The sequence below is a fragment of the Psychromonas arctica genome, from assembly GCF_038155225.1.
In the GTDB taxonomy this organism is placed as follows: Bacteria; Pseudomonadota; Gammaproteobacteria; order Enterobacterales; family Psychromonadaceae; genus Psychromonas; species Psychromonas arctica_B.
This window is the reverse complement of sequence record NZ_JBAKBA010000012.1, coordinates 1-57671: the sequence shown is the minus strand read 5'-3', so window position 1 is coordinate 57671 and position 57671 is coordinate 1. Positions and strand designations below refer to the sequence as shown.

At 36.5% G+C, this 57671-nt stretch carries 55 protein-coding genes, 1 rRNA gene and 1 pseudogene (1 of these 57 running past the window's edge); 20 read left to right on the top strand and 37 right to left on the bottom strand.

Translation table 11 applies throughout. The features are described from left to right. From tnpA to V6255_RS07015, 6 genes and pseudogenes are all read right to left on the bottom strand, one after another. Positions 1–247: pseudogene (tnpA, locus tag V6255_RS07040) on the bottom strand (IS200/IS605 family transposase) (it extends 87 nt beyond the left edge of the window). Positions 248–449: 202 nt separating this feature from the next. Beyond that, positions 450–1473 (bottom strand): IS630 family transposase gene (locus V6255_RS07035; protein ID WP_425355911.1). Its coding sequence is split into 2 segments (ribosomal slippage): positions 450–1020 and positions 1019–1473, totalling 1026 coding nucleotides; the frame shifts between segments, so codons are not numbered across the junction. Between the two features lie 413 nt (positions 1474–1886). Next, positions 1887–2561: a GNA1162 family protein gene (locus tag V6255_RS07030; RefSeq protein WP_341627515.1), complete on the bottom strand. Its 675-nt coding sequence runs from the start codon at positions 2559–2561 to the stop codon at positions 1887–1889. After that, positions 2558–2926, bottom strand: a complete 369-nt coding sequence (locus V6255_RS07025) for a DUF4810 domain-containing protein (protein ID WP_341627514.1) — start codon at positions 2924–2926, stop codon at positions 2558–2560. Before V6255_RS07025 ends, V6255_RS07030 begins: the two co-directional genes overlap by 4 nt. Continuing rightward, complete coding sequence (locus V6255_RS07020) at positions 2926–3249, bottom strand: hypothetical protein (protein ID WP_341627513.1); 324 nt, start codon at positions 3247–3249, stop codon at positions 2926–2928. Before V6255_RS07020 ends, V6255_RS07025 begins: the two co-directional genes overlap by 1 nt. Continuing rightward, entirely contained in the window at positions 3246–4229 is a 984-nt protein-coding gene (locus V6255_RS07015; RefSeq protein WP_341627512.1) for a CsgG/HfaB family protein, read from the bottom strand. The genes V6255_RS07020 and V6255_RS07015 overlap by 4 nt, the downstream gene beginning before the upstream one ends. A 319-nt stretch (positions 4230–4548) precedes the next feature. Here V6255_RS07015 and V6255_RS07010 point away from each other — a divergent pair, with 319 nt between their 5' ends. Beyond that, positions 4549–4908, top strand: a complete 360-nt coding sequence (locus V6255_RS07010) for an HAD hydrolase-like protein (RefSeq protein ID WP_341627511.1) — start codon at positions 4549–4551, stop codon at positions 4906–4908. 21 nt (positions 4909–4929) lie between these two features. Here V6255_RS07010 and V6255_RS07005 read toward each other — a convergent pair whose 3' ends face one another. After that, positions 4930–6579 (bottom strand): sensor domain-containing diguanylate cyclase, encoded by a 1650-nt coding sequence (locus tag V6255_RS07005; protein ID WP_341627510.1) that lies wholly within the window; start codon positions 6577–6579, stop codon positions 4930–4932. 654 nt (positions 6580–7233) lie between these two features. Between V6255_RS07005 and V6255_RS07000 the strand changes: the two genes are divergently transcribed. The 9 genes from V6255_RS07000 (at position 7234) to V6255_RS06960 (ending at position 15955) form a co-directional block, all read left to right on the top strand. Further along, on the top strand, positions 7234–7524 hold the full coding sequence (locus tag V6255_RS07000) for a hypothetical protein (protein ID WP_341627509.1): 291 nt from the start codon (positions 7234–7236) through the stop codon (positions 7522–7524). Then, on the top strand, positions 7525–8223 hold the full coding sequence (locus tag V6255_RS06995) for a hypothetical protein (protein ID WP_341627508.1): 699 nt from the start codon (positions 7525–7527) through the stop codon (positions 8221–8223). Between the two features lie 116 nt (positions 8224–8339). Then, positions 8340–8942, top strand: a complete 603-nt coding sequence (locus tag V6255_RS06990) for a DUF2057 domain-containing protein (RefSeq protein ID WP_341627507.1) — start codon at positions 8340–8342, stop codon at positions 8940–8942. 662 nt (positions 8943–9604) lie between these two features. Further along, positions 9605–10579 carry a dipeptidase gene (locus tag V6255_RS06985; protein ID WP_341627506.1) on the top strand — a complete coding sequence of 325 codons (975 nt, stop codon included), beginning with the start codon at positions 9605–9607 and terminating at the stop codon, positions 10577–10579. A gap of 56 nt (positions 10580–10635) precedes the next feature. Beyond that, a complete protein-coding gene (locus tag V6255_RS06980) occupies positions 10636–12240 on the top strand; it encodes an ABC transporter substrate-binding protein (RefSeq protein ID WP_341627505.1) in 1605 nt (534 codons plus the stop codon). Continuing rightward, positions 12240–13307 carry an ABC transporter permease gene (locus V6255_RS06975; RefSeq protein ID WP_341627504.1) on the top strand — a complete coding sequence of 356 codons (1068 nt, stop codon included), beginning with the start codon at positions 12240–12242 and terminating at the stop codon, positions 13305–13307. The genes V6255_RS06980 and V6255_RS06975 overlap by 1 nt, the downstream gene beginning before the upstream one ends. Positions 13308–13362: 55 nt before the next feature. Then, positions 13363–14283, top strand: coding sequence for an ABC transporter permease (locus V6255_RS06970; RefSeq protein WP_341627503.1), 921 nt, complete (start codon positions 13363–13365; stop codon positions 14281–14283). Beyond that, entirely contained in the window at positions 14283–15161 is an 879-nt protein-coding gene (locus tag V6255_RS06965) for an ABC transporter ATP-binding protein (protein WP_341627502.1), read from the top strand. Before V6255_RS06970 ends, V6255_RS06965 begins: the two co-directional genes overlap by 1 nt. Continuing rightward, complete coding sequence (locus tag V6255_RS06960) at positions 15158–15955, top strand: ABC transporter ATP-binding protein (protein ID WP_137297765.1); 798 nt, start codon at positions 15158–15160, stop codon at positions 15953–15955. Before V6255_RS06965 ends, V6255_RS06960 begins: the two co-directional genes overlap by 4 nt. A gap of 352 nt (positions 15956–16307) precedes the next feature. Here V6255_RS06960 and add read toward each other — a convergent pair whose 3' ends face one another. The 8 genes from add to tal form a co-directional block, all read right to left on the bottom strand. Further along, on the bottom strand, positions 16308–17309 hold the full coding sequence (add, locus tag V6255_RS06955; protein WP_341627501.1) for an adenosine deaminase: 1002 nt from the start codon (positions 17307–17309) through the stop codon (positions 16308–16310). 390 nt (positions 17310–17699) lie between these two features. Continuing rightward, positions 17700–19031, bottom strand: a complete 1332-nt coding sequence (gene deoA / locus V6255_RS06950; protein WP_341627547.1) for a thymidine phosphorylase — start codon at positions 19029–19031, stop codon at positions 17700–17702. A 178-nt stretch (positions 19032–19209) separates the two neighbouring features. Next, positions 19210–20046: an outer membrane protein OmpK gene (locus tag V6255_RS06945; protein ID WP_341627500.1), complete on the bottom strand. Its 837-nt coding sequence runs from the start codon at positions 20044–20046 to the stop codon at positions 19210–19212. A 179-nt stretch (positions 20047–20225) separates the two neighbouring features. Then, a complete protein-coding gene (deoD, locus tag V6255_RS06940; RefSeq protein ID WP_160063180.1) occupies positions 20226–20936 on the bottom strand; it encodes a purine-nucleoside phosphorylase in 711 nt (236 codons plus the stop codon). A gap of 18 nt (positions 20937–20954) precedes the next feature. Further along, positions 20955–22202, bottom strand: coding sequence for a phosphopentomutase (locus V6255_RS06935; protein WP_341627499.1), 1248 nt, complete (start codon positions 22200–22202; stop codon positions 20955–20957). Then, positions 22202–22975, bottom strand: coding sequence for a deoxyribose-phosphate aldolase (deoC, locus tag V6255_RS06930; RefSeq protein WP_341627498.1), 774 nt, complete (start codon positions 22973–22975; stop codon positions 22202–22204). Before deoC ends, V6255_RS06935 begins: the two co-directional genes overlap by 1 nt. Positions 22976–23232: 257 nt before the next feature. Further along, positions 23233–24489 (bottom strand): NupC/NupG family nucleoside CNT transporter, encoded by a 1257-nt coding sequence (locus V6255_RS06925; protein ID WP_341627497.1) that lies wholly within the window; start codon positions 24487–24489, stop codon positions 23233–23235. Positions 24490–24646: 157 nt separating this feature from the next. Further along, entirely contained in the window at positions 24647–25597 is a 951-nt protein-coding gene (tal, locus tag V6255_RS06920) for a transaldolase (protein ID WP_341627496.1), read from the bottom strand. Positions 25598–26013: 416 nt separating this feature from the next. On the opposite strand from tal, the gene V6255_RS06915 reads away from it, so the two are divergent. Continuing rightward, positions 26014–27375, top strand: coding sequence for a hypothetical protein (locus tag V6255_RS06915; RefSeq protein ID WP_341627495.1), 1362 nt, complete (start codon positions 26014–26016; stop codon positions 27373–27375). Between the two features lie 153 nt (positions 27376–27528). On the opposite strand, the gene V6255_RS06910 is transcribed toward V6255_RS06915, so the two are convergent. The 8 genes from V6255_RS06910 to V6255_RS06875 all read right to left on the bottom strand — a co-directional run bounded on the left by V6255_RS06910 (position 27529) and on the right by V6255_RS06875 (position 34348). Continuing rightward, positions 27529–27936 (bottom strand): cytidine deaminase, encoded by a 408-nt coding sequence (locus V6255_RS06910; protein ID WP_341627494.1) that lies wholly within the window; start codon positions 27934–27936, stop codon positions 27529–27531. 47 nt (positions 27937–27983) lie between these two features. After that, positions 27984–28742 carry a uridine phosphorylase gene (gene udp / locus V6255_RS06905; RefSeq protein ID WP_341627493.1) on the bottom strand — a complete coding sequence of 253 codons (759 nt, stop codon included), beginning with the start codon at positions 28740–28742 and terminating at the stop codon, positions 27984–27986. Positions 28743–29289: 547 nt separating this feature from the next. Further along, complete coding sequence (locus V6255_RS06900) at positions 29290–30282, bottom strand: YheT family hydrolase (RefSeq protein WP_341627492.1); 993 nt, start codon at positions 30280–30282, stop codon at positions 29290–29292. A gap of 181 nt (positions 30283–30463) precedes the next feature. Further along, entirely contained in the window at positions 30464–30679 is a 216-nt protein-coding gene (locus V6255_RS06895; RefSeq protein ID WP_341627546.1) for a TIGR02450 family Trp-rich protein, read from the bottom strand. 475 nt (positions 30680–31154) lie between these two features. Continuing rightward, positions 31155–31829, bottom strand: a complete 675-nt coding sequence (locus tag V6255_RS06890) for an ABC transporter permease (protein WP_341627491.1) — start codon at positions 31827–31829, stop codon at positions 31155–31157. Between the two features lie 2 nt (positions 31830–31831). Then, positions 31832–32572, bottom strand: a complete 741-nt coding sequence (locus tag V6255_RS06885) for an ABC transporter permease subunit (protein WP_341627490.1) — start codon at positions 32570–32572, stop codon at positions 31832–31834. A gap of 144 nt (positions 32573–32716) precedes the next feature. Beyond that, positions 32717–33490, bottom strand: coding sequence for an ABC transporter substrate-binding protein (locus tag V6255_RS06880; RefSeq protein ID WP_341627489.1), 774 nt, complete (start codon positions 33488–33490; stop codon positions 32717–32719). Between the two features lie 90 nt (positions 33491–33580). Next, the gene (locus V6255_RS06875; RefSeq protein ID WP_341627488.1) at positions 33581–34348 is read right to left on the bottom strand and encodes an ABC transporter ATP-binding protein; all 768 of its coding nucleotides are present in this window, start codon (positions 34346–34348) and stop codon (positions 33581–33583) included. Between the two features lie 307 nt (positions 34349–34655). Between V6255_RS06875 and satP the strand changes: the two genes are divergently transcribed. Further along, on the top strand, positions 34656–35234 hold the full coding sequence (gene satP / locus V6255_RS06870; protein WP_341627487.1) for an acetate uptake transporter: 579 nt from the start codon (positions 34656–34658) through the stop codon (positions 35232–35234). 682 nt (positions 35235–35916) lie between these two features. Here satP and rlmF read toward each other — a convergent pair. The 5 genes from rlmF to hrpB all read right to left on the bottom strand — a co-directional run bounded on the left by rlmF (position 35917) and on the right by hrpB (position 42996). Further along, positions 35917–36915, bottom strand: a complete 999-nt coding sequence (gene rlmF, locus V6255_RS06865) for a 23S rRNA (adenine(1618)-N(6))-methyltransferase RlmF (RefSeq protein WP_341627486.1) — start codon at positions 36913–36915, stop codon at positions 35917–35919. Positions 36916–36926: 11 nt separating this feature from the next. After that, a complete protein-coding gene (locus tag V6255_RS06860) occupies positions 36927–37742 on the bottom strand; it encodes a DUF3108 domain-containing protein (RefSeq protein ID WP_341627485.1) in 816 nt (271 codons plus the stop codon). Continuing rightward, a complete protein-coding gene (locus V6255_RS06855) occupies positions 37735–38154 on the bottom strand; it encodes a SufE family protein (RefSeq protein ID WP_341627484.1) in 420 nt (139 codons plus the stop codon). The genes V6255_RS06860 and V6255_RS06855 overlap by 8 nt, the downstream gene beginning before the upstream one ends. 1 nt (position 38155) lies before the next feature. Next, positions 38156–40387 carry a penicillin-binding protein 1B gene (gene mrcB, locus V6255_RS06850; protein ID WP_341627483.1) on the bottom strand — a complete coding sequence of 744 codons (2232 nt, stop codon included), beginning with the start codon at positions 40385–40387 and terminating at the stop codon, positions 38156–38158. A gap of 128 nt (positions 40388–40515) precedes the next feature. After that, complete coding sequence (hrpB, locus tag V6255_RS06845; RefSeq protein WP_341627482.1) at positions 40516–42996, bottom strand: ATP-dependent helicase HrpB; 2481 nt, start codon at positions 42994–42996, stop codon at positions 40516–40518. A gap of 270 nt (positions 42997–43266) precedes the next feature. Between hrpB and dksA the strand changes: the two genes are divergently transcribed. The 8 genes from dksA to V6255_RS06805 all read left to right on the top strand — a co-directional run bounded on the left by dksA (position 43267) and on the right by V6255_RS06805 (position 50331). Then, on the top strand, positions 43267–43716 hold the full coding sequence (gene dksA / locus V6255_RS06840) for an RNA polymerase-binding protein DksA (protein ID WP_025562610.1): 450 nt from the start codon (positions 43267–43269) through the stop codon (positions 43714–43716). Positions 43717–43800: 84 nt separating this feature from the next. Continuing rightward, positions 43801–44694: a tRNA glutamyl-Q(34) synthetase GluQRS gene (gene gluQRS / locus V6255_RS06835; protein ID WP_341627481.1), complete on the top strand. Its 894-nt coding sequence runs from the start codon at positions 43801–43803 to the stop codon at positions 44692–44694. 201 nt (positions 44695–44895) lie between these two features. Beyond that, positions 44896–46242 (top strand): polynucleotide adenylyltransferase PcnB, encoded by a 1347-nt coding sequence (gene pcnB / locus V6255_RS06830; RefSeq protein WP_425355913.1) that lies wholly within the window; start codon positions 44896–44898, stop codon positions 46240–46242. After that, positions 46235–46717 carry a 2-amino-4-hydroxy-6-hydroxymethyldihydropteridine diphosphokinase gene (gene folK, locus V6255_RS06825; protein ID WP_341627480.1) on the top strand — a complete coding sequence of 161 codons (483 nt, stop codon included), beginning with the start codon at positions 46235–46237 and terminating at the stop codon, positions 46715–46717. The genes pcnB and folK overlap by 8 nt, the downstream gene beginning before the upstream one ends. A 63-nt stretch (positions 46718–46780) precedes the next feature. Continuing rightward, positions 46781–47575 carry a 3-methyl-2-oxobutanoate hydroxymethyltransferase gene (gene panB, locus V6255_RS06820; RefSeq protein ID WP_025562606.1) on the top strand — a complete coding sequence of 265 codons (795 nt, stop codon included), beginning with the start codon at positions 46781–46783 and terminating at the stop codon, positions 47573–47575. 64 nt (positions 47576–47639) lie between these two features. Then, complete coding sequence (panC, locus tag V6255_RS06815) at positions 47640–48494, top strand: pantoate--beta-alanine ligase (protein WP_341627479.1); 855 nt, start codon at positions 47640–47642, stop codon at positions 48492–48494. A 68-nt stretch (positions 48495–48562) separates the two neighbouring features. Next, entirely contained in the window at positions 48563–48943 is a 381-nt protein-coding gene (gene panD / locus V6255_RS06810; protein ID WP_341627478.1) for an aspartate 1-decarboxylase, read from the top strand. Between the two features lie 248 nt (positions 48944–49191). Continuing rightward, positions 49192–50331, top strand: coding sequence for a glycerate kinase (locus V6255_RS06805; protein WP_341627477.1), 1140 nt, complete (start codon positions 49192–49194; stop codon positions 50329–50331). A gap of 91 nt (positions 50332–50422) precedes the next feature. Here the strand turns inward: V6255_RS06805 and V6255_RS06800 are convergent, their stop codons facing one another. The 9 genes from V6255_RS06800 to rrf form a co-directional block, all read right to left on the bottom strand. Further along, positions 50423–51055, bottom strand: a complete 633-nt coding sequence (locus V6255_RS06800; RefSeq protein ID WP_341627476.1) for a protein-methionine-sulfoxide reductase heme-binding subunit MsrQ — start codon at positions 51053–51055, stop codon at positions 50423–50425. A 39-nt stretch (positions 51056–51094) separates the two neighbouring features. After that, positions 51095–52147, bottom strand: a complete 1053-nt coding sequence (gene msrP / locus V6255_RS06795; RefSeq protein WP_341627475.1) for a protein-methionine-sulfoxide reductase catalytic subunit MsrP — start codon at positions 52145–52147, stop codon at positions 51095–51097. A 112-nt stretch (positions 52148–52259) separates the two neighbouring features. Next, entirely contained in the window at positions 52260–52937 is a 678-nt protein-coding gene (trmB, locus tag V6255_RS06790) for a tRNA (guanine(46)-N(7))-methyltransferase TrmB (RefSeq protein WP_160063226.1), read from the bottom strand. Continuing rightward, a complete protein-coding gene (locus V6255_RS06785) occupies positions 52934–53707 on the bottom strand; it encodes an ABC transporter permease (protein ID WP_160063228.1) in 774 nt (257 codons plus the stop codon). The genes trmB and V6255_RS06785 overlap by 4 nt, the downstream gene beginning before the upstream one ends. Next, a complete protein-coding gene (locus V6255_RS06780) occupies positions 53697–54620 on the bottom strand; it encodes an ABC transporter ATP-binding protein (RefSeq protein WP_341627474.1) in 924 nt (307 codons plus the stop codon). The genes V6255_RS06785 and V6255_RS06780 overlap by 11 nt, the downstream gene beginning before the upstream one ends. A 173-nt stretch (positions 54621–54793) precedes the next feature. Beyond that, positions 54794–55729: a DMT family transporter gene (locus V6255_RS06775; protein ID WP_341627473.1), complete on the bottom strand. Its 936-nt coding sequence runs from the start codon at positions 55727–55729 to the stop codon at positions 54794–54796. 114 nt (positions 55730–55843) lie between these two features. Continuing rightward, positions 55844–56554, bottom strand: coding sequence for an AraC family transcriptional regulator (locus V6255_RS06770; protein WP_341627472.1), 711 nt, complete (start codon positions 56552–56554; stop codon positions 55844–55846). A 67-nt stretch (positions 56555–56621) separates the two neighbouring features. Then, positions 56622–57050, bottom strand: coding sequence for a DUF3859 domain-containing protein (locus V6255_RS06765; protein WP_341627471.1), 429 nt, complete (start codon positions 57048–57050; stop codon positions 56622–56624). A gap of 305 nt (positions 57051–57355) precedes the next feature. Beyond that, a 5S ribosomal RNA gene (gene rrf / locus V6255_RS06760) occupies positions 57356–57471 on the bottom strand. Between the last annotated feature and the right edge of the window lie 200 nt (positions 57472–57671).

Genomic DNA, 57671 nt, shown 5'->3' with positions numbered 1-57671 from the left:
TTGAAGTTTCGTTGTCGTACTATAAAGTTTTTCGCTATTGAAATGGTGCTTTTCCTTTCAAATAACCAACAAAATTTGAGACTGAATATCGTGGAGGAATGCTTAGACAAATATGAACATGATCTTTCGTTAAATGCCCTTCCTCAATCGTCACACCTTCTGTCTACGCTAACTCATGAAACGTTTCACCTAAATACTTTCTAATCGATCCATATTCAACTTCTATTTTTTTAGGAATAAATACGATATGGTATTTACAATCCCAACGGGTATGAAAAAATTCTTATAGTCTTGCATAGGTTCTTCCTCTTTACTTTTAGTAGAGCAAAGAAAATACGTATACCGTTGACATGGTAAAACCTATCCGAATCACCGAGATTAGCAAGGGTTTATCAATGTTTATACCAATCATACGAATTAACTGATCTATTTTATACCAATTCCGATAATTAAGTTCCCAGATTAATCCAGTCTCTATGACATTGTGAGATGACTCTATTTTTGTCTTCACTGAAGCGATTCCAAGCATCACAACATTTATTGACAATATCGTTATAACCGTCAAAGCATCTATTCGCGATTTCATTATCCCGCATCCAATGCCAAACTTGTTCGATTGGATTCAATTCAGGAGAGTACGGCGGTAAGTGAATAATAGTTAGATTAGTAAACTCTTCAGCTAAATAAGACTGGTGCCAACTAGCTCGATCCATTATTACAACGGCATGTTTTCCCTTTGGGGTTGCATCAGAAATTAAGCGTAAATGAACCTTCATCACTTCACTATTACTGTAAGGCATTACTAATGCCTCGGTTTGACCTGTATTGATACAGACCGCACCAAATAAATAAGCATACTCAAATTGTTGCTGCTGAATAGCCCTTGGTCTGGTCCCTTTTTCTGCCCATATTCTAGTGGTTGCATTACGTTGACCAAACCTAGCCTCATCCTGAAACCAAATATGTACATCTTTTAAATGAACATGCCCAGGGATCTTAAGGATCGTATTTATTTGGAATTTTTTTAAAAGATGCTTGGACTTCTTCTGATTGTTTGGGGTGCTTAGAGCGAGTTGTTATCCAGCTTAGATTTAATTTGTTGAGTAAATAATAAATATTAGTTTTTTGATAAGTGACCCCGAATGTTGTTTCAATATATTCTTTTATATCCTTCCCCTGCAGACGGCCTCCTTCTGATTTTATCGCATTATCAATCACATATTGTTTTATGTTAGCAAGTTGCTCTGGCGTGAGTCGATGAGGCCTCCCGCTACGGGGCTTTACTTCCAGACCTGTTAACCCAGAATGAAGATATGCTTTAATCCAAATGTTAACACTTCTACGGCTTACCTTTAAAAAAGTCGCAATATCAGTTCTACTTTTCCCTTCTAAGAAATGCGAGACAGCGAGTAATTTTAATCGTTGTCTCGCATTGGTTGTCGCATTAATTAACTCAGCAAAATTGTGACTCATATTAGCTCCTTTGTAAGAAGCTTAATTAGATCACATATTTATCGGAAATGGTATTACTTGTTAAAAGAACTTATTTCTTCATTGTAATTTTCGCAAATGGAACAAAAGCTTAGATCAATTTACACCTTAAACTAAGTCACTTTTTCTGCGCAAAATTTAGATCACTGATTTAATGTAGTTGGTATTAACTAAAAGTATATATTGGTAGTAATGAGCTTATCGTAAGTAATAAACTGAATCATTCTAATAATAGAAGCTTAGATTCCAATAGTAAATGCGTAACTTGAATAAACAAAGGCAGCTCACCAGAGCTACCTTTGTTTTGGTTGAAATGATGAAAAGGTATCATCTCACTCCTAACAACACTTACCAACTTACAAGTACTAATCGACTAGCGACTGAAGCAAATTAATTTACTGTTGGATAATTTTATCTTGTTGATCTTTTAGGTACATAGGGTGATACGGACCAACTGGAATTGTTCCAACAAATCTGCCATTAGCTTGTCTAGCGTAAGTGGTATAATCAGCAGAAGCCGTATTAATAGCAGTAACAATAGCAGAAGCTAATAACCCAACAAGTCCACCTCCATTACCGCCTGATAAATCAACAATAACGGTGCCGTTATATTTCCATAAAACTTGTGATGTTTTAGTTGATTTTATTTCAGCGTCGATAGAAACAGTGAGACTCGATGACACAACAACATAAGAAGTATCCCATTTTTTTATTTTGGTAAACAATACAGCATCAGCACCAAAGTACTCATAGAACTTATTAAGTGGCATGTCATAAACAAGCTCAGAATCATAGACGCCCTGTTGTTTTAAAACTTCTGAAGTAATTTCATATGGCAGCGTATAATATCCTTGAAATGCAACAGGCATTTCAACAGTGGTAGAATAATAGTCTTTAGCATCGGCAGCTGTACTAAGATTAATAGGTGGCATGATAAGCAACGATTTAGGCTTTTCAATATACATCCCAGGAAACTCTGATTCTTTAGTTACCAATGTTGGTGCAACACAGGCACTCAGAAAAATAACCGGAACGATGGTAATAATTACATTTTTTAAAAAGCGCTTCATAATTTGTCATTACCTTGAAGGTTAGATTTTTTAATTAGATTACTCATGAATATTTCAGACTCAGGATACGTTTGTTGTTCTTGTTCAAAGTAACTAATCGCCTTCTCTGTATTATTGGCTTTAAGATGTATATACCCAAGGTTGGCATATACACCGGGTGGCACTCGTAAAGCTTCTTGATTAGACTCATTGATAATGTTTTCTAATGCCATTTTCCATTCACCTACAGTTTCAGCACCTGCATCTTTTTTCATTGCATAGAAACTTTCAGAATAGGTACCGTAATCGTACATTGGCTTTTCAGTTGTAGCACAACCAGAGACAAAAATTGTTAAAACAAAAACCGCTAACATTGTTAATTTCATTATTTACTTTCCTGATTAAATTTTGGAACATTAAATTCTTTCTCATGGCCATCACCCAACAATATGTGTCGATTTATTAGCACCTGGCTACCTTTTTTTATGGTAATAACATGTTTACCTGGAGAGACTTTATACAATTCTTTATTACCCATTTCAGTGACAATAAAAGCAGATACACTATCAATAAAAACCTCCGCCCCTTCTGCTTCACCAGTAAAGTAAAGGTATGACACAGGCTCAGAGGTACTAACACCGCTGTTATAACCGCAACCACTCGTCATAATAAGTATTATTGATCCGATTAATAATAATAATTTTTTCATTGTGAATCCTTATTGACCTCTTGAATATATAATTCAGAATAGTCCTGTTTTTCAATATAAGAATCAATGTTACCTTCAATCAATTTACTGATAGAAATTTCTGATTCCGGAGTATCACCAAACGAAGTGATAACCTCTATTTTCCCCACTGATTTTCCTGGCAAAGTAATATACATTTTAGTTTGAGGGTTTTTTATTTTTTTACCTGCTTTGAATATCTCAAACTGAGCTCCGCTCGTAATGTTTTGTGACTTTCCACCAGCAATGATCAACTGCCCATCTTCATAAGATAAGATGTATGAACGCCAAGGTTTATCTAACATATTCTCAATAACGTTTGATGCTAAATCAGTGATCGCAACGTCTAATACTTTATCGTTTAAAGAACTATCGTAACCTGCCTTATCACCAACACCGAATACCGTACCCGCTTCAGAATATGCAATGCCTTTACCTTGTTCTGAATAAATAATTTGACCTGTTACAACATCAATAATACGAATATGAACCGTTGCATTTGCCTGTTGTTTTTTTACACGAGAAAAAATACCTACTTCACTGACTTCTTTACGACCAAATTCACTAATAGAACCTACAATAATAAAATCAGCTGCATTTTTTAATGAAGTATTCCCGCCAATGGTTAATTCTTTTTCTATCTCGTTTAAATCAGCTCGTTCAAGCATGATAAATTTACCCGTATCAAAAAGCTTCGACGATAATATATCCATCGCTTGTTTACCAATACGGTTGTTATCTTTATCAATAAAGAATCCTTGTCCATAGGTGGTTTCATTTGTAAATCGACCAATGGCAACCTTTCGTTTTAATGATTTAGAATTTAAAACTTGTTCGGTTTGAGTTTTACTTATCGTTTGGGTAGGAGCTGAGGTTTGATGAACAGTCTTTTTTTCAAGTGTTGCACAGCCACATAATACAGATGTAGCTAAAGCAAGCATCCCTATCCTTTTTAATATCATTTCCATTCCTTTTTAATTTTTAAAATATTTAAAATCGGAAAAAACCTTAACACTATTATTTCCAATTTAATAACAACAGCTTAAAATACTTACCGCTATAAGATCTCAAAGTAATATATCACAAAATAAAAAAAAAACTCCACACAAGCACATAAAAGTATTTTAAATATCAAATTAACCCCCATCTATAGGAGCTTCTCGAATGTGTATATGAGAGTGAATCTGAAATTTACCCATCTCAATCGTAATCAAGAGAAAGAAATCCAGTGAAAATGATTAATGCTTTAAAGGTATAATTGATAGTTTTAACACCTTCATTTTGGATCAATGGGAAGTATTACATAATGGTGGTGACGCTTTCCCTGAAGCGATAGAAGTATTAACTTTTTTAAAGTCACATAACAAAAAAGTCGTGATCTTATCCAATAGCGGTAAAACAGGCACACTTTCCTACGAGCATTTAGGTAAGCAAGCGCTGCATTTTACCTGGGATAACGCCATCGCAGTAGGCGATAGCTTAGAGCACGATATTGCAGGGGCAAATGGTGCTAATATCAGTAGTTTGTTCATTACCTCTGGCATCCATACTAAAGCTATTAGTGACGAAAAAAGTATTGTTAACTTATGCGATGAATTTTCGGTTAAGCCTAGCTTTTATATTGATTGGTTCAAAGCATAACAAACCTAACTGTTACTGTGTTTACTCTTTATGTTGAAAACATTCATATCGATTTTTACCGCGTCTCTTGCTTTGATATAAAGCAAGGTCCGCTTGCTTAACTAATTCGACAGAATCGGTATTGAGTTGTGGAATAACGGATGAAACACCTAAACTAATAGTCACATGATCGTAAGGCGACTCGCTATGCGTAATTTGTAAATTATTGACAACTTGCCTTGTTTTCTCAGCAATGGCAAAACCTTCTACCAAATCACCTTCTAATAAAATAACAAATTCCTCACCACCATAACGAGCAAAAAAGTCGGTAGGTCTATTAATTGATTTTTGTATATTCTCAGCGACTTTCTTTAAACACTTATCGCCTGCTATATGCCCATAGGTATCATTAAATTTTTTAAATTCATCTATATCAATAAGTAATAACGTTAACGGTTCTTGGCTACGAGTTTTTACTTGCCATAATTTGTTAAGTGTATGGTCTAACCACCTTCTATTAAACACGCCTGTTAAATCATCGATTTGAGAGAGTGATTCAAGTGTAGCATTGGACTTTTCAAGTTTATCTCTACGCTCATTTACCATATCAATAACGGCATTAAAACCCACAATCAAGTCACCAATTTCATCATTTTTGTAACCTTCAATATGTTTTAAAGGTTGTTTATTTAATACCATTTCTTTAACGGACTCAGCAGCCTCTTTTAAAGGATTAAAAAAGAAAAACAGAAAAAAGGTAATCGCTAAAAAAACAGCCAAACTAACAATGACGCCACTGATAATAGAAGTTTCTAAGCTTTCATTTATCGTTTGATAAACTTTATCGACAGGCGTTCTTACAATAACAAACCAATTCAAGAAGCTAATATTAGCCGCTGCCGCCAACATTTCATCACCAGAGGCATCTACCGTATCACCAACCCCATTAAAGCCATCCATAACCTGATCATAGAAGATATCTTCTCCTCTTTTAGGGATGCTTTTGAATACTAAGCTTGGTGTACTGGAAGCTAAAAAAATCTGACTCGCTCTTGATATCACTAATGTATCGCTTGTCTCATTGTAATCATGGTCAAAAATATATTCCATAAACCCAGGACGATTCAAAAAAATAGGCGCTTCTAGGATCCCTAATACTTGACCGTTTTTATCTCTTAATGCTTTTGCAATGACAACAAGTACTTCATCAGTGACCTCAGAACGAAAAGGTGAACTAATAATAATATGTTGGCTATTTTTAGCATTTATTAACCATTCTCTATTTGAAAGATCTAAATTTTTTCTACTTGGAATAACTGGATATTCAGCTATAACACCTTTCCCGGTTGGATTTATAACAGCGAATCCTTGTGGAAAAAAATTAGTAAAAGCAATGTGTTCTTTGATTTTTTCGGTTAAAAAATCTTCGGACTGCATTTGTTCAGGAGGAATTAAATCTGCTAGAGCCACTAAAAATTTTGTTCGCTTATCAATTTTATTCTTTATATCTTTAGCGATAAATTTAGCTTTTGTATATTGCTCTTTATTAATTTGATTTTTTATTTCAGATTTAATGATTAGAAAATTGTAAATTTGTAACAATGTGAAAGCCACGACAATAAATGCCGAAACATAAATAGATAATTTAGTGGAAATACGCGATGGCGCCATGTGATCTAACAGTGTCTTCATCGAATCATAATTTATTGGTTAATACTTGGACATGAAGATACCTCTTTTAGCATACAAAAGTTAGTCGTTTTTTTGATAATGCGACTAAAAGTGACTAAATATTCACAGACTAGTTTAAAATCGTTTCAGTATTTAAAGGTATATCCGTTACCATTCAAGGTGAAAAACTCAGCAAGTCGTGAAGTAAACAGAACAAATTATAGACAGAAAGAAGCTGCTCTAAGCGTTAATCACTTATTTTAATAAAAAATAGGCGATTAAAAGTGCATTAGATAATTATTCTGTAAAAATGATGTTTAACAGAATGATTAATTCATTATAAAATCACTAACAATTGAAAATATACCTCTAGAAAAAATACTCCAAAAGTCACAATCAATTAGCTTATAACAACAAAAAATAAATATTTTTTTGTACGTTAAATTTCAAAATTCCAATTTGCAAATCATAAAATGCGACACAGATCGCCTTTTATAATTTATTTGTTATTTTTTTATGAACTTGATCAGAAAACCATATAGATTGGTCTACGTAATTTAAAAGACACGGATTGTCTGCATTTTAGCTGAAATAATTTTTATTATTTCAGCACTTACCTAAAAAATAATTTAATTATTACAATTTTTAAATAATTCTAAATAAAGGAAAATGAATATGACATTCAACAAATATCTAATTGCTATTACTTCTAGCGCGATCCTTTCAGCTCCTCTCTCTGCAGCAACTATTTACAAAAATGAAACTCAGGAATTTAATATCGGTGGGCGAGTTGAAGTAGGCGGCAGTTTAACAGATGGTGATTATTCTGATGAATCTAATGTACGTTTAAATGTAAATGGAAAAAATAAATTAAATGAAGGTTTAACTGTTTTTGGTCGCTACGAATTCGAAATCACAGAAAACGAAGATGATAATGAAGCAAATTTAAATACACGTCACCTTTAGGTGGGTGGTGAAACTAAATTCGGCACTCTTATTTATGGGCATCAAGAGAATGCTGTTACTTACCTAACAGACTTTACCGATTTAGCAGAAACGTATAGTGGTTACATTAACGAAAATACTGAAACATCGGCCGACCGCTCAAAAAACACATTACGTTACATTTATAAAACTGATGCATTAACTTTTCAAGCATCTGGAACACAAAATGCTAATAATAATGCCGATGGTTTTGGTTTGATGGCAGCTTATAAACTTACTCCTGAAGTTGAATTAGCTGCGGGTGTAACTAGCAGTGATCAAGAATATGGTAACGCAACAAATGTTGAAGATACTGACACCTCAAACTCTTACATACTTGCAGCGAGATACACTAAAGGCAGTATTTATTTAGCGGCAACAGGTATGCAAGGTAATATTTCAGCTGATGGTATTTCTGATTCTGATTTTGTAGCGGCAGATGCATTTGCCGCTTATTACTTTGGTGAAGATAACTCAAACATATTAAATATTGGTTATAGTTATTACTCTGCAGATGATATTGCATCATTAGAAACAAATTTTGTTTCACTAGAATATGCTCATTATATTGGTAACTTTGCAGTTTTCAGTAGTTATAAAATTGCATTAAATAATGATACCTCTAGTAGTACTGGTGACCGTGAAAATGAGTTGTTGTTAGGTGCGCGTTACGGTTTTTAACTCATATTTAAATAGAAATATCTATAAAGCACTCTTATGAGTGCTTTATAGTAGTAATGATTAAACTTATTTATCTAATCTAAGTTTACTTTTAAGAGTAAAAGCGAGAATTAAATATGAAATTACGGAATATTATTATAGTTGTCATAGTCAGTTTGTTAAGCCCGCAAGTACTCGCTGAGATCAATTTAACAACTCCCTCTCAGCTTAAGCTACAAGTTATTAATAATGAAATAGCAAAAAATGAGAATCCTCTCTTATTAGAGAATGGTAAAAATCAGATAGCATTTCGTTATGAGGATCGTTACCGCTCAGCTGGCGAAGATGTTTTTTTTACATCAGATATTATATTACTTACTTTTGAAGGTCATGATAACAACTACTTTATAACCTTACCTAAATTACGTACGGAAGGTGAACGTACAGACTTTAATAATAATCCTGTCATCATATTAAAAGATAGTAATGGTAAAACAGTATCATTTGAACAAGGGAAGCTACTGAAGAATGGTATTCAATTTAATCGTGACTTAATCTCAGAACTGCGTGTTTACAATCAAACATCTCAACCCGCTTCATTAAATCAACCTAAATCAATAATTAGCATGACAGGTAATGAATCTGAATCTGAAGCTGATGTTGCAGGTAAAATGTTAGATTATTGGTACAGTAAAGCGGATGAAAAGACTCGTGCAGCATTTAAAGCTCGTATTAATTAGAATATGCACACATAAAAATCAACTCTACTTGATTCAGTAGAGTTTGATAATTATGACTCTACATAACAGCCTCTCATTTCCCTCCCCTCTCGACCAAAAAATAATAATAAAGCCTTATTAAATAAAAAATACAATTTTTTTATATTTAGAAAGGTCAAGGTATCGACTCTAATGTCAAACACATCACTTTGTAAAAGCTAACGATCACATTAAAAATAAAACAAAATAAAACAATCACTTACATAAATATCGATTCGCTCATAAATCATTAAGACACGAGTAATTTTAATCGGTAAGGTTACCTAATCATTCCATACAACATCCTCTGACTCTATTAATTAGGGTTGTTACTGCTGTACAGAAAATAAATTAAAATCAACATATTAGAGCTGCAACAACAAGTTGGCACATATATTTCATTATGATCTGTAATATTTATTTTTTATCTTTTAAGCCCTATATATCCTTAATCACGCACTAAGAAATGATAAAAGCGCACTGAAATGAGGCGCAATGGCATTAAGATAATAAATATTAAACTTTATTGATTTTCGCATCAATGAAGCTTGTCTATTAAGCTTTGTATGTTATCTAAACAATACTATTAATATTGAATTAGTTTAAATATCTTATGAAATTTGAACCTATATTAGGAGAATGCTTTGACAACAATACCTGTTTGGGATGCTCATACTTGCGTTCCTTTAATTCCAGAGTACGATTTAGCATCGCTACAACGCCATATAGACTGTGGTGCCTATTATATCTCAATCAATATCGGGATGGACTTTAATCCTCTAAGCGACATTATCCAGATAATAGCAGGATTTAGAGAACGTATCAGCGAACTCGATTTTTTAATCCAAGTAGAAAGTTTTTCCGATGTTGAACGTGCCCAACGCGAAGGTAAATTAGCCGTTTCCTTTGATTTAGAAGGTGGCGTCCCCTTACATGAAAGCCCTGCGATGGTCGGATTGCTTGCAAAGCTTGGCGTACGACAAATACATTTAGCCTACAACCGCAGTAATTCCCTTGCCGGTGGTTGTCACGATGAAGACATTGGCTTAACGCCTAAAGGTCGAAAAATCGTAGATGCAATTAATACCAACAAATTATTTATGGATGTTTCTCATACAGGATACCGAACTAGTATGGATATTTTCGAATATTCCAACAAACCAGTGATCATTAGTCACGGTAATCCTCGCACACTCAAAGATCACGGTAGAAATTATCGCGATGATCAACTACAAGCCTGTGCAGCAACCGGTGGCGTCGTTTGTATTAATGGTGTAGCACGATTCCTAAACTCCCCACAAGCTAGCGCTGAAAGTATGGTGGAAGCCATCGATTATCTCGTTCAATTAATTGGGCCATCGCATGTAGGTGTCGGCTTAGATTATGTCTACGATACCCATTTAGATGATGGACCAGAAGGTTTAGAGACTAACCTTTGGTGGCCACCTGAACATGGTTACAATAAATCTAAGAATGGATTTTTAAATCTTTTATTCGCCCCACCAGAACGTTTTTTAGAAATGTCAGTACTACTTGAAAAGCGCGGTTACAAGCAATCTGATATCGCTGCTATCTATGGAAAAAATATGAACACCTTAGCCCAAAAAGTTTGGTGTTAACAATACATTGGAAATAAATCCCTGACCTCACCGTCAGGAAATATGGAGATTACAATATGAAGTCACTTTTTAAAAAAGCACGTCATCTAGCGGGAGCAACTGGTTTAGCCCTTGCACTTTCTACAGGATCAGTATCTGCAGCAACACCCAAAGATTCATTGGTTGTCGGTTGGCAATTCGATGACATTATTACTTTAGATAGTGCAGAAGCCTTTGAATTTTCAGGTTCTGAAGTGATAGGTAATACTTACGACCGTTTAATTAGTTATGATCCGAATGATGTCTCAAAAATATTTGGTCAAGCAGCTGAAAGTTGGACAATCAGCGAAGATGGTAAAACTTTTACCTTTAAAATACGTAAAGGGATTAAATTCGCTTCTGGTAATGAAATGACTGCAGAAGATGCGGCCTTCTCATTGCAACGTGCCGTTATTCTTAATAAAGCGCCTGGCTTTATATTGACCCAATTTGGTCTTAATGAAACCAATGTAAAAGATAAAGTCAAAGCCATTGACGCAAATACACTCGTATTTGAAACCGATAAAGCCTACGCCCCTACTTTCGTTTTATACTGTTTAACGGCCACCATTGCTTCAGTTGTTGATAAAGAAGAAGTCATGAAACATGAAGTCGATGGTGACATGGGACTTGCTTGGTTGCGTACTCATTACGCAGGTTCTGGTCCTTTTAAAGTAGAGCAGTGGAAACCGTCTGAAATTGTTGTATTGAGTGCTAACCAAAATTACTGGGATGGTGTTCCTGCAATGAAAAATGTGTTTCTTCGTCATATTGGTGAATCTTCCGTTCAACAATTACTACTTGAGAAAGGCGATATTGATATTGCTCGTAATCTTGAAACTGAACAGTTAAAAAGTGTCGCAGATAGCAAAAACATTAAATTAATTAAAAAAGGTAAAGGGACACTTTATTACCTTTCAATGAATATGAAAGATCCTATCTTAGCCAAACCTAAAGTACAGCAAGCGCTTAAATACTTAATCGATTACAAAGGATTGGCTGATACAGTTTGGGATGGACGTGGTCAAATACAACAAGCATTCCTACCTAAAGGTTTCCTTGGTGCATTAGAAGATCAGCCTTTCTCATTAGATATTGAAAAAGCAAAAGGATTATTAGCTGAAGCTGGTTACTCTGATGGTTTCGACGTTGAGTTAATCGTTCGAAATAGCCCTATTCGTGTTGATACGGCAAAATCAATCCAAACAACCTTCGCTAAAGTGGGTATTAACGTTAAATTGATTCCTATGGATGGTAAACAGGTTCTAACGGTATACCGTGCACGTAAACATCAACTATTCTTTGGTACATGGGGCCCGGATTATCAAGACCCGCATACCAATGCAGATACTTTTGCTAAAAACTTAGATAATAGCGATGATGCTAAATCTAAACCCGTCGCTTGGCGTAACGCTTATGCTCCTGAGCAAATGACTAAGGCTACGCTTGCAGCACTAGTGGAACGTGATGCAGATAAACGTGCAGCAATGTATTTAGCGATTCAAAAGGAACATCAACAAACAGCACCTTTCGCTTTTGTTATGCAAGAACAAGAAGTTGCTGGTGTACGTGCTAACATCGATGGATTTGTATTAGGTCCATCCTTCGATAGTAACTCTTACAAAGATGTTGTGAAAAAATAATGGGAAGTTCATTATCAAAAGGCGGTTATCTAGCTGCCTTTACTTCTTTTTATACTAAAAAAGCCAAACCATTCGTTCACTTTTTCAGTATGTTGGCCATGACTTTCTTCGGTTTATTATTACTCACCTTTGTGATTGGCCGAATGATGCCAACGGATCCCGTTATTGCAGTGCTCGGTGATAAAGCACCTGAAGCACTCTATCAGGCGACTTATATTGAAATGGGGCTCGACAAACCCATTATCACGCAGTTTTTCTACTACCTTAACGATGTATTACACGGTGATTTAGGTACCTCTGTTCGTACTGCAAACTTAGTCACCGATGACATTCTTAACTATTTTCCAGCAACCTTAGAACTGGCTACTCTTGCCACTATGTTTGGTATGTTAATTGGTATTCCAATGGGGGTCATCGCAGCCGTTAATCAAAATAAATGGCAAGATAATTTGGTGCGAATATTTGGTTTGATTGGACATAGTGCCCCGATATTTTGGCTAGCAATGATAGCCATTGTTGTTTTTTATCAGCATTTAGATTGGGTAGCCGCGCCTGAAGGTCGACTTAGCGTGATGTATGAATATACGCTTCCAAAAGTGACTAATATGGTGTTAATCGATACTTTATTGGCTCGAGATTGGGAGGCTTTTAAAGATGCCTTTGCCCATATTATTCTGCCCGCTTCTTTACTGTCCTATTACAGTATTGCCTACCTTAGCCGAATGACGCGCTCTTTTATGTTGGGCCAACTCAATCAAGAGTATGTCATTACTGCACGTGTAAAAGGCGTTTCTGAAACCGCTATTATATGGAAACATGCACTTGGTAATGCTTGGGTGCCTTTAATCACGGTTATTGCTCTCACCTATGCTTCTTTACTCGAAGGTTCGGTGTTAACTGAAATTGTATTTTCTTGGCCGGGCTTAGGTCGCTACATTACTGACGCCTTACTTGCGGCTGATATGAATGCAGTACTTGGCGGAACGATTGTCGTCGGTTTAGTGTTCATATTATTAAATTTAACCTCTGATTTGCTCTATAAAGTATTCGATCCCAGAGCAAAATAAATCTCTATATCACTAATCATTTCTCATCCAGAAGTGCTAACAAGGTTTGTTAAAAATGACTGAGTTAAAAGGTTGGCTGTTAGCCGAAAACCCAGATTCAAGAACACAGGCAGCGTTTGGTCGTGGCTATTTAGGCTGGCTTCGCTTTTATCATAATCCACTCGCTATGATTGGTTTTGTGATTGTACTTGCGTTGTTATTAATGGCGCTATTTGCCCCATATATCGCTCATGAAGGTATTACAAGCGGTCTCACCGGAGATGCACTTAAAGCATCTCGTTTTCTGCCTCCCTCTGCTGAACATTGGTTTGGAACAGATGGGCAAGCTAACGATGTGTTTAGTCGCATTATTATTGGTAGCCGCATAACGCTGGTTATCGTAGCCTTAGTTATTTTCACCGCCCCTATATTAGGCTTTATAATTGGTACTGTTTCTGGTTATTTTGGTGGCTGGGTGGATGTTTTATTAATGCGCATTACCGATGTATTTCTTGCTTTTCCTAAGTTAGTACTCGCATTGGCGCTGGCAGCTGCACTAGGTCGAGGTTTAGAATCGGCTATTTTTGCTATTGCAATCACCTCTTGGCCCGCTTATGCACGACTAGCCAGAGCCGAGACATTAACGATTCGTAATACCGATTATCTCGCAGCGGCAAAATTGCAAGGCGCAGGTCATTGGCGATTAATTTCAGGCCATATTATGCCGCTTTGCCTCTCATCATTAATTGTCCGTGTGACCTTAGATATGGCAGGTATTATTTTAACAGCAGCTGGTTTAGGCTTTCTTGGTCTAGGAGCACAGCCACCAACGCCTGAATGGGGCGCTATGATTGCTGAAGGTCGTGATTATATTCTTAGTTACTGGTGGTTAGCGACTTTTCCTGGTCTTGCTATTTTTACCGTGGCACTAGGCTTTAACCTACTTGGTGATGGGCTACGAGATGTATTAGATCCTAAATCAGGAGGCCAGCATTAATGACTTATATCGATAATAATAATGATCACTTATTAGAAGTAAAAAATCTCAATGTTGAATTTCCCTCGGTACATGGCTCTGTTCATGCGGTACGCGATATTTCCTTTAAAATGGGCCATGAAAAAATAGCCATTGTGGGTGAGTCTGGTTCAGGAAAATCACAAACGGGTCGCGCCATACTAGGATTGAGTCCGGGTAATGTCACTGCAGAAAAACTGATTTTTGATGGCGTAGATTTACAAAGTTTGTCCACACGAGATTACCGAAAAATCCGTGGTAAACGTATTTCGATGGTGATGCAAGATCCTAAATACTCACTCAATCCAGTAATGACCGTCGGTAAACAAATGATTGAAGCCTGCCAAATTCAAATGAAAGTATCTAAGAAACAAGCGATATCACGCTGCATTGAAATGCTTGAAGCTGTTCGTATTCGAAATCCACAACGAGTTTTTAATACCTACCCTCACGAAGTATCCGGAGGCATGGGACAACGTATTATGATTGCCATGATGTTACTGTCCAGCCCTGATCTGTTAATTGCCGATGAGCCGACATCAGCACTCGATGTAACCGTACAATTACAAGTATTAGCGATTATGGATGACCTAGTCAAAGAGCGTGGTATGGGACTTATTTTAATCTCACACGACTTGCCCTTAGTTGCCAGTTTTTGCGATCGTATATTGGTCATGTATGCAGGAAGAATTGTAGAGGAACTTGAAGCCAGCAAACTCGACCAAGCACAACACCCTTATGCCAAAGGTCTACTTTCTTGCCTACCAAATAATGCAATTAAGGGGCAACCTATAGCGACACTGCAACGCCAAGATAGTTGGTTGGATGGAACTTTAAATGCACAAGGTAAATTAATATGACCGACCCTAAAATACCCGCCATCACAATCAATGATTTATCGATTCATTTCGGTAGCGGTGACGAATTAGTAAAAGCCGTCGATCATGTTTCTTTTACCGTTCCCGCTCAACAGTCTTTTGGATTAGTTGGTGAATCAGGCTCAGGAAAGTCAACAATTTTACGTGCCCTTGCCGGGTTGAATACGCATTGTGATGGACAAATGTTACTGGAGGGAGAGTCATTACAAAGTGCTCGTAGTAAAGCTTTTTATAAAAAAGTACAGATGGTATTCCAAGATCCTTATGCATCGCTTCACCCTCGCCATACCATCGACAAAATACTCGCAGAACCACTTGCTATTCATGGTTTTAAAAACACCGAACAACGTATTGCAAAAGTGATGGAACAGGTCGCCCTTCCCAATAAATTTCGATTTCGTTATCCACATCAGTTATCTGGTGGGCAACGTCAACGTGTTGCAATTGCTCGTGCTTTAATTTTAGAACCTAAAATTTTATTACTTGATGAACCGACCTCTGCACTCGATGTTTCCATACAGGCTGAGATTCTCAATTTATTGAATCAATTACGCGAAGAATTATCTTTGACTTACATATTAGTGAGTCACGATTTGGCAGTCGTATCCTACATGTGTGAACAAATTGCGGTTATGCAACATGGTAAACTTGTCGAACTTTTGCAGGTTGATCAGCAAGGGAAAACAGATGCTAAAGATCCGTATACTTTGCAACTTAATTTAGCCTCAAAGGGTTACGATCGAGCAGTCATTGAACAATTTATCGACCATGATTGATATGTTAAATTGTTATGAGCAGGCAATGGAAAATCGATATGAGCCAGAAAAAATATGACTAAAAAATAAGTTTATGATGAGTATTGATCAAGTTTTGGGAGATGACAGTTATTGGAGCCTAGATAACCAACTCAGGGGCTGTTGTTATGTTTATTTTGAGACGGATAAACAGGCTAAGGTTAAAGACATGATATCAAAAGCTTTATTTGCGAATACATTACCTGAAAAATAGTTATTAAAGGCTGATGCCACAAAAACACATGGCTATAAACATTAAAAGCAACTTTAAAATATAAGCATGGTTAACACATTAACCATGCTTATATTTAGCTCAATATTAAAAGCGAAAGGCTTAACGTTTCGCTGCAATATCACGCAAAGCTTGTTTCTCAGCTGCTGATAAGAATGCGATGTCTAAGCCATTAATTTGTGCTTGTTTTATTTGCTCAAGAGACAAACCTGCTTTAGGCGCGGCAACTTCGTACTCGAAAGGTAACTCAATCCCTTCTACTGCTGGGTCATCAGTATTAAGTGATGCCATCACACCGTGGTTTAAGAATGTATTAATAGGGTGTTGGGTAATATCAGCAATGGTACTGGTTTGTATATTCGAAGTAATGCAAGACTCAATACCAATATTGTTTGCTACAAGATAATCCATTAATTTAAGATCTTCGATTGCTTTTACACCGTGACCAATACGCTCAGCACCTAATGAGTGAATTGCCTGCCATATACTTTCAGCGCCTGCTGCTTCACCTGCATGCACAGTAACGCGTAAACCTGCATCACGTACTTGTTTGAAGTGGTTAACAAATTGGTCACCTGGTTGACCTAGTTCATCACCCGCCAAATCAATCGCGACTAATTTATCTTTTTGGCTTAATAAGCCATCTAACTCTAATTGGCAGGCTTCAGTACCGAAAGTACGGCTCATTATTCCAATCAAATTTGTTTTAACATTAAAGTCTCGGCTACCTGTTGCCACACCAGCAACAACAGCTTCAACAACACCTTGGACAGGTAAATTATGCTTCATTGCCATATAGTAAGGAGAAAAACGTAATTCGGTATAATCAATCAGTGCGTTTTTAGCATCTTCGACATTTTCATATGCTACTTGATAACAAGCATCTAAATCACCTAATACAGCAACACCCCAATCTAATTTAGATAAGAAAGCCATTAAGTCAGGTTGTGTTTCAACTACTTGAACAAAGGGACGCAATGCATCAATACTTGTTGCGGGTAATGTTAGGTTAAACTTCTGGCCTAATTGTAAAATAGTTTCAATACGAATATTGCCATCTAAATGTCGATGTATATCAGTTAGAGGTAGATTTTTAGTGATCATTTTTTATTCCTTTGTATTGAAACCCTAATGGAACTCAAGCCACCTTAAAATGCAATTTCCGAGGTTACAAAATAAGGTAGCTTGAATTCAACTAGTATAAAGAGTGTGGTTATTTTTTGTTACTGGCAAACCTTTAATAAATCTAAATTTAAAAAATATTTTAAGTTAGTTAACATAATATGTTGTTATTAGCAGTTTATCATTTAACTTTAACTTTTTATTCATTGCCAGAAACATTTTAATTAAAAGTAGAAAACGGGCTTATTTTTAATCCTAGATTCGAATAATAAGGATATAGCTTAGTGAGTTATCACTTAACGGGTTATAACTCACTGAATGTACTTTTGTGTACTGGATACAACTAGCTATAGTCTAGTACTACTTTTAATACTAAACACTGTTAGCGCGAATAACTTCGTATACTTGCGGTTCAACAGCCACTTTTTTATCTTCACACTGGATCGCATTTAATACATTCTTTTGCGTTTCCATAAATTGTTGTTCTGTTTGAGCATGCACCATCGCAATAGGTGTTTGTGCATCTATTTTATCGCCAATACTAATCAACTCGCTTAAGCCTACCGCAAAGTCGATACCATCAGTTGCAACACGACGTCCGCCGCCCATATTGACTACAGACATACCAACCTCGCGCGCATCAATTGCACTGACATAACCACTTTGTGTGCTGTAGATAGGTCGAATAATGGCAGACTTAACCAAATGATCATCGTAATTTTCAACGAAATCAGTTGGACCACCAAGACCTGATACCATTTTCCCAAATAGCTCAGCAGCTTTACCGTTATCCAATACAGCTTGTAACTTAATATGTGCTTGTTGTGTATTCTCAGCTAGATTTGCTGATACCAACATTTCAGCACAAAGTGACATAGTGACTTCATGTAATCTTGGATTAACGTACTCACCGGTTAAGAATTGAACCGCTTCTCTTACTTCAACAGCGTTACCCGCACTACTTGCTAGTACTTGATCCATATTAGTAATTAAAGCAGAGGTTTTACAGCCAGCACCATTTGCGACGGCAACAATGCTATTAGCAAGTTGTTGTGATTGCTCATAGGTGGGCATAAAAGCACCGCTACCAGCTTTGACATCCATGACTAACGCATCTAATCCAGCCGCTAGTTTTTTTGATAAAATAGAAGCAGTAATCAATGGAATGGATTCAACCGTTGCGGTAATGTCTCGCGTTGCGTAAAAACGTTTATCAGCAGGCGCTAAGTTTGCGCTTTGTCCAATAATCGCTACACCTGTGGTTTTGACTACGTCTCTAAAATGTTGGTTAGTTACTGTGGTTTGATAACCAGGGATAGCATCTAACTTATCTAGTGTGCCTCCCGTATGGCCTAAGCCACGACCAGAGATCATCGGTACATAACCACCACAAGCAGCAACCATTGGACCGAGCATTAAAGAAGTAACATCGCCTACGCCACCGGTTGAGTGTTTATCTACGATAGGCCCATTTAAGTTCAATGAAGACCAATCTAGGACTTCACCGGAATTACGCATTGCAGATGCTAAAGCGACTCGTTCATCCATATTCATATCTTGAAAATAGATAGCCATCGCAAAGGCAGCGATTTGGCTTTCACTGATGCTATTGTCAGTAATACCTTGTATGAAGAAGTTAATTTCTTGGTTAGTTAAAATTTTTCCATCACGTTTATGGCGGATGATTTCTTGGGGGACTAGGATCATATACAAATTCCGATAATAAAGAGATAGTTAGATATCACTAAATGATTTGTGAATAGTTAATATTTACAAATAACTTAGGACGTAATGAGGGAAGAGGAGAATACCTGCAACACAGACATTATGCTGCAGGCAATAACAACATTTACTTAATAAAATTAAGCAAAGGCATTATTTATTAGAACTTATAAATGGCAGCAAAATAATGACTGACGCCAGTTGACTCGAACTCGCCAAAACCAAAGTTAACACCATCTTTGATACCGTAAACATCTTTATAAGCTTTAAGACCGTAACCTAATGAAAAACGATCTGAATGCCAGTAAATACCGTTAAACCAAGCTCCACCATTACTTGAAGTAGAGTACTCATCTTTTAAAGCAAATTGGTAATCAAAGTAACCTTGGTAAGCGAAGAATGAACCATTCTCGAAGAAGTAAAAAGGTTTAAACCAATTTGCTGATATTTGATATCCATTCCAGTCTTTATTGTTTACATCGTAAAGTGCATAAGCATTTAATCCGACTTTACCTAACCATGGCACGCTCACATCAGACCCAACACCGACAAATGCGTTATATAAATCCCCGTCACCATCAGCTTCAGTTGCAATTGAACCACCACCAATATTAAACAATGTCGCAAGATAAACTTCTTGAATTGGGCCAAATGATAAATCTTTACCGGTAATACCATCTAGAGAAAGGCGAGGAGCAAGTTTTGCAAAGACTCTACTAGTACCGTTACCTTTATCTGAGTTTTCACTACTTGTTAGATTGAAAAAATCAACGTAACCATAGAAATCTAGTACGCCAGAACGACCACCAAACTCAAGTTCAAAATAATCATGGCCGTTTTCATCAGCACCTTTAATACGCGGAGCTTCATCGATAGAATACATTAAGTTACCTTGCATCCATTTGTAGTCATTCTTGTGCGTGTCACCGTCCGTGTAATCGGCTGCAAATGTAGGCATGGCAGCTGCTAATCCAAGCGCTAGTAATGTTTTTTTCATTGTTAAATTCCTTTTTAAAAGTAAAAAATGCTAAATGATAATTTTTAATACTAAAGTGTTTCCAAAGCTCAATAATAAAATTTTGCATTCACTGTCGCGCACACTATGTAGTGAATACAAAATGCCTGACATTTACGCTATAAAATCAACTTCAAAGTCAGGTCTTTTTTCACACCTCTTTATTCTGCAACTACAGAATCAAGTGCGATTAGTACCATCTCATTAAAGCTCGTTTGACGCTCATCAGAAGATAGTTGTTCACCAGTGCGGATATGATCCGATACGGTTAAAATACATAATGCTTTTGCGCCGTACTCAGCAGCAACGCCATATAAACCAGCAGCTTCCATTTCTACACCTAAAATATTGTATTTTTCTAGTGTGTCGAATACTTCTGGCTCAGGTGTGTAGAAAGTATCAGCAGAAAAGATATTCCCTACTTGTGCTTTAATACCGTGTGCACGAGCTGCATTAACTGCTTTTTCTAATAGCTCGTAACTCGCGATAGCCGCGAAATCATGGTTAGCAAAACGAATGCGGTTTGCTTTTGAGTCTGTAGAAGCCCCCATACCGATGATCACATCACGCACTTTGATATCAGGACTAACAGCACCACAACTACCTACACGGATAATACTTTTAACGCCGTAATCTTTAATCAGTTCCGTTGCATAAATTGAGCAAGAAGGAATGCCCATACCACTTCCCATTACTGATATTTTCTTACCTTTGTAAGTACCAGTAAAACCTAACATGTTACGTACATCAGTTACTTGCACTACATCTTCTAAAAAGTTGTCTGCAATGTACTTTGCGCGTAGTGGGTCGCCAGGCATTAATACTGTTTCTGCAAATGCGCCATCGACTGCGTTAATATGTGGTGTTGCCATCTTTATTTCTCCAAAATTTTATTTAAAAATACTTTTACCGTATTCAAGATCAGGTAACTGGTGGTATTCCGCAATGGTTTGACCGATATCAGCAAACGTATCGCGAAGTCCTACCGAACCTGCTGGGACACTTTCTCCGTAGAAAATAACCGGAATATGTTCACGAGTATGGTCAGAACCAGGCCATGTAGGATCACATCCGTGATCCGCCGATAATACTAATAAGTCATCTTTATCCATTAACTCAAGCATTTCCGGCAAACGTGTATCAAAATATTCAAGTGCAGCGGCATAGCCTGCCACGTTGCGTCGATGACCAAAATCAGCATCAAAATTTACAAAGTTTGTAAAAATAATGATTTCTTTTTTCGCCTCTTTTAACGACTGTAACGTTGCATCAAATAATGCTTCAAGACCATTCGCTTTAATGGCTTGCGTAATACCTTGCGCTGCAAATATGTCAGAGATTTTACCGATACTAACCACTTCACCACCGCTGTCTTTCATGCGGTCAAGTAGGGTTTTTGATGGAGGTAATACTGAGTAATCATGACGATTACCAGTACGAGCAAACTCACCCGCTCTATCACCTGAGAATGGACGTGCAATGACACGGCCAATATTGTAAGGCTCTAATAATTCACGCGCGATTTCACACAGTTCATACAAGCGCTCTAAACCATACGTTTCTTCATGACAAGCAATCTGAAAAACACTGTCGCTTGATGTATAGAAAATAGGTTTGCCTGTTTTAATGTGCTCTTCACCAAGCTCGTCTAAAATGACTGTGCCTGATGAATGACAGTTTCCTAAATAACCGGAAATGCCAGAACGCTCAACAATCGCATCCAATAATTCTTGCGGAAAGCTATTTTGCTTAGATTTAAAATAGCCCCATTCATACAATACAGGTGCACCGGTTATTTCCCAGTGTCCACTTGGTGTGTCTTTACCAGTAGAAATTTCTTGCGCATGTCCATAAGCTGAGATGGGTACGATAGATTCATCTAGCCCCTGTGGGAACTCGCCTGAACTACCTTGGCAAGCATGTGCTAACCCTAACTTAGTTAGGTTAGGAATAAACAAAGGTCCTTTACGACCAATATCAGCTTCGCCGGCAGCACAAAGTTTTGCAATGCTACCAAAAGTATTAGCACCAACATCATTGAAAACGGTGCCGTCTGCTAAGCTACCTTCAAATTTTTCAGCATCGTGACTTGCGCCAATGCCTAAAGAATCAAGTAATAAAAAAATAGTACGTTTCATTAGTAACCTCCTGTCTCAACAGGTTTGTCAGCTAAATTAAGCTCTGATAATAAGCTTGCTAACAAACTTGAAGCGCCAAAACGGAAATGTTCGGCATTAACCCAGTCATCGCCCATAATGTCACGGGCAAGCTGCATATAATCATTTGCTGTCTGTGCATCTTTCACACCACCAGCGGCTTTAAAACCAACGTTTTTGCCCGACTTCTTAATTGTGCTAATCATCACTTCAGTTGCTTCTAATGTTGCATTAACAGGTACTTTACCGGTTGATGTTTTAATAAAGTCGGCACCCGCTTCAATACAGATTAAACTTGCTTGTTCAATCAGTTCAGATGTTTTCAATTCACCCGTTTCAATGATCACTTTTAATGTTACTGCTTTACCACAGACTTCACGGCAAGCTTTAACCATTTCTTCACCAACAACTGCATTACCAGCAATCAGTGCACGGTATGGGAACACTAAATCAACTTCGTCTGCACCATAAGCAACAGCGGCTTTAGTCTCTGCGACAGCGATTTCAATATCATCATTACCGTGTGGGAAATTGGTCACTGTTGCGATTTTAATATCGGCTGTATCTTGTGCTTTTAGTGTTTTACGCGCGATAGGAATAAAGCGAGGGTAAATACAAACAGCGGCGGTATAGCCTGCAGCGCTATTTGCTTGCTGACATAATTCAATGACTTTTTGGTCTGTATCGTTATCATTAAGCGTAGTTAAATCCATCAAATGAATTGCTTGTCGCGATGCTTGTTGTAAATCACTCATTTTAAAAATCCTTTGATTTCATTGTTAGTTAATATTAACCACTTAAATATTAAAGACTTAAAATCAGCACTTAACACGAACAACTTAAGGGTCAGTATTTAAGTGTTAGTACTATCAATGCCAGTACTTAAGTTTCAATAATTAGGGTTTAGCATTTATGTTTATAGCGAGAAACGTAAATGCTAAAACCTAAAAGAAAGTATTATTGAGGGCTCTTTACGAGCGCCTCAATATTTTTAGCTATTGCCTATATAACGCTATGCAATACTTAGTGCAAAGAAGATACCGACTAATGTTGCACTCATTAAGTTAGATAATGTACCAGCCATTACCGCTTTCAAACCTAAACGAGCAATATCAGGGCGACGTGACGGGGCTAATACACCTAGACCACCTAATAAAATAGCCATCGAAGATAGGTTAGCAAAACCACATAAAGCAACAGTGATAATGACTTGAGAATGTTCACTTAACGCATCTTTAACACCCATGAAGTTGATGTAAGCAACAAACTCATTCACTACTAGCTTTTGGCCTAAAAGACTACCTGCTACAACGGCTTCAGACCATGGGATACCAATTAAGAAAGCGATTGGTGCAAATAAGTAACCTAAAATTTGTTCCAATGTTAATGCTTGAATACCAATAACATCACCAAATGAACCTAAGATAGTATTAATTAAAGCAATTAATGCGATGAACGCAATTAACATTGCACCTACATTTAACGCTAATTTAAGACCTGAAGAAGCACCTGACGCCGCGGCATCGATAACATTAACAGGCTTATCTTCGTCACCATCGGCAGCTAATTCATCAGCAGACAGCTCTTTAGTCGTTTCAGTTTCTGGCTCTAGTATTTTTGCCATTAATAGGCCACCAGGTGCTGCCATGAAAGAAGCTGCGATTAAGTATTCAAGACTAACACCTAGCGATGCATACCCTACTAATACAGAACCGGCTACCGAAGCTAAACCACCACACATAACAGCAAATAACTCAGAGCGAGTCATATGTTTGATGTAAGGTTTAACGACTAATGGCGCTTCAGTTTGACCAACAAATACGTTAGCAGCTGCAGACATTGATTCAGTACGACTAGTACCTAACAATTTTTGTAATGCACCACCAAATATTTTGATAATGAATTGCATAATACCTAGGTAATACAGTACAGCCATGAATGACGCAAAGAAGATAATGATAGGGAGTACTTTAAAAGCAAAGACAAAACCGCCACCGCCAAATACTTCAAACATTTTACCAGAGACTAAACCACCAAATAGGAAGCTAACACCGGCGTTGGCACTATTAATTACACCTTGAACAGCAGCTGAAATACCCTGTAGAAATGACGCGCCCCACGGAGTAAATATAACAAAAGCAGGTATAATTGCTTGTATCGCGAAAGCACCACCAACAGTACGGTAGTTAATTGATTTTTTATGCTTAGAAAAAATAAAAGCAATTAACAGTAAGGAAATAATCCCCACTAAACCCATGATGATTTGCATATTTGTACTCCATTTCATTTATGTCAATTTGACTGAAGAATAACCCAACAGTCATCTTCATCTAATATCCTGGCCAACCCAGGCATGTATAATCCGAGATATTCGAATATTGGTTGGTTTGTTATTTCCTTAACAAACCAAATTTCTTAAACAATGACTATAATTTTTCCATAATCATGGTTTCTAATTTATTTTGATCGATGGCAAAATTGCGAATACCTTCCGCTAATTTTTCAATGGCCATCGGGTCTTGATGATGAGCCCATAAAAACTCAGCTTCCGTTAACGGTGCTGGGGCTGCTTTTACATCGACATCAGAAAATAATTTGGTTTCAACCTGCCCTTCTGTCTCACTTAGCTCTTGTAATAATTGTGGGCTAATCGTTAACCGGTCACAACCAGCAAGCTCTAAAATTTCACCGATATTTCTGAAACTTGCGCCCATCACAACCGTTTTGTAACCATGTGCTTTGTAGTAGTCGTAAATTTTACTTACAGACAATACACCTGGGTCTTCAGCAGCAGAAAAGTCTGTTCCCTGCTTCGCTTTATACCAATCCATAATGCGGCCAACAAATGGCGAAATTAAAAACACATTGGCTTCAGCACAAGCCTGTGCTTGAGCGAATGAAAAAAGCAGCGTGAGATTACAGTTAATCCCCTCTTTTTCAAGCACTTTAGCGGCCTGAATACCATTCCAAGTAGCTGCTAGCTTGATTAAGATACGATCATTGTTTATTCCTGCATCGTTATACATTTTTATCAGTTGACGTGCTTTCGCTAAGCTTGCATCGGTGTCATAAGAAAGACGTGCATCAACTTCGGTAGAAATACGCCCTGGTATTGTTTTTAAAATCTCTTTACCAATATTGACAGCTAACATGTCACAAGCGATTTCTACTTGTTGTTGCTTTCCTGTGCTTTGATTTTTTGCATAATCGATAGCATTTTCAATTAGTGGTGCATAAGCTTCGATAGTTGCCGCTTTTAAGATAAGTGATGGATTAGTTGTTGCATCCTCAGGTTGATATTGTTTAATTGCTTCAATATCACCGGTATCTGCAACAACGGTTGTTACTTTGCGTAACTGCTCTAATTTATTCTGCATATTTATTTCCTTTCACTCTATTAATCCTTAACAAGCTGAAACAACTTAGAAGGCATCTCATCTTTTTGTAAAAGAGATTGTGACGATAAAAAAAGGGATAAGTTGACGTTGCTAGGTGGTTAAACCAAATCAACCTCAATAATCCCTAAAAAATTCAAAAAATGCCTGGTTATATTATTCACTTGATAAAGATAAGGTTGAAAAACTGTCCAACATCTCTAAAATCTATCTGTAAACAACACCAACATTTTTCTTGACTCTTTCTTTCTTGCCATTTCGTTATTAACAAATTCTAGGGATTCGAACCATCTTAAAATGAGATCTAGATCACTAGATTTAACATTGGAATCTTTGCATTTACTGGTACTAACAAAATATGTTGTTTATGCTAAAGTGGCACTTAAGAGGTGAACATTATGTTTGATATGAGATATGACTTTAATTGTTGCAAAACAATAAGTTGCAAAAATTTTGGTGTAAATGGAAGCGAAGACTATGTTTATAAAAGTAGACGTTTAGGCTACCTTTCAGTTGAATGTAAAGCCTGTGGGAGCAATCCGCCCTGGATCAATAACGAATTAATTGAAAATATCCAAAAAGAAAAACTTGCTTTTCATTTCGCCAGAAAAATTACTCACTGTAAATACTGTTATCAATACTTCTTTTTTAACGAAAAAAATGGCGCAAAATTACATGGTTTTACAGGCGCAGGAACACAACGCTTAAAGTGCACAAATTGCAATCGCATATATAGCTTAGGTAAACACAAGAATATTGATGCGATTAGAGCAGTATTAGAAACGATTATTGATAATTTAGATATCAATGTTGCCATTAGAAAAACAGGGTTATCTGCACGGCTTTATTACTTCTACCTTGAAAAATTATCACTTTTATTGACTAATTATAGTCGTTTAAAAGAACAAGATGTGATGGAGCGCAAATACATTGCATTACAAACTGAAGGTAAAGTGCTGCATTTACATCATAAACGTGGCTTCTATACGCTGCTCAGCGGAGAAGCCGGTAGCGGTTATATTTTATTACAAACCAATAACCTAACCAAACAAAAGTTACTTGACCAAGATATTTACAACACCTGCGAAGATACGATCATTAAAGATACTCATGCTAACAACGTCGAAAATGAAATTAAACAACATTATCAGCAGACTTTATATCGTAAGCACTTTGAAAAATTATTAATTGGAGAGATAAAAGCCATTAATCATTGCAACTTGCTGTATCCCAATAAGCTCGTTTATGTACACTTTTCATTATTAAGAGCTTTTATTCAAAAAGCCCAGCGTTATAGCTATTACATCGAATTAGAAAGTAGTATTCGAGCAGCAGCAGTGATGTCCGCTTACCCTGAAATTAAGACCGGTACTGCAGATGTTTATTATTATTTGCCCTTTTTGAATAACCAAGAAACACTTAACAATAAAAAAATAGGTTGGTGGGGAGATCGTTGGTTTAGCTTTGAACTCGGCGCTTATTCTTCTATTACTAATAGCTTAAAGAATGATACGCCTTTTAGCTTAAATGATACCGAGCATTTAAATCGTTATTACACTTATTTAGAACAAAATTTGAATAAAAGTTTAAATAGTTTTAATACTATTGCTAACTTTTCAGAGGTTCATCGTGTGTTATTTAATTTTTGTGAGGTTTACAGAAATAAAACAGCTGCAATGTCATTTGGTTTAATAGACGCACCGTTAACCGCAAGTGAACTGTTAAACGAAGCTATTTATTTGAGTGATTACACCGATTGAGTATTGGATCAATATAGGAAAATAACAGTACGGACAACCTAACGTGTTTTTAATTGGTCAAGCTTAAGGTCTAATACATGCAATAAGGGTTAGAAGCTAGAAACATAAGACGAATACGACTGCTCCTATGCTTCTAACTAAGGTTCTTAAGCTTTAAAGCTCAGCCCCTAAAAAAGCAAAAGGCAATAAATCGGCAATCGAGTTCTGTGTATATACAGACTCTGATTCGTAGCTATAAACTAAACAATCATTCATTGATTGCTCTGCGATCACTTGACGGCACGAACCACACGGATGTGCAGTTACTAACAGTTTATCTGCGTTACGAGCTGCAATATGCACTTCTTGTATATCACCTTTACTTATGCCTTCTGCGACAGCAGTGAAAATAGCGTTACGTTCTGCACAAATAGTTGTTGGGTAAGCCGCAGATTCTACATTAACACCTTTAAACTCTCGTCCATCTTTACAGACAACAACAGAAGCTACATTAAAACCTGAGTAAGGTGCAGAGCTGTTATCTAATAACACTTTTAATTCGCTAAAGTAATTTTTTTTCATTTTATATTCCCTGTTTTTATAGCTCAGAACTTTAATAGCTAATTTTTTTATTTTAATAATTTTTTAGCGGCAGCAACAACGATTGATATCGCTTGAGACTCTGTTTTTTTCATGGTTGCTTCGTCTGGAATCTCTTGCTGCGTGCGGTTAACAATAACCCCAGCAACACAAGCGGCTGCCCATCCTTGCGATGCACACATAGTAAATAGGGTAGATGACTCCATCTCATAATTTAGTACGCCAAGTTCTTGCCACTCTTGCATCGAACCTTTTAACTGACGAATAACACGCCCAGAAACCGTATCATAGCGCTCTTGTCCCGGATAAAAAGTATCACTTGATGCAGTGATCCCGACATGAGGTTCAATATTTGCATCACGACAAGCAGCAACCATCGCCGTGGTCGCATTAAAATCAGCAACTGCAGGATATTCCAACGGTGCAAAATGTAAACTTGCTCCATCTAAACGAACCGATGCTTGTGCCACAATCACATCACCCACATTCACATGCGGTTGAATGGCACCAGTCGTACCAATACGTAAGAAAGTACGAACACCTAATTGTGCAAGCTCTTCCACTGCAATAGACGTTGATGGACCACCAATACCCGTTGAGCAAACCACCACGGCTTTAGCATCGATGTACGCAAGATAAATAGTATATTCGCGATGACTTGCTAAAAACGTCGCATTATCCATTAATTCAGCAATGCGCTTAACACGCTCAGGATCGCCCGGTACAATCGCTAACGTTGCACCATCTAACATCGCTTTAGTTAATCCTAAATGAAATACATCAGACATAATATTTTCCTTTTCAAAAGGCAGCCACACTGCCACAAGTTAGTTTATTTAAATACTTAATTTATAAGTTAATCGCAGCGCTCACTCAATTAGCAACAATGAAATCGAACACCTTAAATGATTCATCTGTTTAGTCTGCTTTAGTAACACGAGTTGTGCTGATCAGGCTGAAAATGAAAGGTGTATATTTAAAAAGTAAAATCAGTGTATTTAGTAAATAGGCAACAAAGTGAGATCTAGATCGACACAATGGCTAAAAAATAGAGCAGATACTTTCCATACACAAAATATGTGGTTATAAAAATAAAAGATACTTTGTAATTTTTGCTCATTAAGCTTAATAACATAGCATGTAATAAAGTATTGCTTAGCCATCAACCAAGTTCACATTAAAGTGTCTTAAACGCTATAGTGAAAGTGGCTTAAAAAAGTATAAGGGTAAATAGCATTCATTTTTTCCATTAAAACATCATAAAAATCAATTGCTTTAATTATAAAGAAAGGAACGAAACGAGAGAAAAATATAAAGCGACCGCTAAAGATAAAATTAAAGCGATAAACATTTCTGATATTGTTTATTCGCTAAATAAACCACTCGTTCACTCGCCCAACTTTCTAACTTCCAATTTTGGATAAATGCGCAATGTCCGCCATTTTTCTGTAAATCAATAGTTAACCATTCAGAAGAAAATAGATCATTTAACTGTTTAGCTGGAATCATAGGATCATCTAAAGAGGTTATGATGGTGGTAGGAATAGCAAGTTTACTTAAACCATTTCCGAGAATCGAATAACCTTCAAAATATTCTTGCGTGCTAGTAAAATCAGTATGTCCAATAACAAAAAATTCATTCATTTCATCTAATGTTTTTAGCTTTTTAAGTTGGTCGCCATAAGTGAAATGATTATGGTGTTTTAGCTTTTTAAATAAAGAGCTTTTCCATCGTTTAACAAAATACTTTTCATAAATAAAAAAGCCATTATTTAATTCATTCATTGTCGTAGGTGGATCTAATAAAGGACAAACTGCAATGGCTTGATCCAGCTTTATATTGTGTTCTTTGGCTAAGTTAGCAACGCGTAAACAAAAATTTCCACCTAAAGAATACCCGCACAGTAGATTATGTGGACCACCATATTTTTGACATAAGAATTTTACTGCTTCTACGATTTCTTCTAAACGCATTGAATTAAAAAGATCTTTATTTAAATGCTGGGTGCCACCATGATCTCTAAAATTTAAACGAAATACATCGTAACCATCATCTAATAACTTTTGACCATTAGATAACATATACAAAGATTCAGAGCACCCTTCCCAGCCGTGTAAAAGAATTGCTACCCCTTTACGTGCAGCTTTAGTTTTTGAAAGTGAGCCAAGTAGTTTTACACCTTGAGGAGTGGTAATCACTTCTGATTGGGAAGATGTTAGCAACTCAGCACTACGACGTTTCTCAAAGAACTTACGTGGGCCAGCACTAGACAATATAGATTGTAAATGCTTGTTAGAAAGGCCTTTTGCCGGTATAAATTGTTCCATGTGACTCCAAGATCATTAAGTTTGTCGGCTTACAAAACACAGTTAAACGAGTTATAAAACAGCCGTTCTGTTTTCTAAATAAATAACTTTAGAATAACGTTTTTAATGCCAAGTTAGAATATAATGAATAACTTTAATTATAAATCGTCTTACTAATAACAACCTTAAGAAATAATATGTGTTACTTCCAACCTTGTAACCATTGTTCAGTGTCTTTTAAATCATGCCAATTAATATCTGTTGTTCGACGTGAAATGATCGCTTCTAATAAACACAAAATTACACCTCCATCCTCGTCAAAATCGACTTCTGTAATTAAAAAGTGCTTCTCTTTGTTAATAGATTTAACTGCCGTCCATTTACTACGAAGCAGTTTTTTAGGGTTAATTTTATTGATGGCGAATACTCCCAGTGCATTAAAAAATAATATGATCAATGATTTAAATAATACGAAATTAATGAGTAATGAGATCAGACCGAATAAAAACAATACAAGAAAACTATTAAACAACGAAATACTTAAAGAGACTAATTTGGCTGGCTAGTAAGTTGAATGAGTTGGTTAATAAGATTATTTGATGAATAGGCGTGTTCGATGAATAGAGTTATTTAATTAATCATTTGCGTAGTTCAAGGTGAATTATTGAAGCCATAACAGGTTATTGAGATATAATTTAACGCAGATCCCCTTGGAAATGGCGGGGTTGTATCGCTTTGCTTATACAGAACTGAGGTTAGTTAATAAGCAGTCTAATGAATAATTTGGATCTCGTCATCTCACAATTTTATTAATAAAGGTACTGCGATAAAATTAACAGCACCTTTATTGTTTTTAATCACGATTGACTTTGAACAAAACTATCAACAGTCGACTATTGATGTTGATAGCTTTTTTCCCATAACTTAAATAGGTAAATAACAGAGAAAGTTAAACACATATATAAAACGCCCGCGGCTAAATAAGCTTCAAAGGGCGCATAATAACGAGCATTAACGACTCTAGCAGCGCCTGTAATATCAACTATAGTTACAACACCAGCAATAGCACTACCGTGAATCATAAAAATAATTTCATTACTGTATGCAGGCAAGGCACGTTTTAATGAATTAGGTAAGGTAATGCGTTTCAGTATCTGCCAAGGGCTCATTCCATAAGCTTTTGCGGCTTCTAATTCACCTTTAGGCATCGTATTGATCACACCACGTACGATTTCAGCAGTATAAGCACCTGTATTTAATGAAAAGGCCAATAAAGCACAGAACCAAGCTTCTTGAAAGTAATACCATAACCAGCTTTCACGCAATGAATCAAACTGCGCTACGCCATAATAAATTAAGAATAATTGCACTAATAACGGCGAGCCGCGGAAGAAATACATGTAAGCCCAAATAGGCCCTTTAATTAACCAATTTTGATGGCTACGTAAAACACCCGCAGGTATTGCAATTACTAACCCAATTAATAATGACAGCGCGACTAACCATGTCGTTGTCCATAAACCTTCAAGGTAAAATTGGTATTCATTAAGAATAATTGAAAAATCCATATTTACCTCGTTTGTATACTGTATTTACGTTCTGCCCATTTAAGAGCAGTAGTAGAAACAGCGGTATAAAATAAGAAAATTAATGCAACAACCAAGTAAAAGGTAAATGGTTTTTGTGTTGATCCCGATGCGTCACCGGCAATCTTTACCATATCTTGCAAACCTATAATCGACACTAATGCCGTTGTTTTTAATAAAACCAACCAGTTATTACCTAAACCAGGTAATGCATGGCGCATCATTTGTGGAAACATAACACGAAAGAAACGTTTGTATTTATTCATACCGTAAGCTGTAGCCGCTTCTAATTGACCTTTATCAACGGATAAAATAGCGCCTCGAAAAGTTTCCGCCATATAGGCCCCAAAAATAAAACCAATGGTAACAATACCAGCAAAATAAGGGCTAATATCAATATATTCTGGTAAATAAGCGGTCCACTCATGGTTAGGGTAATAACCTGTGATCGTTTCATTTAACCATTCATTAAGGTTATAACTCATATCATTGATAAGCAATTGCCCACCAAAAAAGATTAGTAACATTAAAATTAAATCAGGGATACCGCGAATAATAGTAGTGTATAGCGTCGCGATACTCGTCAAAATTGTTGAATGAGATAGCTTAGCTAAAGCAGCTAACAAACCCAATGCGACAGAAAGTACTAGGGATAACAAGGCCACTTGCAGTGTTAACCATGCTCCTTCTAAAAAAATATCTTGGTAACCATATAAAGAAAACATATAAACTTCTTTTTAATTAATGCCCGTTATAATCATTCGTTAGGCATAATAAAAAAGGATGAAACAACCTATAAAAAATTAAAAGTTGTTGTCACCCTTTCTGTTTTAACAACGCTTGTTAATAGAAATTAACAATAACAACGCTTATTCTTGACCGTATACATCGAAAGTGAAGTATTTATCTTGGATAGTTTTGTACGTACCGTCTGCACGGATAGCGTCAATTGCTTTGTTTAACTGCTCAACTAAGTCTTTATCTTGTTTACGAATTGCAATACCTGCACCGTAACCAAACCACTTAGGGTCGTTTAGTTTAGGGCCAACAAACTCAAACTTATCGCCGCCATCTTTAGCTAATAGACCATCAGCAATTGCTGCAGAGTCAGCCATTACGTAGTCAAGACGATCTGCTTTTAAGTCTAAGTATGCTTCATCAGCAGAACCGTAACGTTTAATTTTTGCAGAAGGGAAGTTATCCGAAATATATAAATCCATTGTTGTTGCACGCTGAACACCAATTTTTTTACCTTCCATAAATGCTTCAGTTGCTTCGTACGCTACGCCTTTTATAGCGACAAAACGAGCTGGGATATGTTGATATTTTTTAGTAAATGCCACTTTCTTTTGGCGCTCTTCAGTAATATCCATTGTTGCAATAATTGCATCAAATTTACGGCCTAATAGAGCCGGAATGATGCCATCCCAATCTTGTTTAACTAATGTACATTTAGCTTCTAACTCAGCACATAACGCATTCGCGATATCGATATCAAAACCTGTAATACTACCGTCTTCTTCTGTTTTACTAAACGGAGGGTATGCACCTTCAACACCGATACGTATTTCTTTCCATTCTTTTGCATGTGCAACATTAAATGAGAATGCAAATAATGCGATTAGCAGACTAAGTTTTTTCATGGTATTTCCTTATTTTATGATAGATAACTGTTTTATTTAGATATAAATTATTTTGTCACTGACTATGACAATCGTTTTAATATAAATGAATTAATAAACGGTTGATATAAATTGTTTAAAACGTTCCGAAGAAGGGTTTGTAAAAATATCTTCCGGCTTTCCTTGTTCTTCCACTAAACCTTGATGTAAAAATAATACTTTATTGGAGACGTCTCTGGCAAAAGCCATTTCATGTGTCACCACTAACATGGTGCGCCCTTCTTTAGCTAAGTCACGCATCACAGCTAAAACTTCACCTACCAACTCCGGATCTAATGCAGATGTTGGTTCATCAAACAACATAACCTCAGGTTCAACAGCCAATGCACGTGCAATCGCAACTCGTTGTTGTTGCCCACCAGAAAGCTGTCCAGGATAATAGTCTTTACGTTCGTATAAACCAACGCGCTGTAATAAGGCTTCAGCTTTAACAATAGCTTCTTTCTTTGGCACACCAAGTACATGCACAGGAGCTTCAATAACATTTTCAAGCACAGATAAATGTGACCATAAATTAAAGCTTTGAAAGACCATCGCTAAACGGCTACGAATACGCTCTACTTGTTTATTCGATTCAGGTATCGCACCACGTTTTTTATCCGATTTCATTTTAATTAATTCACCATTAACTAAAATATCACCAGACGTAGGCGTTTCCAATAGGTTAACACAACGTAATAAAGTACTTTTTCCTGAACCCGACGCACCAAGAATAGAAATAACATCACCTTTGTGAGCTTCTAAGTCTATCCCTTTTAATACTTGGTTATCGGCGAAGGATTTATGTAAGTTTCTTATTGATAGAGTAGGTACTGTCATTAGCAAGTTTCATTATAATTTAGCGGGTTCATTATGTATTGTACCTAGTTTGTTGAATGAGTTAATAAAATCTATACAAACGTTAACTTTGCACCAATGCTTTAAAATGTACAAACGATTAATTTTCATTTTTTATGAAAAAACAAAATATAGATCATTTTTTTTAATTTATTGCTGTATTTTTTTTAATTTAATACTTTAAATTGACTAAAAACAAGAGGGAGTACGGATTCCCTTTACAAAAAATGGCTTCATGGTATCGTGCGCGCGATTTTAATTTAATAAATAATACAAAAAGGTAAATGACGTGTCACAATCAATTAATTACGCCAATCCAGCCCCGTTAGGACTAATGGGTTTTGGAATGACAACGGTTCTATTAAACATCCACAATGCTGGCTTTTTCCCAATTAGTGCAATGATTCTTGCAATGGGTTTATGCTACGGCGGCATCGCACAAGTTATTGCTGGTATTTTAGAATTTAAAAAAGGAAATACATTCGGATTAACAGCCTTTACTTCATATGGCTTTTTCTGGATCAGCTTAGTTGCATTGCTGTTATTTCCACAGTTAGGTCTTGATGAAGGTCCAACTCAAGCAACACCTCATGCATTTATGGCATGGTACTTAGTCATGTGGGGCATTTTCACAGCCTTCATGTTTATTGGTACATTACGTGGCAACCGAGTGCTGCAGTTTATCTTTGGTAGTTTAACTGTATTATTCTTTTTACTCGCTATTCGTGACTTTACTGGTAATGAATTGATCGGTCATATTGCAGGATACGAAGGTATCATTTGTGGTTTAAGCGCAATTTACTTAGCAATGGCTGAAGTTATTAACGAACAATATGGCCGTACTATATTGCCTATCGGTGAACGTTAAGCTTTATTCGAAAAGAATAAATCAGTTAAGTTAGCACTAAGTACTTAACCATTAAAAAGCCGAACAAAATTTGTTCGGCTTTTTTGTATCTATTATTTAGCAGTAAAACGACTACTTTAGAATATTAAGTAATTACAAAGCTAGGTTGATGACTTTAATAAATTGGTTGCGATATTTAACTTATGTAAAGCTGTAAGTTTACCTACCTTAAGTATCGACCTTGTTCTTTCTCTGAGATTCTTTAAATCATGCTCATAAACTCTTAAACTTAGCTATTGAGCATAAACGATAAACTTCCCATTTCAGGGCAATGTAGCCTTGAACCTAGAGTGCAGAGCTTAGACAAAAAGTGTGTTGATGCATTAACTCTGTCGTCGCTATCTACAGCTTACAAAGCTCATATTTCATCCCTTGATAACATTAAACTCTACAATAGTAGCAGCTAGCATGAGTTACCCTCTATGTTGTAAATAGACAATATGAAAAGTAATAAAAAACACGTAAAGGTTAATCATTAAGCTCTATTCAGATTAATGACGGTTTCTATTTTCATGATGAGATTTAATAATATTTAAGACTGCTAACCAATACACTAAATAATGCTTCATTTTTAACGAACAACTCCGTTGAGATAATAGCAATACCTGAAAAGCGTATGAAAAGCCGTCTTCAAGTTTAAGCTTTAAGCAAAAAATGCTTTTTGCTGTTCAACATCTAAATAAGTCCATGCAATGAAACGACTAATTTTGTGCCCTTGCGACATTTCAATTACTTTTACTTGTTGTGTATTTTGCTTTTCTAACAATTTTTTAAGGGGACTCACATTTTCACTCTTTGACAGTAAGCACGTAAACCAACAAACGTTATTTTTAACTAATAAGCTTTCTATCGCCATTTGCTTAACAAAAGCAATCTCTCCACCAGCACAGCTAAGTTCATGTGCTTGCCCTGCAAAGTTTAAAGTAGGCGTTGAGGCATCTTTATTAACAGTATTGGCCACTTTAGACTTTTTACTGAGATTCTTCTGTTTTAACAAACTCCCTGCAGAAGCTTCCTCCATTGAAGAATGAAACGGAGGATTACACATAGTAAAAGCAAAGCGATCGCCTTTTTTTACTATGCCAGACAATATATGTTGTGCGTTTTTTTGCTGACGAATAATGATTTTTTTACTGATATTTTTATTTGCACTCACTAATAGTGAAGCTGTTTTTACTGCTATCGCGTCAATATCACTTCCCACGAAAGACCAATCATAGCTACGGCTTCCTAAGATAGGATAAATACAGTTTGCACCACAACCAATATCAAGTCCTTTAATTTGGCTTCCCGCTGGTATGTTGCCATTAAATGACTCACTTAATAAGTCAGCAATATAATGAATATAATCAACGCGTCCAGGGATCGGCGGACACAGGTAACCAGGCGGTATTTGCCAAAAACTAATATTATAAAAGTGTGCTAATAACGCTTTGTTTAATAGCAACACAGACTGAGCGTCACTAAAGTTGATTGTGAAATCGCCCCTAGGATTATTAATAACATAAGGCGCTAACTCTGGGCATGCCGCAATTAAAGTTGGAAAGTCATATTGCCCAACATGTTTGTTGCGTGGGTGTAAGGCGCCCTTACCTATTTTAACATTTGCAGCATTTTTAGCCGTGTTAAGTTTTTTATTCACGTGTAATAACCTTAAAATTCAGTGTTATATTTGATTAATTCACCATTGATATCTAACACTTTTCTTTCGTATTCAAACTTAACCATTTGATGGTCGAATCGAGGAGCAAACCACGCAATAAAAGTACGATCTTTTTTCCTTACCTGTTGAACACGGTAAGCTTCAACTTCACCAAATTTGGTTTTAATCATCTCTTTCCCTTTTACTTGGAAAAAGTAATGTGCAATATCATCAGACGTTTGCATATAAAACTCAAAGTCAGTTTTACCTACTTTTAAACCTTCACTGATCTGTAAGTTAATAGTATTAAAATCAACTATCGGCCCTTCTTCACTAGTGTATTCAGACTTATCACCATTATTAACAATTTGCGAATGATGCCCTGTCTCATCAAATTTAGCAGTCATATTAACAGTACTAAACCCAATGCTTTCACGGTAAAAAGAACGACTTAAAAATATTTGCTGCAATTCATTCCAGTAAATATCAGATTGTTGACTGCCGCCAAATGAAAACAATAAAAAAGAAAAATCAGCCACAGAGTTAACCGCTACATCTTTCCCCTTCCAACGGTACTCTTGCTTCATTTCACCGATTGAAATGCCTTTATAGTTAACTGCGTAAATAAATTGTTGATTAGGATTTTCTTTTACAAAAGAGGCCTCGTCTCTTTTAGCGCTAGCCTTCGTGCCTGTTGTAGTCACTTCAGATTGTTCTGAAATAGTATGTTCGTTTGTTGTTTTATCTACAGTCGTAATGGAAAAAGCTGGTTTTGTTAACAAAAAAAACAAGCTAGTAAAGATGATTAAAAATCGAATATTAGTCAATGTGATTGACTCCTTTAATGTTATGAATAATGGCAAATAGACCATTCGCACGTGACGGACTTAAATGACTTAGTAGCCCTAATCGCTTAAATAGTTCATTGCAATCTATTTGCTGAATTTGTTGTTTTGTTTTACCTTGAAAAATCAATGAGACAATTTTCATTAATCCTTTTACAACGCGAGTATCGCTGTCCATGGCAAAATCATAATGACCATTTTGTTCAGAAATAACTAACCACGCTAAGCTTTCACAACCTTTTACTTGGTTAGCTTCACTTTTTAATAACTCCGGTAGGCTGTCTAATAACTTACCCAGTTGAATAATTAATCGATATTGTTTATCCCAACTTTTGTTTTCTATAAAAGCATTTTCAAGTTGTTCAAAATTACTAATGGATGTTAATTGCTGCACGCTATTTTCCTATTTTTTCTTTCATGTAACCGGAGAATAAAACCAATGCTCCACTACTGCCGGTTAATTCTGCACTTTTGTTATTATCTTTTCCGACCCAAGTCGTCACCACTTCATCTGAGTCATAGCCGACGAACCAACTATCATTCAAATTATTAGTAGTCCCAGTTTTACCTGCAAAATATTGTCCTGGATTACGCCAACGTAAACTACGAGCCGTCCCTTCTGTTGTCACTTTATGTAATGCAATAGAAAGTTGTGAGACAGAATCAGGCGAGAATATTTGACGTGCAGCAGGACTACGCTGATATAAAGGAACGCCATCACTTGAAACGATGGTGCGTATCATGGTTAACGGTTTATACACTCCACGCATGCCGATCGGTTGGTACATTTGCGCCACTTGAAATGGTGATAACGAGACACTGCCTAGCACCAATGACGGGTAAGCACGTATTTTTTCATCTATCCCCATTTTATGCAAACTATCGATGACATTATCCAAACCGATTGTCATCCCTAAGTTAACCGTCGGTACATTTAAGGATTTAACGAGCGCTTGTTCTAAGGTCACTTCACCACGGAATTTTCGGTCGTAATTCTTAGGTCTCCAACGTTGGCCTGTACTATTTTTAAGTACTATTTCTTTGTCATTCAAAATATCAGACAGTTTATAGCCGTTATCTAATGCGGTTAAATAAACCGGGGGCTTAACCAACGAACCAATAGGACGGCTTGCATCTAACGCACGATTAAAACCACTAAATTTAACGTCTTTACCGGATACCAATGCGCGTATTTCTGCATATTGACGGTCAGTGATCACCATTGCACCTTGTAAGTCATGCTGATCTTTTTTCTGTACTTTGGCAATACCATTTTGAATGGCCGTTTCAGCATTCTTTTGTGCAAGAGGAGAGATCGACGTAAATATTGATAGCCCACTTTGCTTACGAATACTAGCAGGCACATTACTGGTTAACTCTCGGTTCAACAAACTCACAAATGCTGGGTTTGCACGATTATTCAATGCTTTTACATTGCTTAGGTTAAGATCGCTTTTCACTGCAATTTTATATTGTGCAGTACTAATATAATGATGTTCAAGCATCAGGCGTAATACTAAGTCTCTACGAGCCATTGCACGCTTGGGATTACGACGAGGATTATAATAAGAAGGCCCTTTTATAATTGCGACCATTAATGCTATTTGCTCAATGCGTAACTCATCAATAGGACGAGCAAAATAAAAGCTACTCGCTAAACTAATACCATAAATGCCTGTGGCGCCATTCTGCGCAAGATAAACTTCATTCAAGTAAGCTTCTAATATTTTGTCTTTACTGTATTTATGGTCAATCAACACCGCCATGTAAGCTTCTTGAAATTTACGCCATAAACTTCGCTCTTGTGTTAAGAATAGGTTTTTCGCAAGTTGTTGCGTTAAAGTACTGCCTCCTTGCACCGTATGGCCTGCTTTAAAGTTAACAATAAATGCTCTTAAAATGGCAAAAGGAGAAACACCTTGATGATGATAAAAATCACGGTCTTCCATTAAAATTAAGGTATTAACAAACAAATCAGGAATTTTCTCAAAGGGTACAAAAACCCGATCTTGGATTTGTTTGCTATTAAGCCTATCTAACAATAAAGGCTCTAAACGAAACCCATTTATATTAACTTGCTGTTGATTTTTTAAAGCACTAACCCCTTGAGCGTCAAAGTTAACTCGCACTAATGCAGCAGGCTCAGACCGTTCAGGAAAATTAAAAGCACGACGATAGATAATGACCTCTTCGCCTTTAACTGCGAATTGTCCCGCACTTTCAATTGACCTTACAGCGCGGTAATTGAGCAATTTAAGCTCACTCACCAAGGCGCTTTTAGTTAAAGGTAACCCCACTTCTAATGATAATGGACGCGCGTATAAAGTGGCAGGCAATGTCCAAGTGGAACCATCTAATCGATTGGATATTTTTTTATCGAAATAAATTCCTGAAATAACAATAAAGGCAATAAACGCTAAACTTGCTTTCCAAATAAACGACCAGATAGACCTTAAAATACGTTGTTTCAAGGTCTTTTTATTGGATTTTTTATTTGTTTTTTTCGCTTTACCATCTGTCGTTTTACGTACTGTTTTAGGATTTTTAGTGGCACTTCTTTTAGTGCTCTCTTTAGGTTTAGCTTTAGGAGTCGCTTTAGTACTTTCTTTTTTAGGTGCTTTTGCCATAACAGGTTTATTTAACTCAATTTTTTAAAAGATAGAGATTGAACGGTAGATTCTTATTAACGCTAGCTTTTTAAAATGAGAGTTGCATAGCGAAGAACCGATCCTACGTTGTTTAGGTTTTCATATCATCATTTGGATAAATGTTTTTTTGTTTTACGCGTTGCAATTGCGTTTGCTGGATCATCAGGCCAAAAGTGCTTGGGATACCGCCCTTTCATCTCTTTTTGTACTTCTTTATATGCACCAGACCAAAATGAACTTAAATTCTGTGTTACTTGCAACGGTTTCATGGCTGGCGATAACAACGCTAATTGAATACTAATTCGTCCTTCAAAAATACAGGGGGTTTGAGCTTGCCCATATAATTCCTGCATTTTAACTGACAACAACGGATTTTGTTGTTCTCGATACGCTAATTTTATTGCCGATCCTGTTGGCACAGAAATAGTTAATGGAAAATGCGCCTCAAATGTCTGTTGCTGCTGCCAATTAAGGCGCGATAACAGTGCGGCTTTTAAATCGATTTTTTTAAATTGTTCTGGTTGTGTAATGCCAATACAAAAAGGCGCTAACCACGTTTCTAGTTCGGCCAATAAAATGCTTTCACTGTAATCAACTGAATCGATAATACCTGTTTGCTCATATTGTAAAGAAGCATAACGTAAACGAGTTAACAAGGCTTTATTCACTTCACTCCAATACAACATAGATAAACCTGCTTGACGCAATCCATTTAACAAGGCTTTCAGTTTTTGTTGTTTACTGACTTGAGCTAATGGTGCTTTATTAAGGGTAATTTTACCTAGCATTGTTCGTTGTTCAGCGATTAACTTATTTTCTTTTAATGACCAACAAAGGTAATCGGTAGATTGTATATAATGTGGGAGGTATTTTTTGATCTCTTCTAAATCAATCGCACAAGCTTTAAAAATAAGACTATTCGATTTCTGTTCTGAAAGCCCTAAATCAGCAACCACCAGCATTTTTTCGTTGAGCAGCATTGAATGGTTCGCTAAACATGCTCCAGCCCCGTTACTGAGTAAATAATCATGTTGCTGGCTATGCCCGCGACTAAAAGCAATACGGTCAGGAAACGCAATAGCTAATAACAAGCCACAGTATTGCACTGGTACAATACTTGGCGCGTTGACCTTACACTTTCTTAATAACGCTTGATATTGTGTTTTTACTGAGTATGAAATTGAATTGAGCTCGGCAATAATATCATCACTACTTTTTTCATTTCCTTCTAAAAAGGCAGTTAATAAGCAAGCTAAAGCAACCAGATTCGGCTCATCTAATGTTTTGGCTAAGGTTTGTGCTTTAATCACCATGTGCCCTAATCGTGGCGTAACGGCAAACTCAATAATTTTTTCACCATGTGCAGTGCAACGGCCACGCTCATCAATAGCATCAATACTTTGCAATAGTTGTTTGGCGACTTGCACATTTTTTTCATGGGGCTGAGTTAAAAAAGGCAGTTGACTCGGGTCAGTGACGCCCCAGGCACATATTTCTAACATTAATGACGTTAACTCACTTTGCAAGATAGGGACTTCGCTCTGTGCTGCCAGCCGTTTATCTTTAGCCCATAAGCGGTAACAAGTACCGGCACTTAGTCGCCCTGATCGTCCAGCTCGTTGAATTGCACTTGCTTCACTGATGGTTTGACTTTTTAATTTACCAAAACCTGTTTGAGCTTGAAATTTAAAAGTATTTTCGACACCAGAATCAACCACAACAGTAATACCATCAATGGTTAAACTGGTTTCTGCGATATTGGTAGAAACCACTATTTTCCGTATATTAGGTAGAGGCGGTTGAATCGCTAATTGCTGTTCATCTAAACTGAGTTTTCCATAGAGAGGTGCTAATAAAACAGGTAGCTTATGTGTATTAATCCATTGTTGTAAGTCACGACAACATTGTAAAATATCTCTGACTCCCGCTACAAAGACTAATATATTGCCTTTTTGTTCTTGATAAGCGGTTTCAACTAAAGACACCAATGCTTTGTGCTTATCCGTATTGAGCCCACGACCAAGCACAGGTTGATAAATATATTTAATAGGGAAACTTCTTCCATCACAACTTACATAAGCCGCGTCAGGAAGGTGCTGTTGGAGTGATTGATTATCTAAGGTTGCAGACATAATCAATAAAGATAAGTTTTCACGCAAACTGCCTTGCGTATCAAGACATAAGGCTAAGCCTAAATCTGCCTGTAAATTGCGTTCATGAAACTCATCGAAAATAACTAAATCAATCCCCGTTAATTCAGGATCATTTTGCAGTAAACGAATTAATATGCCTTCAGTGACAATTTCTAATTGTGTTTCTGCGCTTACTTTAGCTTCACCACGTAAACGATAACCAATTTGCTGTCCAACAGGTTGCCCTAATTGTTTGGCAAGATAATGTGCAATATTACGCGCCGCTAACCTTCTCGGTTCCAACATAATAATTTTACCAGTAAACCATTTTTCTTTTAATAGCATTAACGGTAAGTAAGTCGATTTCCCCGCCCCTGGAGGTGCTTGAAGAATAACCTGTGAACAAAGTGAAAGTTGTTGTTTAAGCTCAGGCAACACAGCTTGAATAGGTAACATTGATGCAACAACCCTTAAAAAATAAATAGATAAAAGAAATACAGTGAATAAAACAAGATTGTTGAAAACACAATACATAGCACAAAAACAAGATCATAAGTTTACAATTAGTAACACTTTATTTGACTTTACAAACAATACTTGCTATAGATAGCGCCGAAAAAAAACTGATGCCTCTATGTTAGCAAAGTTTGTTCGACCTATTGTTTATATTTATCACCGTTTTGATGCGTTTAAAGATTTTATTCAGCATCGGAAGAAGGAAAATTTATGCCTGCTATTAAAAGCAAAAAAACACTCGGTATTTTAGCAATTGCTGGAGTAGAGCCATACCAAGAGAAATCTGGCGAAGAGTATATGGGTAAAGCGCAACGTGAACACTTTACTAATATTCTTACGGCTTGGACCACTCAATTACGTGAAGAAGTTGACCGTACTGTTGATCACATGAAAGATGAAGCATCAAATTTCCCTGATCCTGTTGACCGTGCAACACAAGAAGAAGAATTTAGCTTAGAATTACGTGCTCGCGATCGCGAACGTCGTTTAATTAAGAAAATTTCTAAAACATTAAAGAAAATCGAAGAAGATGATTTTGGTTTTTGTGAATCTTGTGGTGTAGAAATTGGTATTCGTCGTTTAGAGGCTCGCCCTACTGCCGACTTATGTATCGATTGTAAAACACTAGCTGAAATAAAAGAAAAACAAAGTATTGGTTAATCCAAGCGATTAAACAAACTGAAAAACGGTTAGCATTTGCTAACCGTTTTTGTTTATGCAAAAAGTAAGATTGTAGGAAGTAAGTTGCCGTTAAAAGAGAATAAACCTTATATAGGTCGATTTGCTCCGTCACCATCAGGATCATTACATTTTGGTTCTTTGGTTGCGGCAGTGGGTAGCTATTTACAGGCAAAATCTCAACAAGGTATTTGGCAAGTTCGTATTGAGGATATCGACCCTCCTCGAGAAATTGCAGGCGCCAGTGAAGATATCCTTGAAACATTACAAGCTTATGGTTTGCAATGGGATGAAAAGGTGATTTACCAACATCAACAAAGCGAATACTATGAAGCCGTGTTAAAAGAGCTTAGTAAACGTAACTTATGTTATGCCTGTTGTTGCACTCGTAAAATGATTAAACAACAAGGTGGCTATTACCAAGGCCAGTGTCGTGATAAAAATAACGTAATGATGGGTAATGCGCTGCGTATTAATTTATTATCAATTATCAATAAGACAACACACTTTGAAGATAAGTTACAAGGTAGAGTGGTATTAGACTCCACTCAGATTGACGATGACTTTATCATTAAACGAAAAGATGGTTTATATGCCTATAACTTAGCCGTCGTCGTTGATGATATTCAGCAGGGTATTACGGAAGTTGTGAGAGGGGCTGACTTAATCAGTACCACCGGCAAGCAGATAAGTTTGTATCAACTATTGAATGCAGATATTCCAAACTATGTGCATCTTCCATTAGCAGTAACGGAGCCAGGGGTTAAGTTATCTAAACAAAACCATGCTGTTGCCGTTAATAAACAAGACCCAGTACCCACCTTAAAACGGGTATTAGCTTTTTTAGGGCACCCTGTTCCAGATAATATGGCGCTAAATACATGCAGTGAAATTTTAAAATGGGCAACAGAATATTGGTCATTAGATAACGTACCGAAACAATTAGAGATTCAAATATGAATCACGTCCTTTATAGTATTAAATAATAGACAACGTTAAGAGACATAAATTTAATTTGTTTTTAATAATTAGCGCACATAAAATAAGCGCATCATTTTTCAGACTAATTCCATCTAAATAGATGCAGAGGATAAAGCTATTAAACGCTTAAGCAAACTCGTAAAAAAAGTATTTCAAAAGAAAAAAACGACAGAAGCTGCTATTTCGTTAGATCAATATAAGATCCCACGCGAACAGCACTCTATTTCTCGATCTGATATTGATGAAAATGCATTAAAGGTTTTATACCGTTTACATAACGCAGGCTATCGCGCTTTATTGGTTGGTGGTGGCGTACGTGATTTATTATTAGGCTTAAAGCCAAAAGATTTTGATATCACAACAAACGCAACACCTGAAGAAGTAAAAGCACTGTTTAGAAACTGTCGCTTAATTGGTCGTCGTTTCCGTCTTGCACATATTTTATTTGGTCGTGAAATTATCGAAGTCGCTACATTCCGTGGCCACCATGATGAAACAGAGCAAGACAAACAAAAAGTAAAACAATCACAAGAAGGCATGTTGCTTCGTGATAATGTTTACGGCTCTTTAGAAGAAGATGCGGAACGTCGTGATTTTACGGTTAATGCATTGTATTACGACATTGCAGACTTCTCACTGTATGACTTCTGTGGTGGTATGGATGACTTGGCGCAACGTCGTTTAACCTTAATTGGTGAGCCTGAAGTACGTTACCGTGAAGATCCTGTTCGTATGCTACGTGCAATCCGCTTTGCTGCTAAATTAGATTTATCAATCAGTGATGAATGTGCAGAACCGATTCGCCGTTTAGCGCCATTATTGCAAGATATACCAGCAGCACGACATTTTGATGAAGTCATTAAACTATTATTGTCAGGTCAAGGTTTAGCGACTTACCGTCTATTAAAAGAATACAAGTTGTTAGCAGTGTTATTCCCCATCTTATTTAAAGATGGTGAAGATGACAAAGCGACTAAAATGATTGAACAAGCATTAATGGATACTGACAAGCGTATATCTGAAGGTAAGCGTGTCACTCCCGCTTATATTTACGCCGTGATGTTATGGTACCCACTTGAACAACGCGCACAAGAAATGAGCTTTGAAAGTGGTATCGAGCTGCATGATGCATTTATGCTCGCAATGAATGAAGTGTTAACGATTCAAGTTAAAACAATTGCCATTCCTAAACGCTTTACTGCTGCTATTCGTGATATTTGGATTTTACAGCATCGTCTACCTCGCTTTGGCGGTAAACGCGCTCAACGTGTTTATGCGCATGAAAAATTTAGAGCCGCTTTTGACTTCTTAGCATTAAGAGCCCGCGTTGAACAAAGCCGTGAACTCGCTGAGCTAACAGCATGGTGGGAAGAATACCAATTACATAACAAGTTACCAGAGCATAATTATGCACGTAGCAATGTTAATAAAGCAAAAGAGTTCAAACCTGATGCTGATAGACCAGCGAAAAAACGCCGCTATAACAAAGCAAAACGTAAGCCTGTCGTGAGTAAAAGCAATGATTAGTTATATTGCAATTGGCAGTAACCAAGCACAACCGATTGAACAAGCAAAACAAGCCATTACCGCACTAAACAATATAAAAGATACAACACTTGTCACTTGTTCTTCTTTATATTGTAGTGCGCCTATGGGCCCTCAGGATCAACCTGATTATATTAATGCTATCGCCAAGATAGACACAACATTATCAGCGATTGAATTGCTTGATGCGCTACAAGCCATCGAGCAAGCACAAGGGCGAGAACGTAAAGAAAACCGTTGGGGACCCAGAACATTAGATTTAGATATTATTCTTTATGGTGATAAAGCGATTGATAATGATCGTTTAACGGTTCCTCACTATGGAATGAAAGAACGAGAGTTTGTGCTCTATCCATTATTCGAAATAGCCCCTACTCTACAAATGCCCGATGGCACTTCATTGATCGAAATGCTTAAACACTGTGATAAAAACGGTTTGACCGCTATTACAGGTTGAATTAATTCATTAGCGCAGTAAAATCATTCACCTGTCAAATCACACTGCTAGTTAGGAGCAATAATGGCTAAAATAAGCGTTTCTCGTTTAGCTAAAATGAAACAAGAGCAAGAGAAAATCACCTGTATTACCGCATATGATGCTAGTTTTGCGGCTATTTTCGATCAAGCTGATATTCAAGTTTTATTAGTGGGTGATTCTTTAGGTATGGTATTACAAGGGCATGACTCTACATTACCTGTCACTGTAGAGCATATTGCTTATCACACAGCAGCTGTTGCAAGCACAACAGAAAAGTCTTTAATCATTGCTGACTTACCTTTCATGTCTTACTCCACTCCCGAGCAAACTTATAATAATGCAGCAACGCTAATGCGTTCAGGTGCAAATATGGTGAAACTTGAAGGCGGCACCTGGTTAAGCGAATCAGTAAAAGGGTTAATTGAACGTGGCATTCCGGTTTGCGGTCATTTAGGTTTAACACCTCAATCAGTTAATGTATTTGGTGGTTACAAAGTACAAGGTCGTGCTGATGAACAAGCTGATAAATTAATTGAAGATGCATTAGCATTAGAAAAAGCAGGTATTCAATTATTAGTGATTGAATGTGTACCTGTTGCATTAGCAGAACGCGTAACTAAAGCATTAAATATCCCCGTTATTGGCATTGGTGCTGGCGCTGAAACAGATGGTCAAATATTAGTAATGCATGATGCTTTTGGTATTTCAGCAGGTTTTTGTCCTAAATTCTCTAAGAACTTTTTAGTAGAAACGGGTGATATTCGTCGCGCTGTTGAGCTCTATAAAGAACAAGTAGAAAATAAAATTTTCCCAGGTTCTGAACATAGCTTCTACTAAAGCGAGTTGTATTCACGAATACCAGAAATATTGTCGTCATTAATCGTTTTATTAAGAGTTAGTAATGCAAGTAATTCAAGATCCAACACTACTACGCAGTGAAATTAAAAAGCTTAAACAGCAAGGTGCACAAGTGAGTTTTGTCCCTACCATGGGTAACTTACATCAAGGCCATTTAACATTAGTTAAAGCAGGTCAACAACATGCTGATATTTCAGTTGTCAGTATTTTTGTAAATCCAATGCAATTTAATAATCAAAGCGATTTGGATAACTATCCAAAAACCTTAGCTGAAGATTGTGCCAAACTTGAACAAGCTGGCGTTGATATCGTATTTACACCTAGCGCAAACGTTATTTACCCAAATGGGCTAAATGCACAAACATTTATTGAAGTACCCGGTATGTCTGATTGTTTGGAAGGTGAATTACGCCCAGGTCATTTTCGCGGTGTAAGCACTATTGTCACTAAGTTATTTAACTTGGTTCAACCTGATGTAGCTTGTTTTGGTGAAAAAGACTTCCAGCAACTGAGTATTATTCAGCAAATGGTAACTGACTTGGCAATGCCAATTAACATCATTCCAGTCGCTACCGTTCGTGAAGCATCAGGCTTAGCGATGAGCTCTCGCAATGGAAAGTTATCTGCAGACGAAAAATTAATTGCCCCTAAACTTGCAGAGGTTATGAATAATCTAGGTAAAAGTGTGCAATCAAATTTAGAAAACTATAAACAATCAATAATGGATGCCAGCCAAGCATTGGATCAGTTAGGCTTTAAAACTGATAAAATTCATGTGGTTGACCCAATTACATTAGCGCCTTTAAATGCAGCTAGTAAACAAGCTGTGGTACTAATGGCCGCTTTCTTAGGTGAGACTCGCTTAATTGATAACCTAGTTGTTAATTTGCGCCAATAAAGTTTTTACTTTATAGTCGCCCTGCTGAAAAGACACTCATTTTAAATTTTTAGAATCAAAGGTTCTGTATGAAAAAGACACTGCTAACAGGTAAATTGCATCAAGCTCGCGTAACTCACGCTGAATTAAACTACGAAGGTTCATGTGCAATCGATCAAGACCTTCTTGAGCAATCAGGTATTTTAGAATACGAACAAATCGAAATTTATAATATCGATAACGGTAACCGCTTTTCAACTTATGCAATCGTAGGTGAACGTGGTTCAAAAATCATTTCAGTAAATGGTGCAGCAGCTCGTCAAGCTGCCGTTGGTGACCGTGTCATCATCTGTACTTACGCAAGTTTTGATGCTAATGAAATTGAAGGTCACAAACCTAGCTTAGTGTATTTAGATAAAGACAATAACATTGTCCGCACAAGCAAAGATGTACCCATTCAAGTAGCTTAATAAGCTAACTTATTAAAGCAATTATAAAAGCCGCTAATATTGAGTATTAACGGCTTTTTTGTTTCTAACTTCCCCAGATAACCTCACATAACAAACACATACCAGAAAGACCGATTAACTATCTTTAATGACCTCACCTTCGAATTCAAAAACCTTTTAATAAAAATTCCTAATATTAGAATAAGGTATTACAGCAATTATATGCGTATACTTATTAAGCTTATCACTCCTATAAAATAGAGGTAGACATGAAAATAGTTATCGCCCCCGACTCATTTAAAGAAAGTTTAACGGCTAAAGAAGTTTGTATTGCTATCGAAACCGGCTTTAAACGTGTATTCCCAGAAGCGACCTATTGCTTAATTCCTGTCGCTGATGGTGGAGAAGGCACTGTACAATCCTTAGTTGATGCAACCCAGGGAGAAATACTTAATTTACAAGTAACAGGCCCTATTTCAGAAAGTATTGATGCATTCTATGGGCGACTAGGTGATGGCAGCCATACTGCAGTAATAGAAATGGCAGCTGCCAGTGGACTTCACCATATTCCAGAGCATTTACGCGATCCTAAACTAACGTCAAGTTATGGTACCGGCGAGTTGATAAAAGCCGCATTAGACCATGGCGCGACTAAAGTAATTATTGGTTTAGGTGGTAGTGCTACTAATGATGGCGGTATCGGGATGTTAAGCGCACTAGGCGTTAGTTTTCTTGATAAAGATAACCAAAACATAGTAGCTAATGGTGCAGGTTTACAGCATATAAAATCAATTAATATTGATGGGTTAGATGCGCGTTTAAGCAATTGTGAAATACTCGTCGCTTGTGATGTAGATAATCCTTTGTGCGGTAACCATGGTGCAAGCCATGTATTCGGGCCTCAAAAAGGAGCGACACCGGAAGATATTCAGTTATTAGATGATGCTTTAAAACATTACGGTGACTGTATTAAGCAACAATTTAATATCGATGTTCTTAATCAAGCTGGTGCAGGCGCAGCAGGAGGTATGGGTGCCGCTTTAATGGCATTTACTAATGCCACATTAAAGCCTGGTATCGACTTGGTCTTAGAAGCCGTTCAGCTTAACCACTATATGGATAAAACTGACTTAGTGATTACCGGTGAAGGTCGAATTGATAGCCAAACTATTTATGGTAAAACACCAATGGGCGTTGCGAAAATAGCAAAACAGTTTGATATTCCAGTGATTGGTATTGCAGGTAGTTTAGGCAAAGATCATCAAGCTGTTTATGGATGTGGGATTGATGCTGTATTTGCCGCAGTGCCTGGAGCAATTACATTACAACAAGCTTTTGCGGAAGCACATGACAATGTAGCAAATGTAGCAGAAAATATAGCAAAAATATTCGCATTAAAACGAGCTTAAATTTGTTTCTTAATTATCTCTATATTTGCTCTTACAAAGATGCTTTTTACGGATATATGTAAAAAGCATCGTTGTTTAAGTTGATAATTGTTTAAGTTGATATTTTTTTACGCGATTTAAAAAAAGGTTTTAATAATGATTTAAAATAATGACGACGTTCATTCAACAAAACAATACAGATAACAAGATAAATAGTTGGTTCTATCACACCTGATTTTACTGACCAATAATAATGTATTGCACCTAATACTAGGGCTGCGTATACCCAACGATGTAAAGTACACCAGCTTTTCTTCATTCTTTTTTTAATTGCGTTTAGTGATGTAATGCTTAACATTAATAAAATAATCCAAGCTATCATTCCTAGTGTTAAATAAGGTCTTTTAATTACTTCGTCAAATAAGAACTTCACTTGCCAGTCTAACTCTAACCAAAGAAAAGCAGTAAGGTGTAAGCTAATCCAAGCAAATGAATACAAACCTAATACTCTTTTTAAACAACCTAATAACGGTTGTTTGAGGCGTTTACTTAAAGGTGTAATAGCAAGTGTAATGACTAGGAAGTTTAAACCTGTTTTACCTAAAAAATGTATCATTTCTTTTACTGGATCTGCCCCAAGCCGATTACTATCAATTAAGAAGTACAAATACGTTAATGTACATATCGATATAAAATGAATAATCAATTTAATAAAAGTAATCGTTGCCGGCGGCAGTTTAGTCATAAAATAATCCTTTAAATTTACTCGTCATTATTGATGCCATTAAAAATAACGTGTTAAGTCGATATTCTTATACAAATGAGCAACTTCTTCACCATAGCCATTAAACATAGCAGTAGGTCGGCGTTTTTGTTGAAAAACATTTCCATTACCAATAAAACGTTCACTTGCTTGACTCCAACGTGGATGATCAACACGCGGATTTACATTAGCAAAAAAACCATACTCATCAGGGCCAAGCGCTTGCCATGTATTAACTGGTGCTTTATCTGTAAGGGTAATTTTTACAATTGATTTAATACTTTTAAAACCATACTTCCATGGCACAACAAGACGAATAGGAGCGCCATTTTGTGGTGCTAGTGTTTTACCATATAAACCAACTGAAAGTAATACTAATGGATTCATTGCCTCAGCAATAGTAAGTGCTTCGACGTATGGAAAGTCTATGCTACCGCCAATAAATCGAGATTGTTGACCACGCATTTGTTCAGGATCATAAACAGTCTCAAACCGTACAAATTTAGCATTAGATTTGATGCCTGCTTTTTTTAATAAAGAAGCTAGTGTGAATCCCAACCATGGGATATTCATTGACCAAGCTTCAACGCAACGCATTCTGTATAGACGCTCTTCTATATCAAATGTTTTCAACAAATCTTCGTAATTCAAAGTAATCGGTTTATCAACTAAACCATCAATTGTTAAAGACCAAGGATCTACTTTGAATTGTTGAGAAAATTCTGCTGGATCGCCCTTGCCTACACCAAATTCATAAAAATTATTATAGGCAATAACTTTGCTTTCAGGGGTTAAAGGGGTTAAAGATTGGAAGTTAGTGTTTTTAGTAAACTGTAAAGGAGATCGTTTAAAGGCACCTGACGCCTCTTCCAGCTCAACATTATTACCAAAAACATCAACCTTTTTATCATTACCAAAAAGATCAAACACTTTACAGCTTGCCGCTTTAGCCAAAGGTAAAGATAAAGCAGCAAACCCTATACCTTTTATGAGATTACGGCGTTTTTTATAGAACGACTCACTGGTTAAATCAGATTCTTTTAACTGCGATTTTTTCTTATTTTTTATAAGCATATCTTTTCCTCAAAGAGTTCAATAAAGACAGACCTATAAAATACAAATATTATTTCAATTATTTAATTAAAGTTCTAATAAAAGAAAATAATAAAATAGTTAATAACCTTTCTTATAAGTCACATATTAAACGTAAAGATTGTTGACCACTTGCCCAATATTTACGTTCAAAAGGGGTAATGGCATGATCAGTTTTATAAATTTCAGTACAACTTTCTACATTCGCAAGCTGAAGCGATCTCTGGAATTCTTCTACATAAGTAAACCAATTACTTCGCAACTCAAATTTACCTCCTAGTTTAATAATAGCAGGAAATACCGCACTACCATGCCAGCGACGCTGTAAATGTTTAGATTTAGGCCACGGATTTGGATACAACAAATAATGGTGTGAAAGCGTCCAATTAGCTTCTACCGCTAAACGCCAGAAATCATTAAGGTTTACTTGTAATAAACGATAGTTATCCAGCTCTTCAATCAATGCTTCACCATCACTTGGATGTTTTGATAACCGATCTGCAGATTTATCCATACCTAATACAATCGCTTCAGGGTGCGCTTTAGCAATGTGATAAGTACTCTCACCTACCCCACAGCATGAATCGAATATAATAGGTTTCCCCTGTTGCTCGACCCATTTTTCAACTTCTTTAAAGGCCGCTAATGTATGTGTTTGATAAGGTTTTTTAAAGTCATGTTGCAAATGCTTTAATACCACTTCATCTAACTTCTCATGTAAACCAACTTGGTTAGATGAAATAACTCTTGAATCTCCCGTAAACTCATTCATGAACGAATACCTACGCCTTTTTTAAGTAAAATAGCCACTAATGAATAACCTATAATAATGAAGGTAAATATCACCACAAAAGACCAAACAATAGGCACATCAGAAACACCTAAGAAGCCATAACGAAAAGCATTAATCATATAAAAAACCGGGTTGAAATGAGAAACACCTTGCCAAAAATCAGGCAGTAGAGAGATAGAGTAAAATACGCCACCTAAATAAGTTAAGGGTGTTAAAACAAACGTAGGAATAATACTAATATCATCAAAGGTTTTAGCAAAAATGGCATTTAATAAACCACCGATTGAAAAGAGAATAGAAGTACATAGCACACTTGCAATCAATACCAATACGTTATAAATGTGTAAGTCGACAAAGAATAATGACACTAAAGTAACAATGAATCCGACCATTAAACCACGTGCAACCCCTCCTCCAACATATCCAAAAATAATGAGATAATTTGGTACGGGCGCAACTAATAACTCTTCTATATTATGTTGAAACTTAGCGCTAAAAAATGACGAAGCTACATTAGAATAAGAATTAGTAATAACCGACATCATGATCAAACCCGGCACAATAAAAGCCATATAGCTAAAACCATTCATGTCGCCAATTCTTTCGCCAATGAGGTTACCGAAAATAACAAAATATAAAGACATTGTAATAGCAGGCGGTACTAAAGTTTGTACCCATATACGTAAGAAGCGATTAACCTCTTTAGCCCAGATACTTTTTAGTGCTATTACATATTGTTTATTTAGCATCGATAACTCCATTTTTAACTAATTCTAAAAATAACTCTTCCAAGCGATTGGATTTGTTTCTAAGACTTTTCACTTCAATGCCTTTCGCGGTTAATAATTCAAAAACATTATTTAATGAATGTGCCTTAGCTAACTCTAACTCTACCGTTCGCTCATCGATTACCGTGAATTTGAAATCGATAGTCTCAGGTAAATGCGCAGTAGAATTGACATCTAAAATAAACGTTTCACTGTCTAAACGTCCAATTAACTCTTTCATGCTCGTATTAATAACCAATTCACCTTTATTAATAATACCGATATTACGACATAAACTTTCAGCTTCCTCTAAATAGTGAGTGGTTAAAATAATAGTCACACCTTGTTTATTAAGCTCTTTTAAAAACAGCCACATAGAACGACGTAACTCAATATCAACACCTGCAGTTGGTTCATCAAGAATTAATAATCTTGGTTCATGCATTAGTGCTCTGGCGATCATTAAACGACGTTTCATACCACCAGATAACTCTCTTGCAGGTTCATTACGTTTCCCCCATAAATCGAGTTGCTTCAGATACTTCTCTGCTCGGATAAATGCTTCTTTTCGTGGAGTACCATAGTAACCGGCTTGGTTAACCAATATTTGCAAAGGTGGCTCAAAAGGGTTGAAGTTAAATTCTTGTGGCACTAATCCTATTTGGCTTTTTGCTAACTCAAGCTGTGTATCTAAATCATAACCAAATATACTTACTTTACCTGAGCTCTTATTCACTAGAGAAGAAATAATACCAATCGTCGTCGACTTACCAGCCCCATTCGGACCTAACAAAGCATAAAAGTCACCTTCTGCTACTTTCAAAGAAACGCCATTTAATGCTGTTACTCCGCCTCTATAGGTTTTCGTTATATCCTGAAGTTCAATTGCATTCATACCAATAAGAGCCTTAATAATTAATGAAACATACACCGTAATAATGAGACAGTTACGATGAAATAAATATTTAAACAGTCGTAAATTATATCATCAAATAGAACTGAAAATAGCATTAACAAATAAAGAACGTTGTTATGTTTTATCAAAGGGAAATAAGTTAAGACACAAAGTTACTCGCTACGCACAAGTTCTGCTCTTCTTGTATTTAAAGATGGGGGTTTAATAGTTTGTATTAACAAACATAATGAAACTAAACAGACACCTACCCAACCGATCACTTTAAATTTTTCACCTATAATACAAACCGCAAGAACAGTAGCGATCAACGGTTCAATCAGCGTAATCAATGTTGCCTTACTTGCATCGATAAAATTCAATCCAAAGCCAAATAATAAATACCCCATAAATATAGGAATTATCCCTATATATAGAGAAATGCTTATATTTGTTGAATTAGAAAATAAATTATCGCCGGTAAACCAGAGCGGAGGTAACAATAAAAGCGCTGCACAACCAAATAAACCAGACATAGATGAACGTGAATGAACGCCATTTTCAATTAATCGCTTTGCAACCCATGAGTAGGATGCATAGGCTAAGCCAGCAACACAGCCTAATAAAGCACCGAATGCTTCTTCATGTAAATTATTAGCTTCAAGGTGGCTTTGCTCTTTACCTAGTACTAATAAGATAATACCTATAGCACCAATGATGAAACTCAAAAACCATTGTAATGAAATGTATTTTTTACTTATTAAACGATCAAGGACAGCTGCAAATAAAGGCGCAGAAGCAATAGACACAACAGTACCAATTGCAATACCAGACAGACGCATTGAGCTATAAAATGCTAAAGGATAAATAGCAACAGAGATTGCCCCTAGAAGTAACAATGCAGGTTGTTGCAACATTAGTTTGTAATCTATTAATAGTTTGTTACGAGAAGTAATCACTAATAATATCCCACCTATTAGACTAGACAATGCGCCAATGGCTAAAGGACTTACGGTTTCAGAATAGCTTGCAGCAAGACCTGTTGTCCCCCACAAAAAACTAGCAATAACAATGGCCAAAATACCTTTAAAATATCCTTTATGACTTTCCATTTTTAAACCTTTAAGTGGTAACTGTAGATAAGAGCTTTAGAAAGAAGAGGATAAGTTAATGGTGGGGAGAGTATTTAACAATTAAGACGTAATTGTTAACAATTACGACTAACTTTATCTTTTAAATTTATTGGGTGGAAAACCAAAATACTGCGAGAATTTTCGGCTAAAAGCAGATGGTTCTTGATACCCTACTTTTTCACCAATGATAGGTAATGGATAATCGGTATGTGTTAATAAAGCTTGTGCCTTTTCCATACGAAGTTTTGTTACATACTTCATAACTGTCGTATTAGTTTCTTGTTTGAAAAGCTTCTTAAATTGGGTTTCACTGAGGCAAGCTAATTCCGCTAAATTTTTTATTTGTAACTGTTTCATCATATTTTGTTCAATAAATGAAATCGCGGTACCAATACGATGATCGATTTTGGCTAATATAGGCTGCTCTTGTAATAACAAAGTAAACATTTCAAACATACTTTGTTCAACTTTTTCATTAATTTTGTTTTCTAATTGGCTTTCAATGAAAGTTAAATAACAGCTAAGCGAATGGTTAATTGCAAAAACGATACGCTGTGAATAGTTAATATTATCAGGTAGATCTTGCATATCCGCGACAACAAATCGAGCTTGCGCATCAGCAGTAAATAAATGTTCTGCATCCGTTTTAACAACAACACATTCACCGGGTGCAACTTTTCCATTGAAATCACCAACACGTATATTGATAACTCCGCGCAGAGGAAGAACAAGTTGGTTAAAAGGATGTGAATGAGTAGCAGGTTTTGTACTATATGAACGAATGGATAACAAATTTTTTACCATGATATAACCTTCACTATTCTGTTGTTTTAATTGGATCTAATCAGTGCAAGTTTCGTAAAATAAAAGCTTATAAGTAAGCAAATCGTTGTTTTACAGGAGTATTAGACTCACTAGAGAACACTTTAAAGGTTTTATCTGCTATAACTGTAGCATCGAGTTCAATTGTCATATGCCATGGCCCGCACTTATCTTCAATAGGTGACCAAATAGTGTCCCCTAGATAAAAGCTCCAATCGTTATTGGTAATGTGTACTTCGCCAGTAAACGCATCACAAGGTTCACCTGATTTATTATGGATGTTGGGATGATTGATACAATAAAATACTTTCTTACCACGTGCATTTTTTACGTTGACTATAAAACCAAATTCGATATCTATCTCTGCAGGGATATCGGTGGTAAATGTTAATATTTTAGGCAACGCTTTAGATTTTGAATCCCATTTAGAGTGAATGCCATATGTTTGTATTTTGACCTCAGGCTTTTTCTTAGCCATATTTTCCTACCAATTAATAAAAATACACCACAGTATACCAATAATAAATTAAGAGCTAGTCAGCAAATATTATTAATGACTAAATCACTAAAACGAAAAAATCCCTAAAACGAAAAAATCCCTACTGACGTCAGTCAACAGGGATTATCGTATTAGGCGCTTGGCAATGGGAAAGGTGTCGCAGAGCTCCACCGCTTATCACATATTGCTGTCGCGATACTCGCCCTACTTTCTACGTAGCTCATAAATCAACAGAATTAAAAAAACCCAGTAAGAAAAAACTTACTGGGTTCGTTTAATTAGGCGCTTGGCAATGACCTACTTTCACATGAGGAGACCTCACACTATCATCGGCGCAGCTGCGTTTCACTTCTGAGTTCGGCATGGGATCAGGTGGTACCACAGCGCTATTATCGCCAAGCATAAAAAATAAATTAGAAAAGCTAATAGTCGATATGTTCTAATTCTGAAATTGTTTCATCTTACAAATTTATCTATGTAAATATACTTCACAAGCGCTAGTTTAAAGAGTATCCACTCTATGTGTCTTGGTAAACACCAACACCACTTAGGTGTTGTATGGTTAAGCCTCACGGGTAATTAGTACAAGTTAGCTCAATA

Coding starts and splice junctions, on each gene's coding strand:
- V6255_RS07030 (WP_341627515.1), bottom strand. CDS start 2,561: ATGAAGCGCTTTTTAAAAAATGTAATTATTACCATCGTTCCGGTTATT.
- V6255_RS07025 (WP_341627514.1), bottom strand. CDS start 2,926: ATGAAATTAACAATGTTAGCGGTTTTTGTTTTAACAATTTTTGTCTCT.
- V6255_RS07020 (WP_341627513.1), bottom strand. CDS start 3,249: ATGAAAAAATTATTATTATTAATCGGATCAATAATACTTATTATGACG.
- V6255_RS07015 (WP_341627512.1), bottom strand. CDS start 4,229: ATGATATTAAAAAGGATAGGGATGCTTGCTTTAGCTACATCTGTATTA.
- V6255_RS07005 (WP_341627510.1), bottom strand. CDS start 6,579: ATGAAGACACTGTTAGATCACATGGCGCCATCGCGTATTTCCACTAAA.
- V6255_RS07000 (WP_341627509.1), top strand. CDS start 7,234: ATGACATTCAACAAATATCTAATTGCTATTACTTCTAGCGCGATCCTT.
- V6255_RS06990 (WP_341627507.1), top strand. CDS start 8,340: ATGAAATTACGGAATATTATTATAGTTGTCATAGTCAGTTTGTTAAGC.
- V6255_RS06980 (WP_341627505.1), top strand. CDS start 10,636: ATGAAGTCACTTTTTAAAAAAGCACGTCATCTAGCGGGAGCAACTGGT.
- V6255_RS06975 (WP_341627504.1), top strand. CDS start 12,240: ATGGGAAGTTCATTATCAAAAGGCGGTTATCTAGCTGCCTTTACTTCT.
- V6255_RS06970 (WP_341627503.1), top strand. CDS start 13,363: ATGACTGAGTTAAAAGGTTGGCTGTTAGCCGAAAACCCAGATTCAAGA.
- V6255_RS06965 (WP_341627502.1), top strand. CDS start 14,283: ATGACTTATATCGATAATAATAATGATCACTTATTAGAAGTAAAAAAT.
- V6255_RS06960 (WP_137297765.1), top strand. CDS start 15,158: ATGACCGACCCTAAAATACCCGCCATCACAATCAATGATTTATCGATT.
- add (WP_341627501.1), bottom strand. CDS start 17,309: ATGATCACTAAAAATCTACCTCTAACTGATATACATCGACATTTAGAT.
- V6255_RS06945 (WP_341627500.1), bottom strand. CDS start 20,046: ATGAAAAAAACATTACTAGCGCTTGGATTAGCAGCTGCCATGCCTACA.
- deoD (WP_160063180.1), bottom strand. CDS start 20,936: ATGGCAACACCACATATTAACGCAGTCGATGGCGCATTTGCAGAAACA.
- V6255_RS06935 (WP_341627499.1), bottom strand. CDS start 22,202: ATGAAACGTACTATTTTTTTATTACTTGATTCTTTAGGCATTGGCGCA.
- deoC (WP_341627498.1), bottom strand. CDS start 22,975: ATGAGTGATTTACAACAAGCATCGCGACAAGCAATTCATTTGATGGAT.
- V6255_RS06925 (WP_341627497.1), bottom strand. CDS start 24,489: ATGCAAATCATCATGGGTTTAGTGGGGATTATTTCCTTACTGTTAATT.
- tal (WP_341627496.1), bottom strand. CDS start 25,597: ATGCAGAATAAATTAGAGCAGTTACGCAAAGTAACAACCGTTGTTGCA.
- V6255_RS06915 (WP_341627495.1), top strand. CDS start 26,014: ATGTTTGATATGAGATATGACTTTAATTGTTGCAAAACAATAAGTTGC.
- V6255_RS06910 (WP_341627494.1), bottom strand. CDS start 27,936: ATGAAAAAAAATTACTTTAGCGAATTAAAAGTGTTATTAGATAACAGC.
- udp (WP_341627493.1), bottom strand. CDS start 28,742: ATGTCTGATGTATTTCATTTAGGATTAACTAAAGCGATGTTAGATGGT.
- V6255_RS06900 (WP_341627492.1), bottom strand. CDS start 30,282: ATGGAACAATTTATACCGGCAAAAGGCCTTTCTAACAAGCATTTACAA.
- V6255_RS06890 (WP_341627491.1), bottom strand. CDS start 31,829: ATGGATTTTTCAATTATTCTTAATGAATACCAATTTTACCTTGAAGGT.
- V6255_RS06885 (WP_341627490.1), bottom strand. CDS start 32,572: ATGTTTTCTTTATATGGTTACCAAGATATTTTTTTAGAAGGAGCATGG.
- V6255_RS06880 (WP_341627489.1), bottom strand. CDS start 33,490: ATGAAAAAACTTAGTCTGCTAATCGCATTATTTGCATTCTCATTTAAT.
- V6255_RS06875 (WP_341627488.1), bottom strand. CDS start 34,348: ATGACAGTACCTACTCTATCAATAAGAAACTTACATAAATCCTTCGCC.
- mrcB (WP_341627483.1), bottom strand. CDS start 40,387: ATGGCAAAAGCACCTAAAAAAGAAAGTACTAAAGCGACTCCTAAAGCT.
- hrpB (WP_341627482.1), bottom strand. CDS start 42,996: ATGTTACCTATTCAAGCTGTGTTGCCTGAGCTTAAACAACAACTTTCA.
- dksA (WP_025562610.1), top strand. CDS start 43,267: ATGCCTGCTATTAAAAGCAAAAAAACACTCGGTATTTTAGCAATTGCT.
- folK (WP_341627480.1), top strand. CDS start 46,235: ATGATTAGTTATATTGCAATTGGCAGTAACCAAGCACAACCGATTGAA.
- panB (WP_025562606.1), top strand. CDS start 46,781: ATGGCTAAAATAAGCGTTTCTCGTTTAGCTAAAATGAAACAAGAGCAA.
- panC (WP_341627479.1), top strand. CDS start 47,640: ATGCAAGTAATTCAAGATCCAACACTACTACGCAGTGAAATTAAAAAG.
- panD (WP_341627478.1), top strand. CDS start 48,563: ATGAAAAAGACACTGCTAACAGGTAAATTGCATCAAGCTCGCGTAACT.
- V6255_RS06805 (WP_341627477.1), top strand. CDS start 49,192: ATGAAAATAGTTATCGCCCCCGACTCATTTAAAGAAAGTTTAACGGCT.
- V6255_RS06800 (WP_341627476.1), bottom strand. CDS start 51,055: ATGACTAAACTGCCGCCGGCAACGATTACTTTTATTAAATTGATTATT.
- msrP (WP_341627475.1), bottom strand. CDS start 52,147: ATGCTTATAAAAAATAAGAAAAAATCGCAGTTAAAAGAATCTGATTTA.
- trmB (WP_160063226.1), bottom strand. CDS start 52,937: ATGAATGAGTTTACGGGAGATTCAAGAGTTATTTCATCTAACCAAGTT.
- V6255_RS06785 (WP_160063228.1), bottom strand. CDS start 53,707: ATGCTAAATAAACAATATGTAATAGCACTAAAAAGTATCTGGGCTAAA.
- V6255_RS06780 (WP_341627474.1), bottom strand. CDS start 54,620: ATGAATGCAATTGAACTTCAGGATATAACGAAAACCTATAGAGGCGGA.
- V6255_RS06775 (WP_341627473.1), bottom strand. CDS start 55,729: ATGGAAAGTCATAAAGGATATTTTAAAGGTATTTTGGCCATTGTTATT.
- V6255_RS06770 (WP_341627472.1), bottom strand. CDS start 56,554: ATGGTAAAAAATTTGTTATCCATTCGTTCATATAGTACAAAACCTGCT.
- V6255_RS06765 (WP_341627471.1), bottom strand. CDS start 57,050: ATGGCTAAGAAAAAGCCTGAGGTCAAAATACAAACATATGGCATTCAC.